The sequence below is a fragment of the Desulfofundulus australicus DSM 11792 genome, assembly GCF_900129285.1.
GTDB classification, from domain to species: domain Bacteria; phylum Bacillota; class Desulfotomaculia; order Desulfotomaculales; family Desulfovirgulaceae; genus Desulfofundulus; species Desulfofundulus australicus.
The window spans coordinates 56,819-113,810 of the sequence record NZ_FQUW01000004.1; the positions used below are offsets into that span (position 1 = coordinate 56,819).

The window sequence follows — 56,992 nt, forward strand, 5'->3', positions numbered from 1 at the left end:
CCTCGATCTCATCCAGAAGGGACTTGAGGCTGCGCCGGTTGCGCAGCTGCCGGTGATAGTTAAGGGCAAAACGGTGGGCTTCATCCCGCAGGTGCTGCAGCAGGTGCAGGGCCCGGGAGTCCCGGGGCAGGCGGATGGGCTCGGTGCGGCCCTCGGCAAAAAGCAACTCTTCCTCCTTGGCCAGTCCGAAGGCCGGTATGCAGCCAAAACCCAGCTCCTTCATAACCTCCCGGGCTGCCGACAGCTGGCCCCTGCCCCCATCCACAATGAGCAGGTCGGGCAGGCGGTGGAACCCGGCCTGCCTGGTGGACAGCTGCCCGGTCCGGATCAATTCCTGCTCTTCCCTGGCGCGGTTAAAGCGGCGCGCAAGCACCTCCTTCAAGGAAGCGTAGTCGTTGGGCCCCGTTACGGTGCGTATTTTAAACCGGCGGTACTGGTCGGTAGCCGGTCTTCCTTCTTCAAAGACCACCATGGAAGCCACGCTCTCCTCACCCTGGGTGTTGGAGATGTCGTAACATTCAATGCGGCGGGGCACTTTTTCCAGGCCCAGTTCCCGGGCCAGCTCGGCACAGGCATCCTCCCCCTGCCCCCGGGACTCCCGTTCCTGCTCAACTTCCTGCAGGGCCAGATGGGCATTTTTGGCCACCAGCTCCACCAGCTGCTTCTTTTCCCCCCGGCGGGGCACCACCAGGCGCACCCGGGAACCCCGGAGAGAGGAAAGCCACTCTTCAATGGCCGGCCGCTCCTGCGGTTCGATGCCGGCCAGGAGCACTTCCCCGGGAATAAAGTCGGCCCGGCTGTAATACTGCTTGACGAAGGCCGTCAGCACTTCTTCCGGGGCATTACCCGCACCGGGCACCAGGAATTGATCCCGCCCGATGAGCTTGCCGCCCCGCACGAAGAAGATCATCACCAGGGAGAGATCTTCCGTTTGGGCCAGGGCCACCACATCCCGGTCCTCCCTGCCGGTTGAAAGTACCTTCTGGTTCTCCAGAACCTGGCGCACGGCCATCAGCTGGTCCCGGAAGCGGGCGGCCCGCTCGAATTCCAGTTTTTCCGCCGCTTCGTTCATCCGCCTGGTGAGTTCCTTTACAAGGTCGTCCTGACGTCCTTCCAGAAACAGGCATACCCGGTTGATTATCGACCGGTATTCCTCCCTGCCCACCTGTCCCGAACAGGGAGCCAGGCAGCGCCCAATGTAATAATTGAGGCAGGGACGGCGCCCGGCCGGCAGTTTGCCTGCAGCCAGCTTCTGCTTGCAGGTGCGGAAAGGGAAGATGCGGCGCAGGAGATCCAGGGTCTCGTGTACCGCTCCCGCAGAAGTATAGGGGCCGAAATAACGGGAGCCGTCCCTGACCACCCGGCGGGTAACGTGCACCCGGGGGAAGTCCTCCCCCAGGGTTACCTTCAGGTAGGGGTAACTCTTGTCGTCTTTCAGGTAGATATTGTAACGGGGGCGATGCTCCTTGATCAGATTCGACTCCAGGATCAGGGCTTCCACTTCGTTATCCGTCACAATGTACTCGAAATCCACCGCCCGGTTCATCATCGCCCGCACCTTGGGGCTGAGCCGGGAAGCAGGCTGGTAATAGGAACGGACACGGTTTTTTAAAGAGACGGCCTTACCCACATAAATAATTTCCCCGGCTGCATCGCGGAACAGATACACGCCGGGTTTATCCGGAAGATGCTGCAGCTTATCCATCCTCTCAACCTCCTGCTGCGCGCACATCCTCTACCGGAAGGCCATGGAGATTTCCCCCGGGCGCTTGAGCCAGAATCCGGGCCAGGAACTGGCCGGTGTAGGATTCTTTTACCCGGGCCACTTCTTCCGGCGTGCCGCAGGCCACCACCCGGCCGCCACCGTCCCCACCCTCGGGACCCAGGTCGATAATGTAGTCGGCGGTTTTAATAACATCCAGGTTGTGCTCGATGACCACCACCGTATCCCCGGCCTCCACCAGCCGGTGCAGGACCTGAAGCAGGCGGTGTACATCGGCCATGTGCAGGCCGGTGGTGGGCTCGTCCAGGATGTAGAGGGTGCGGCCGTTGGAGCGCCGGGAAAGCTCGGTGGCCAGCTTCACCCGCTGGGCCTCCCCCCCGGAAAGTTCCGGTGCCGGCTGCCCCAGGCGGATGTAACCCAGGCCCACATCCTGCAGGGTCTTGAGTCGCCGGTAAATTTTGGGAATGTGACGGAAAAATTCTGCCGCCTGATCCACCGTCATGTCCAGCACATCGGCTATATTCTTACCCTTATATTTTACTTCCAGCGTCTCCCGGTTGTAACGCCGGCCCTTGCACACCTCGCAGGGAACATAGACGTCGGGCAGGAAGTGCATTTCTATTTTGATGATTCCGTCCCCGGCACAGGCCTCACAGCGCCCTCCTTTGACGTTGAAACTGAACCGCCCCGGTTTATAACCCCGCATCCGGGCCTCGGGGAGGCTGGCAAAAAGATCCCGGATATCGTTGAAAACGCCGGTATAGGTGGCCGGGTTGGAGCGGGGGGTGCGGCCGATGGGAGATTGATCGACGTTGATCACCTTGTCCAGGTGTTCAATTCCCCTCACTTCCCGGCAGGTACCCGGCTGAACGCGGCTGCCGTGAAGTTCCCGGGCCAGGTACTTGTAAAGAATTTCGTTGACCAGGGTACTTTTGCCCGAACCGGAAACCCCGGTAACGCAGATGAATACCCCCAGGGGGAAAGTCACGTCGATTTGCTTGAGATTGTGTTCCGCGGCCCCGAGCACCTGGAGCACCTTGCCGCCGGGCTTCCGGCGCACAGCGGGAACGGGAATGAAGCGGCGGCCGCTCAGGTACTGCCCGGTAATTGATTCCGGGCTGTTGAGAATGTCCTGCAGGGTGCCCTGGGCCACCACCCTGCCCCCGTATTCCCCGGCTCCCGGGCCGATGTCGATGATGTGATCCGCCGTGCGGATGGTATCCTCGTCGTGCTCCACCACAATTACCGTGTTGCCCAGGTCCCTCAAATGCAGCAGGGTATCCAGGAGACGCCGGTTATCCCGCTGGTGCAGGCCTATGCTGGGCTCGTCAAGAATATAAAGAACACCGGTCAGGCCGCTGCCGATCTGGGTGGCCAGGCGGATGCGCTGGGCCTCCCCGCCGGACAGGGTACCCGCTGCCCGGTCCAGGGTCAGGTAGTCCAGGCCCACGTTAATTAAAAAACCGAGCCGGGCGTTGATCTCTTTCAGCACCTGCCGGGCAATGAGGCGCTCCCTTTCCGTCAGCTCCAGGCGCCGGAAAAATTCCCGCGCTTCCTTGATCGATAAGCGGGTGACATCGACAATGGAAAGCCCCCCCAGCTTCACCGCCAGGGCCTCGGGCCGCAGGCGGGCTCCACCGCAGGCCGGGCAGGGGCGATCGCTCATGTACCGTTCAATTTCCTCCCGGATGTAAGGGGAAGTGGTCTCCCGGTAGCGGCGGGAAATATTGTTGATTACCCCCTCGAAGGTAGCCAGGTACTGCTGCCGCCGCCCGGAGGCATCCCGGAAGTTGACCAGGATTTTATCCGTACCGGTGCCGTAGAGGATTTTGTTCAGCTGCTCTTCGGTCAACTCGGCCACCGGGGTGGAAAGAGAAAAGCCGTACTTTTCGGCCAGGGCTTCCAGGCAGGCATAAGCATTGGTACCCCGGAACCAGCCTACAATGGCCCCTTCGGCAATGGACTTGCGCCTGTCGGGAATAACCAGGTCGGGATCGATCTCCCTTCTTACCCCCAGGCCGGTGCAGGTCGGGCAGGCCCCGTAAGGATTGTTAAAGGAGAAAAGCCGGGGAGCTATCTCCGGCAGGCTGATGCCGCACACCGGGCAGGCAAAGTTCTCGTTAAACAGCATTTCGGGGCCGTCCACCACGGCCGCCAGGGCCACGCCGCCGGCCATGCCCAGGGCCGTCTCCAGGGAGTCGGCCAGGCGCCGGGCAACACCGGGGCGGACGATCACCCGGTCCACCACCACCTCTATGGTGTGCTTCTTATTTTTATCCAGCTGGACACCCTCGGCCAGGTCCCTGACCTCGCCGTCCACCCGCACCCGGGGAAAGCCGTTCCTGCGTATTTCCTCCAGCACCTTCTGGTGCTCCCCCTTCTTGCCCCGGACCACCGGAGCCAGGATCTGCAGGCGGGTGCCCTCCGGCAGGGCCATGAGCTGGTCCACCATCTGCTCCACCGCCTGCCGGGATATGGGCCTGCCGCAGGACGGGCAGTGGGCCCGGCCTACCCGGGCAAAAAGGAGGCGCAGGTAATCGTAAATTTCGGTCACCGTTCCCACGGTGGAACGGGGGTTGTGGCTGGTAGTCTTCTGATCGATGGAAATGGCCGGGGAAAGACCCTCGATATAGTCCACGTCCGGCTTGTCCATCTGCCCCAGGAACTGCCGGGCATAGGCCGACAGTGATTCCACATAACGGCGCTGGCCCTCGGCGTATATGGTGTCGAAGGCCAGGGAAGACTTCCCGGAGCCGGAAAGGCCGGTCAGCACCACCAGCTTTCCCCGGGGAATTTCCACATCAATATTTTTAAGGTTGTGCACCCGCGCACCTTTAACGACAATTTTTTCCAGCATAATTCTTCCTCCGTATAATGCCCTTTGCCGGACTATAGCGCCACGGAAAAGAACAAAGGGACTCCTTTGACTGTCCCGGGGATATATTATACAATTGACGGTAGCAAAACAAAAGCCGCTAAAGACATATTTGAGCGCAAAGGAGGCCCGGCTATGAGTATCCCCACTCCCCCGGCAGGGAAGATCATCCTCACCTATGAGGATTATCTTGACCTGCCCGACGACGGTAACCGTTATGAAATCCTGGAAGGGGTGCTGCACGTGACGCCCTCCCCCACCACCCGCCACCAGCGGGTTTCCCGCAACCTGCAGCGGATTATTGATGCCCACGTTCTGGAACACGACCTGGGAGAGGTTTTTTATGCTCCCCTGGACGTAATCCTTTCCAATATTAGCATTACCCAGCCGGACCTTATTTTTGTCTCCCACGCCAGGGCGGAAATTATAACCGAGAAAAACATTGCCGGTGCACCCGACCTGGTGGTGGAAATTCTCTCTCCCCATACTTCCCGCAGGGACAAGATCACCAAAGCCCACGTGTACGCCCTTTACGGGGTGTGCTATTACTGGCTGGTCGACCCCGACACCACCACGGTGGAAGAGTACCGCCTGGAGGAAGGGGCCTACACCCTGGTCAGCCGGGCCACCGGTAACGAACCCTTTAAACCGGAAATTTTTCCGGGACTGGCCGTAGACCTTTCGAAAGTGTGGGCCTGATCTACTCCCCCACCACTTCTCCCACGGGCACCAGGCGCCTGTCGAGGCCCTGCAGCTCCAGCCGCAGCTCGATGATAGCGTCCCGCAGTTCCGCCGCTTTTTCGAACTCCAGGTGGCGGGCAGCTTCCCGCATTTCCTTTTCCAGGCGGGCGATTAACTGCTTGAGCTCTTTCCTGGTCCGCTTCCTGGGCCGCGGCTTGTCCCCGGCCCGGTACGCAGCCTTTGGTTCCGCTGCCCGCGTGGCCTCAATCACATCCCGCACTCCCTTGACCACCGTGCGGGGGATAATGCCGTGCTTTTGGTTGTATTCCATCTGGATGCGGCGCCGCCGCTCCGTCTCTTTAATTGCCCGGTCCATGGACTCGGTAATGCGGTCGGCATAAAGGATTACCTTGCCCTCCGCATTACGGGCGGCCCGGCCGATGGTCTGGATCAGGGAGCGTTCCGAGCGCAGGTAACCTTCTTTATCGGCATCCAGGATGGCCACCAGGCTGACCTCGGGCAGGTCCAGACCCTCCCGCAGGAGGTTAATCCCCACCAGCACGTCAAAAACCCCCAGGCGCAGGTCCCGGATAATTTCCATGCGCTCGATGGCGTTGATCTCCGAGTGCATGTAGCGCACCCTGATGCCCAGCTCCCGCAGGTAGTCGGTGAGATCCTCGGCCATTTTTTTGGTCAGGGTGGTTACCAGCACCCGCTGGTTTTTGACCACCCGCTGCCGGATTTCCGCCACCAGGTCATCGATCTGGCCCCGGGTGGGCCGCACCGAAAGCTCGGGATCCACCAGCCCCGTGGGCCTGATGATCTGCTCCACCACCTGGCTGCTGTGCTCCAGTTCGTAGGGGCCGGGGGTGGCGGAAACAAAGATGACCTGGTTGATCTTGCGCTCGAATTCCTCAAACTTCAGGGGCCGGTTGTCAAAGGCCGAGGGCAGGCGGAAGCCGTATTCCACCAGGGCTGCCTTGCGGGAACGGTCGCCCTCGTACATCCCCCGCAGCTGGGGTACAGCCACATGAGATTCGTCGATAAAGAGCAGGAAATCACGGGGGAAGTAGTCCAGCAGGGTATAGGGCGGCTCCCCGGGAGCCCTTCCCGTAAGATGGCGGGAATAGTTTTCAATGCCCTTGCAGTAGCCCATCTCCCGCATCATCTCGATATCGTAACGGGTCCTCTGTTCCAGCCGCTGGGCCTCCAGCAATTTGCCCTGCTTCCTGAGTTCGGCCAGCCTTTCCTCCAGTTCCTCTTCTATGGCCTCGATGGCCCTTTCCAGGCGGGGCCGGGAAACGGTGTAGTGGCTGGCCGGGAAAATGGAGACATGCTGGCGTTCACCGATGATCTCCCCGGTAAGCACATCAAACTCCAGCAACCGTTCAATTTCGTCTCCGAAGAAATCGATGCGGATGGCCCTTTCGGTATAGGAGGCGGGGAAGACCTCCACCACATCCCCCAGCACCCGGAATTTACCCCGGGTGAAGTTCACATCATTGCGCTCGTACTGGATCTCCACCAGCTTGCGCAGCACCGCATCCCGGTCATAGGTGCCCCCCTTGCGCAGGGAGAGCACCAGGGTGCGGTACTCCTCGGGATCGCCAAGGCCGTAGATACAGGAAACGCTGGCCACGATGATCACGTCCCGCCGCTCAAAAAGAGCGCAGGTAGCCGAGTGGCGCAATTTATCTATCTCGTCGTTGATGGAAGAGTCCTTTTCTATATAGGTATCCGTCTGGGGTATATAGGCTTCGGGCTGGTAGTAGTCGTAATAACTGATAAAATATTCTACAGCGTTCTCGGGGAAAAATTCCCGGAACTCGCTGCAGAGCTGGGCGGCCAGGGTCTTGTTGGGAGCCAGCACCAGGGTGGGGCGCTGCACCGCCTGGATTACCTGGGCCATGGTATAGGTCTTCCCGGAACCGGTGACGCCCAGAAGGGTTTGCATGGGATAACCTTTCTGCAGTCCCTCCACCAGCCGGGCAATGGCCACGGGCTGGTCACCGCAGGGCTCGAAATCCGATTTGAGTTTAAAGGGTCGCTCCTGGTAAGGCAACTCTAAACCACCCCCGCTTCTTAATTGATTCTATTCCCCTTTTAACTGGCTGTCAATGCGGTCCCTACCATTTACAGGCACCGCATACATTTCCCGCCACAACCGGGGCGGGCAGATTTCCTTCAGCCGGACCTCCGCAAAACGTTCCCGGCCGCTGAAAGCACCGGGAGGGTAATCCTGCAGGCGGGGGCGGGGATGCCGTCCCTCGTGGATCAACGGTGGCCGGCCGCACCGGCTGCTCTCCAGGAGCCAGCGCCGGACCAGCTCGTCCATGCCCGCATTTACCACCAGGCTTCTAAGCTCCCGGGCCCGGCGGGTGAACCGGCGGCAGATATAAGTCTGGCAGACCAGGGGACGCAGGGGATAAACGGAGCACCGGTTCTGCCGGGTATCCAGGAATATACAGGAGCCATCGGCTTTAAATCCCAGGCCGATATCCACCACCGGACCATCGACGTAAACGTAGCCGTACTGCTGCAGGAAGGACAGCAGGGCTGAAGGCACCCCTTTAAACTGCCGCCCGAACCGCCTGTCCTTTAGAAAGACGGCCACGTCAGGATAAGTGAGGGGCACCCTTTCCCAGCAGCAGGCGGTGCAGCCGTTGCAGGGAGGGCAATTTTCCCTGATAAAATTGTTCAGGGCATCCAGGTAATCCTGTACCGTGGCGCCGGGGTGGGTGATCCGCACATCGCAGGCCGGTTCTCCGTTTAAAAAACAGTCTTTGATTTGTATCTTCAAAGGGCATTCCCCTCCCGTCAGGTAACCGGATAGTAAATTATCTTATACTTTATAACGGGAAAATCCATCCCTGTAAAGGTATTATTTACCCTGCTGCCCTTAAAAAAGGCCATTCCCGGATAAACGGGATATGGCCCTTTCACCTGCCCCGTCGTGCTTATGTCCCGCCGCCGGGACCGCCAGGAGCAGCACCGCCACCGGCCCCGCCTCCGCCGCCCATGGGCCGCCCTTGCTGCTGGCCGGCCCCGCCGCCTTCCACACTTTCAATGCGTTCCACTTCACCCTGGATCTGCACCTCCACCGTTTTCCCTTCCCTGGTGGTAATGCGCAGGGTGGTACGGGGCTTCTGCCCTCCCCCGCCGGCCTGGCCGCTCTGGCCGCCCTGGCTGCCCTGCAACTGGGAGCCGCTGCTCTGGCTGCTTCCCTGTTCCTGGCCGCCGCCCTTTTGGCCGGCCAGTTCCTTTCCCCAGCGTTCCTGCAGCAGGTAAACGTTGCTGGACTGGATCAAGCGCACGGGTACAATACGGGCCGGAACGCTGTAATCCCCGCTGGCCACCCGGGTATCATACTGCCAGTGTCCGGTTCTGGCCAGGCCCGCCGCTGCATCCAGGGCATACTGTCCCAGCAAATCCGGCCTGTTATCCACTTCTGCATCGTGTTCCCCGGCCAGCAGGGCACGGGAAGCTTCCTTATCGGCCCCCACTCCCGCCGTGAGCACGCGCTTATCCAGTCCTGCCGCTTTCAGTACCTTCACCGCGGCTGCAGCCAGCCGGCTGTCAACGGCCAGAATAACATCAATATTGTTATTCCACCTGGCCAGGGCCTGCTGCACGGCCCGGGCGGCCATGGCCGGCTGGTTTTCCACCTGCTGGGCCTCCTCCACCACCCGCACCTGGGGGTTGGCCTGCAGGGCATTCCGGGCTGCAGCCACAATTTCCCGGGCAGCGTTATCCCGGGGGTCACCGGCCAGGATCATCACATTCAGGGGCCGCCTGGAAGGAAGCTGACTGCCGGGTGTAACCATTTGAGCTGCGCCCTGCCCCTGACCCCCGGATGACCCTCCCTCCCCGGCAGGCTGGCCGGCGGCTTCTTTAAGAGCCCTGTCAACAAAACGGGCCAGCAGCTCTCCCGCCCTGGTATGATCCGAAGCCACATAAGCATCCACCGGCATATCAGCAGGCATCGTTTCCAGGGCCACCACCTTAATATTTTTCTGCACCAGCTGCTGCACAAGGCGGGGGGCGCTTGACGGGTCCACCGCCTGGAAGACCACGGCTTTAACCCGCTGTCTGGCCAGCTTCTGCAGCTGCTTTTCCTGCTGTGCGGGATCACCTTTCGCATCCAGCCAGGTAATATCCACTTTTTCCTCGCGTTTACGCCGGTTCATCACCTCTCTGATCATCCGGTTGCCGTCCCGCTCCATATCAGCCAGGCTGACGGCAATCTTCAGCGGGGGGGTAATCTTTTGCTCTTCACTTTTCCCGGGACACCCGGTTAATGTCAGCACAGCAGCCAGGAAAACAAATAGACCGGCCCTTTTCCACCCGGCGTACCGGTTCATCATTCTCAAGCCCCCTGCAGTAAAAATCCGATAGATACAGTACCTGTAAAAGGACCAACCTGATCCCCGGCGCTTCTAAAAAAGATACCTTAAAGTCAGATTGTAGACAAAATATTTCCGGGATGTGCCCTGGTTTTAGTCGTCGCCCCCGGTCGTATCGCTGGCCGGGCCAAAAGGCCCCGGCTCCGGTCTTCGGCGGGTACCGGCCACATTCACACCTCCTGTGTTCAGGTGGCCTCCGCGGACATCCTGTCCGCGGCACGGGCCCGGCCCGGCGGTGCTCACTCCAGGTCGCTCCTCCTTTAAAACCAGGCCACATAAAGAGTTTCTCAGCAGTCTGCCTTAAAGTATTATGCTTTGGCAGGTCCGGAAATATAATTGGAGCGGGGCCTGTTCCGTTTATAAAAAAATACCCTTCTAGGAAGGGCAGAGGGCTCATAACCATAGGTTATGGGAGGTGATCCCCCTTTGAGCAGGCTGCTTGCTTTCTGGCAGTTAATTTTAAAGGGATTGTTAAGATGGCCGGGCTCCTTTTACAAACGCCGGACGCCCACCCTGGTGGACATTATTGACCAGGCACGCCGTGAGTGGCAGGAAGCTTTAAAGGAATTTCACCTGGTGGATAACGAAATGGTTGATTATGCAATTTTTAAAATTAACACCGCAGAGCGGAGATTTATGGCGCTTTTAAACCAGGCCCGGCGCAGTGGCGTCACCGCCTGGCCCCCGGACCTGCCGGGACCTGTCAGAAGTACGGGTTAAACACCACCGGCGGAGGCCGGCGGGATTCCGCGATATTTCAACAGTGGGGGGAGTAGTGGTTGGGGTCGATGAGTTCCCGGTACTTGGCCACCACCTGCTTGAAATCCTCCCACGTGTCCCTCTTCAATTTGGGATTGCGCAGCAGGGCTGCCGGGTGGTAGGTGGGCATGATCCAGACCCCGTTCTTTTCCACCCAGCGCCCCCGGTCCCGGGTAATGCGCCCCCGGGGGTCCAGGACGGCCTGGAGGGCGGTGGCTCCGAGCAAAACCATTATCCGGGGTTTTATAATACGCAGCTGGGCCTCCAGGTTGGGACGGCAGGCTGCCCGCTCCTCTTCGGTGGGTATCCGGTTACCCGGGGGACGGCATTTGACGGTATTTAATATGTACACGTGTTCAAATCGCCCGAATCCACAGGCTTCTAAAATTTTATCCAGCAGCTGGCCTGCTTTTCCCACAAAAGGCCGCCCCAGGCGATCTTCGTCGGCACCCGGGCCTTCACCGCAGAGCACAACCCTGGCCCGGGGATTACCTTCCCCAAAAACCACTCCCTGGCAGCCGGCCCGCAGGCCGCAGCGGTTGCATGTTTTGACCTTTTGCTCCAGGGTTTCCAAATCGTTTATCCCCGTAAGATCCCATCCGGGGTCGCTGAACAGGCTTTCCTGCAACCAGAACACTGTTTCACCTCGCCATTACAAACTGCCGGCAGAAATACCCGGAACGGCGGCCATCCTCCGGTAATTTATCGCGCTGCTGCCCCGCCCCCCTTTACGCCCAAGGAAAAGGGGCAGGTTTTAACTGCCCCTTTGCTAAAAGTCCTTACACTTTGTCTATTCTTCTTTCTCTAAAATAATGCGGTGATCCACCAGGGCCAGCTCCACAATCCTGGCCTTGATCATTTTACGCCGCCCAAAAATATCCTCCAGCAAAAGACCATCCTCATGGGGGATCACCCGGTCCACGTTCTCAAAAAACAGTTCTTCCCTGCCTTCTTTGCGCAGGTAAGCATTTGCTTCACACATAATTCACGCACCACCTTTTTTCATAAACGATTATAGACCCCCCTGCTACAGGTGTCAACGGCAAATTATGCCCTTTTAAAACGCCGCCAGAAATCCTGCCACCATCGCCCCAGGGGACCGGCTGTGGAAAGGTCCATCACAGCTTCCTCACCACCATCGGGCACGGGTACGATACCCAGAGGCTGGTCCGGAACCCGGAAGACAACCTCCCGGCGGCAGGATTGTTCCGACCCGTGGAGAAACTGCACCTCCACCCGGCTCCCGGCGCCGGCCAGGACCATTTCCAGCTCGGAACGGGAATTTACCTGGTACTGGTTCAGGGCCAGCAATACATCTCCCGAGCGGATTCCCGCCCGCCAGGCCGGGCTCTCCGGCAGCACATCCAGTACCCGGACCCCCCGGGAAGGGGAAACAAATAGAGGGGGACGCAAAAATTCCAGCTTCTTTCCGATGTATATAACCATTTCATGTCCCAGGGGAGAGAAGAGGGCAGCCAGGAAGGCCAGAACGCGGAAATGCTGGGACATTAACGCCAGGAGCAGGAGGCAGAGGCTGTAGGCACCCAGGAAAAGAGCCGAAAGGCGGCTTTTCTCACCGGGGCTGCGGGAAACGGCCAGATCACCATAACCCAGGCCGGCCACCACCGGAATGAGGGTGTACACCAGATCCCTGGCCTCACCGTTGACTTCCGGCTTAATCAGGGGCCACCATTCGGGCATGGCCACCCCGTGCTGTACTGCTACCGGACCAACGGCAGCCAGGGCTACGATGGGAATGGGCCAGAAGCGCTGCAGGGTATACCCGCCAACCACCCGGCCGGAGGGTGACTTAAAATAAACCGGAACGGCACCCAGGTGACCGCTGGCCAGGATCAGGGCGCTCTCCACCAGGTGCAAAACGGCCACCAGAGCCAGAACCTGGGCAATATGTATTTCAGGAAAACCAAAAAGCAGGTTGCTGAGCGACAGCACCCCCCCGGCATAGGCAAAGCAGAGAAACCGGGCGTTGATCAGCATCAATAAAATAGCTACCGGCCAGAGATAGACCAGGCCGGAACCGGTGAGGGAAAGCCCAATCAGCACCATAATGAAACTACCAAGGAAACCGCCCAGCAGCCCGTATCCCGTGGCCGCCAGGGTATCGCGCCATACCCCACCGTCAGCCGCTAGGCCGAAAAACTCATTCCTGGCAACGGCCATGCGCCGGTACTGCAGGGCCACCAAAAGTATTACCACCCAGAACAGGGGATCAAAGAAAACGGAAGCCAGGGTGGTTACTATGAGCGGCAGCAGCTGGCTGAAAGGAAACATTTACACCACCCTCCCCGTCAGGCAGCCCTGGCCATCCTGCTCTCCAGGATCTGGATGGCCCTTTCCAGCTGCAGGTCCACCTGTGCCTGGGGCTCCTGTTCCACCACCACATCCGGAACAATACCCTTCTTATTGATATCGTGACGCGCCGGGGTCAGGTAACGGGCCGTGGTCAGCTTCAAGGCGGCACTGTTATCCAGTTCATATACCGTTTGCACAATACCCTTGCCGAAAGTCTTTTCTCCCACCAGGATACCCGATCCGGTATCCTTCACCGCCCCGGCCAGAATTTCAGCCGCACTGGCACTGGCCCGGTTGATAAGCACTACCAGCGGGAGGTTGAGGTTTTTGCCTTCCGAGGAATATGTTTCCTCTCTTCCGGAACGATACTGGATATAAACCACGGGTCCCCGGGGTATAAAATAACCGGCCACCTTTACCGCCGAGCGCAGCTCACCACCCGGATTATTGCGCAGGTCAAGGAGAACGGCCCGCATTCCTTCTTTTTTCAGACGGGTAATGGTGGACTCCAGTTCATCCGGAGTTTTTTCGGTAAACTGGGTCAGGGAAATATAGCCAATTCCTTTGCCCGGTATCATTCTGCCCTCGACAGTGGGTACGCTAATCTCCTCCCGGACCAGATTTACATCCCAGGGTTGGGGCGCTCCTTTGCGCGTGATGGTCAGCTTGACCTCCGTGCCCACAGGCCCGCGCATCAGGCTTACAGCCGTATCCAGATCCATTCCCCGGGCATCCCGGCCGTCAATGCGGACGATAACATCCCCCTGCCTGATCCCCTTCCGGTAGGCCGGCGTCCCCTCATAGGCCCGCATAACCGTCAGCTGATCTTCTTTAATGCCCACCAGGATGCCCAGCCCGCCAAAGCTACCCCGGATTTGCTCCTGCAGGCGGGCGTACTCCCCCGGGTCCAGGTAAACCGAGTAGGGGTCGTTGAGGGACTTGACCAGCCCGCGGATAGCCCCGTCAACAAGAGTGGTAGCATTCACCGGCTCCAGGTATCTGGTGCGAACCAGGTGGATAACTTCCAGCAGGGTCCCCAGATGCTTGTAGTTGCTGGCCAGCATGCCGCCAAAGACCACAATAACAAGAAAAACCACCAGACCCAGCACTGCCAGCCAGCGGCCCCACCTGCCCGGCCGGTAATAATAATACATGCCCACCTTAACATCCACCTGCCTTATCTTTCCTGTACACACGTATTATACTACAATAAGGCCGGAGTAATTACAACATTATAAAATTAACGGCTTCCGGAAATAGGATATACGGAGAAAATAAGCCGCGCTCCCGGCCTGGTTTTCCGGAAACGCGGCGGTAAAGCACGTTACAGGTAACCCAGGGGATTCACCGGCGACCCGTTGACCATGACGGTAAAATGCAGGTGCGGGCCGGTGGACAGCCCTGTACTGCCCACCCGGGCGATAACCTGCCCCCTGCTTACTTCCTGGCCGGTTGAAACCAGCTGGGCCGAAAGATGGGCGTAGATGGTGGTTACGCCCCCGCCATGATCGAGCATAACCACATTGCCGTAACCGCTCATGGTACCCACGTATATAACCGTTCCATCCTGGGCGGCCACCACCGGCGTACCTGTGGGAGCCGGGATATCAATGCCGTTATGCAGGCGCACATAACCCAGTATCGGATGCGTGCGGGAACCAAAACCCGAAGAAATGGATGAGTAACCGGGTACCGGCCAGCTCATGGCCCCGCTGCCCCGGGGCGCCGAAGGGTGGCTGCGGGCCCTTTCCAGGGCGATCTGCCGCAGGATTTCCTGTTCCTGCGCCTTTAATCTTTCCGCTTCTTCCATGTGGCGGCTCAATTCCTGCTGCGCCTGGGCCAGGAGCAGTTTCTGCTGCCTCTGCCGCTCCACCAGTTCCTGACGGGCAGCCTGCTGCTCCCGCATGAGCGCCATAATGCGGTCCCGCCGCTCCTCCAGCCGGGCCTTCTTTGCGGCCACCTCTTCGCGCCGGGCCGTAAAATCAGCGACAATGGCCGCATCCCGGGCCGCCACCCGTTTCAAGAATTCATAACGGGTGACAAAGTCATTGAAGTCCCGGGCAGCCAGCAGAACTTCCAGGTAATCGACTTCTCCCCACTGGTAAATGCTCCTCAGGCGCTGCTTCATCACCTGGCGGCTCTCTTCCAGCTTCTCCTCAGCCACGGCCAGCTCCTGCCGGGCCCGGTCGACCTCCTGCAGGGCCGCCTGCAGCTCCCGGTCCAGCTGGCGGATGCGCTGTTCCACAGCCATAATGGCCCGCTCCGAATCGGCCACCTGCTCGGCGTAACCGCGCACTTCCTGCCTGGAATCCTGCACCTTCTCCTGTTCCTGATAAAGTTTCTGCCTGGTCTCCTGCAGTTTATCCTGCAGGCTGGCCCCCTGGGCCAGACCTGCGAGGGTACCGGACAGGGCCAGAACTACCACCAGGGACATGATCTTGCCGGTGAAACCGTTCAAGCCATTTCCCCCCATTAACTAGACATTCAAAAAACGATGGATGGATATGGTACTGCCCAGGGCCCCTATACCCAGCCCCAACCCCACCAGAGCTGCAAGCAACCTGAAGATCACCTGCCCGTCGGAAACCAGGGGGATAAAGGGCATCGCCCGGGCCATATGCTCCACCAGCGACAGGTAGCCGGTATACACCAGGGCTGCCGCCAGCAAAGAACCCAGCAGTCCCAGCACCATCCCTTCAATTAAAAAGGGAAAGCGCACAAACCAGTTGGTTGCCCCCAGGTACTTCATAATCCCTATTTCCCGGCGCCGGGCAAACACCGAAAGGCGGATGGTGGTGGAAATTAAAAATATGGCCGCGGCACCCACCAGGATCATGGCCCCCACTCCCACCACACGTATCCAGCGCGTCACCACTACCAGCCTTTCCACCAGGCCCTGGCCGTAGCGCACATCTTCCACCCCGTCCAGGGAGGAAATTTTCCGGGCCACTTCCACCACCTGATCGGCCCGCCTGGTTTTAATCCGGAAGGTATCCGGCAGGGGATTATCATCCTCCAGGCCGTCCAGGATATCCTGACGCGAACCGAAGCTCCGGCGCATTTCCTGTAAAGCCTCTTCTTTAGGGACAAACTGCACTTCAACCACGCCGGGAAGGAAGCGGATCTTATCGTTTAACTCCCTGATTTCCTCCTGTTCGAGGCCGTCCTTTAAAAAGGCGCTGATCTCCACACTGGATTCCAGCTGGTCCGCAAGGCGGTCCGTATTCACCACCACCAGCAGGGAACAGCCCAGTATAACCAGGGATATGGCCACCGTAGCCGCCGCAGCCAGGGACAGCCAGCCGTTGCGGAAGATGGATAAAAACGCCTCCCGGAAGTAGTAGGCGATTGTTCTAATCCTCACGGCTGTAACCCCCGCCTTCCTCGTCCCGGACAATCCGTCCCGACTCCAGGGCCACCACCCGCTTTTTCATGGCGTCCACAATCTCCCGGGCATGGGTGATCATGATGATGGTGGTTCCTGCTTTGTTGATCTGCTGAAACAACTCCATCAGTCCCCAGGAAGTTTCCGGGTCCAGGTTGCCGGTGGGCTCGTCAGCAATGAGAAGAACGGGGTTGTTCACAATAGCCCGGGCAATACCCACCCGCTGCTGCTCCCCTCCGGAAAGGTGGGCGGGCAGCATACCGGCCTTATCCTCCAGGCCAACCAGTTTAAGCACCTCCGGAACGCGCCTTTTGATATCCCGGGAAGAAGCCCCGGTCACCTCCAGGGCAAAGGCCACGTTTTCAAAAACCGTCTTCTGGGGCAGGAGCCGGAAGTCCTGAAAGACCATGCCTATCCTGCGGCGCAGGTAAGGTACTTCCCGGGAGCGCATGCGGGCCACATTCCTGCCGTTAAACAGGACCTGCCCCCGGGTGGGAAGCTCTTCCCGGAAAATGAGCCTGGTCAGGGTGGACTTGCCCGCCCCGCTGGGGCCAACCAGAAAAAGAAACTCTCCCTTTTTAATGTGCAGGTTTATATTATCCAGGGCCTTCACCCCGTTGGGGTAAACCTTGGTCACGCCGTAAAAACGGATCATTAATGCCACCTCAGCTGCTTCGAAAACCAGATTTCCCCCATAATAACGCCCGGCTCAAGACAGGTGCTGCCGGACCAAACAGGGACCACAAAAATTGGGGATACTTCAGCTTTTTTGTATACACTTCGACAACCTCTCCAGAAGTCCTCCTGAAAAACCAGAAAAAAACAGGCAACCCCTCCCCGTAAAAGAGGGGTTGCCCGGGAACAGGTGTGAATGTGGCCGGTACCCGCCGAAGACCGGAGACGAGGCCTTTTGGCCCGGACAGCGAAACGACCTGGAGAGCAACGAATAAAACCAGGGCACACAGACTGGGGTAACCCCTCCCCGCAAGAGAGGGGTTGCCCGGGAATGTGATATTTACCTGCCCTTTCTCTTCACGGCCTCCCGCACCCTGGCCGTCAGGTGTGCGGCGGTCAGTCCATACTTTTCCAGCAGCTCTTCCGGTCGGCCCGACTCGCCGAAAACATCGGGTATACCCAGCCGGTAGACGGGCACGGGATGGTGGGTACAGACGGTTTCCGCAACTGCCCCGCCCAGGCCGCCAATGATGGAATGCTCCTCGGCGGTAACAATGACACCCGTCTCGCGGGCGGCCGCAATCACCGTCTCCTCATCCAGCGGCTTGATGGTATGCATATTGATCACCCGCACCCCGATGCCCTCCTGCTCCAGCAGGCCGGCAGCCTCCAGGGCGGTGGCCACCATAATGCCGGTGGCAATGATGGTGGCGTCATTGCCCTCCCGCATGATCACCGCCCGGCCGGGCTCAAAATGAAAATCGTCCCCGTGCAGTACGGGCACCCCCGGCCGCCCCAGGCGGATGTAAACCGGTCCCCGGATCTGCGCCGCCGCCCGCACCGCCGCCCGGGTTTCCACCGCGTCGGCGGGAACAAACACGGTCATATTGGGCAGGGAGCGCATCAGGGCTATGTCCTCCACCGACTGGTGGGAACCGCCGTCCTCCCCGACGGTGATGCCGGCGTGGCTGGCGGCAATCTTCACGTTGAGCCGCGAGTAGGCCACGCTGTTACGGATTATCTCAAAGGCCCGGCCGGTGGCAAAGATGGCAAAGGTGCTGCAGAAAGGGATTTTCCCGGCTGCAGCCAGGCCGGCGGCCGTTCCCACCATGTTCTGTTCGGCTATACCCATGTCGAAGAAGCGTTCCGGGAAGTGCCTGGCAAACTCAATGGTTTTGGTGGATTTGGCCAGGTCCGCATCCAGCACCACCACGTCTGGATTTTCCCGCCCCAGCTCCACCAGGGCCTTGCCATAGGCATCCCGGGTGGCAATCTTTGTCATGAAGATTCAAGCCCCCTTTTTTAAGCCAGCTCGGCCAGGGCCCTCTCCACCTCTTCGGGCTTCGGGGCCACGCCGTGCCATTCCACCATGTTTTCCATAAAAGATATTCCCTTGCCCTTCACCGTTCTGGCCACGATCATCTGGGGTTGGCCCCGCACGGCCCGGGCCCTTTCCACCGCCCGGAGAATTTCCTCCATGTTATGCCCGTCAATCACCTGCACATCCCAGCCAAAGGCACGCCATTTTTCCGCCACCGGCTCCACCGACATGACTTTGGAAACGGGCCCGTCGATTTGCAGGCCGTTGAAGTCCAGAAAGGCGGTCACGTTATCCAGCCGGTAGTGGGCCGCCGCCATGGCCGCCTCCCAGACCATGCCCTCCTGAATCTCCCCATCGCCTAACAGGACGTAAACCCGGTAGTCACGGCCATCCAGCCTGGCTGCCAGGGCCATCCCGTTGGCGGCGGACAGCCCCTGGCCCAGGGAACCTGTGGAAAATTCCACTCCCGGCAACTTTTTCATATCCGGGTGCCCCTGCAGGGGGCTGCCGAGGCGGCGCAATGTAAGGAGTTCCTCCACAGGGAAGAACCCCCTTTCCGCCAGGGCTGCATAAAGCAGGGGTGCGGCATGCCCCTTGGAAAGGACAAAGCGGTCCCTGTCCGGCCAGCGGGGATTCTGCGGGTCAAGGCGCATCACCGCAAAATACAGGGCGGTTACAATGTCGGCGCCGGATAAAGAGCCGCCTGGGTGCCCCGAACCGGCAGCGCCGGTCATACGGATGATGTGCCGGCGTATTTCCCGGGCCCTCTCTTCCAGCCTCTTGATTTTTTCCCCTTCCATTTCAAACACTCCCTGACAATGAAGAATTTATTGGAAATCACGATTCCTGCCACTGTTTGAATCCTTCTCCCAGCACCTCGTGCACATCGGCCAGGATGACAAAGGCCTTGCGGTCCACCTGGTAGATCAGATCCTTCAGCCGGGTCACCTCGGAGCGGTTGACCACCACCAGCAGGACGTCCCGCTCCCTGCCGGTGTACATACCCCGCCCCTTTAAAGCCGTAGCCCCGCGGTTGAGTTCCCGCAGAACCACGCCGGCAATTTCATCCGCCCTCTGGGAGATAATGAAGAAGGCCTTGGTATAACTGATCCCCTCCTGCACCAGGTCGATAAGCCAGGCGGTGACAAAAATGGTAATCAGGGCGTACATGGCCAGCTCCCAGGATTTAAAGGTAAACCCCGCAAAAAGAACCACCAGCCCATCGACCAGGAAAAGGAGCTGGCCCACGTTGGCACCGGTATAGGTACGCAGGATGGCGGCAGCCAGGTCCGTACCCCCGGTGGTGCCCCGGTAGCGAAAAACCAGACCCAGCCCCAGGCCGGTGAGCACCCCGCCAAAGATGCTGGCCAGCAGGGGGTCATGGGTGGGCACGGGAAGATAGGGAGCCAGGGCGTCCACCACCAGGGAAAGGCTGATGGTACCGTAAAGGGAGCGGAAGCCAAACTTCAGGCCCAGCCGGTAAATGCCCATGGCGAAAAGGGGGACGTTCAACGCCAGCATGGTCATTCCCACGGGAGCCCCGAGCAGGTGATGGATGACCGTGGCCAGGCCGCTTACCCCCCCGGCGGCAATTTTATTGGGCACCAGAAAGAGATCCAGGCCGAGGGCGGTCAGGACCACCCCCAGCGTCACCCCCAAAAATTCGCTAAGAATGGCCATGGAAAACATCCATCTCCATGAAAAATGAAATAGGGCCGGTTAACGACAAAGCAGGCCAGGATTATGTTAACCAGAATCAGGCGGCCCTATCATAAACACAGGATATAATTATTCTCAACCCGGAAACGGAATCCTGCATGGTTCAACAAAAAGTTCAGGGTTTTGCGGGGTATCTTTTCTTCCCCGTGATCGTGCCGCTGTTCCTTTCGGGAAAATTCTGGGTCGTGAGGCCGGACACTTTAAATGGGGGAGGAAAGTAAAGGCTGAGGATCCCGCGAACTTTTCCCCTGTGGTAAAGATTGCGCGTTTTAATCATAAAAAACACCTCCCGGCAGTAGGGTGGCCTGCCGGGGAGGTTATTATTTGAGGTAAACGGAAGAACATTTTGTGAAATTTTCGCCTTTCCCCCTGCAGCATTAAGTATATGGAAATGACGATTTAACGCCGGTTTGTTGAAATGCCGCCGGACCGGGTATACGATGTTTATTAACAATCAAAGTAAACACCGGAGGGAGGTTTGGCCAATGCTCCAGCGGACGGCTAAAGATATTATGGTCCCCATTTCCAATTATGCCACTGTCAATGCCGACGATAGTTTAAAACAGGCCCTGGAAGTATTTGAGAATGCGGCATCCAGAGGTTACCGCACCCTGCTAGTTTTAAACGGGCAGGGCAACATTACAGGCTTTTTAACCACCAGAACAATCCTTAAAGCCCTGGCCGCCTACGGCGTAGAAGAAGATATCTGGACTACAGATAGCTGGGGAACCTTCTTTTTACGCATCGAAAGGGAGCGGCTCAAAAACACGAAAGTAAAAAAAATCATGCGGCCTGTCGTCCAGGTTTACGTCGACGAAAATACCCCTGTTCAAGAGGTGGCACGGGTCATTCTGGCCAATCAGGTAAACCATATCCCCGTCCTTGACAGGGAGCGCAGGGTCACCGGTATAGTCCGCACCATAGATATACTAGATGTTCTGGCCAAATTTCTAAGGAATTAAAACAGCAGCCAGGGGATCAACCTTCTGGGGCGCATTGAACCGGGGCGGCCCGCCTTCCTGGTGGCCGTGGAAGGTAACCCCTGGGAGGATATCAACGCCCCTACAGGCAAAATATGTATTCCGGTCCGTTGATTTCCCCGGAAAAAGAGGATATACTTTCCATAAAGATATGACGAACACTGTACCGGTTATGGAGGAAGACACGCAATGAAACTATCTATAAATAAAAATAAACTGCGACAAAAGGCGGCGGACATCCGTCAGGCCTTGAGCAGGCTTACGCCGGTGACGAAGCTCACCATGGAGGAGTTTTTAGCTGACGAGCAAAGGGTGGCCGCAAGCAAGTATTACCTGATTGTGGCCACCGAAGCGGCCATTGATATCTGTAACCATCTGGTTGCCCGGCTCACCGGCAGGGCTCCCAACTCCTATGCCGATTGTTTCAACATTTTATCCGGGGAGCATTTTTTAAGTCCTCCGCTGGCCGAACGCTTGATCCAGATGGCAAAGTTCCGCAACCTGTTAATCCACCGTTACGGCGACATTGATGATAGCAAGGTCTACCATATCATTTGCAACAACCTGGATGATCTGGAACTATACCTGGCTGAAATTGCAGCCATGGTAAAATGCGAGCTCTGACCATCCCGAAAGGAATGGTTTTATGTACAGGCGACTTTCCCTGCCGGAAAAGGAACGCCCATCGATTTGCCAGCTGGCCGCCCGCCTGCTGGCTAAAAGAAAAGAAATTATCTTCGCCTATGCCTTTGGTTCTTTTCTGGAAGAAGCTGCCTTCCGGGATATTGACATAGGAGTATATTTGCAAAAAGATACCATCCCCCGGGAAAAAGCTCTCGAATACGAACTTTCCCTGGGCGCGGAACTGGAGCGGGAAATACATTACCCGGTGGATATAAAGGTGTTAAATTATGCTCCCGTAACCCTGTGCCATTCGGTTACCGGCGGCAAGGTGCTTTTCAGCCACGACGACGAGGTGCGGTATGAATGGGTGGAAAAGACCTGGGATGTGTACCTCGACATGCAGTATTTTTTACGCAATTCCCTGCGGGATTTGTTGCTATCACCGGGACAGCCGGACCGGAAAAGGAAGTGAACAGCCCGGCTGTTCCAGACCGGGCTGTTGTTACGCTAACTAAAAAAAGAAGGATGTGCTTGATTATGGGTTTGGGAACTCTTTTTCTTCTTGGTTCAATAATAACGGCTTCTTATGGGATTATTAAAAAATCCCTGCCATGGTATATACTGAGCTGTGTTATATACTACCCCTGGATATATTATTTGGGGAATTTACCTGCATTTTATTATATACCATTTTTTGAAATTGTATTAGTAGTTTTGTACTTACTCCCTGTTATAGCAATTAAACTAAACAAAGGGGCACTTGCCTGGATAATTTGGGGTCTCGTGTTACCAATGCCGATATGGGCTCTGATTTATATTAACGTAACCAGAAGTTAATAAAGCTCGTAACGGGGAGGCCAGTCCCTCTTTTTCTTTAATCAGCCGGTAACATCTGTTCCTTATCTTCCTCTTCCAGCACAGCTCCGATTTCGCGGATAAAATCTTCAAAATCACCGAGTTCGTTTCGTGCCATTTCATATACCTTTTCGGCGGAAACTTCCTGATAACCATGGACAACACGGTTGCGAAAACCAATCATGGCTGAATAAACCGTCAATCTATCCCTGGTAATCAATCCTCCCTCAAAGAGTATGCGCATGGCATCCCTGGCGTCTCCCGGTGCGTGACCGAATTTTTTAGCTGCAATATGATAGGCTAAATCTATCATGGCTTCCACCGCCGTTTGCATTGAATATTTTAAACCTCTTACCAGCCAGGGATCCATTAATATGTCCTCTTTTTTCTTGCTATTCAACAACTCATTGATGCTGGCCACCTGTTCCCGTATATAGCTGATTTTGGCCATTATCCGTTCTCGATCCAGACCCACCGGCCATCACCCCGGCAAAAATTTCTTCCAGCGCCGCCCGGTACCGCGGGTACAAATCGGCATACCTTCTACTGACGTATTCCATTACATCGGTAATGCGCTCCATATTCCTGGCATAGATTAATTTCCCTTCTTTAATCACCCGAAAAGCAAAAAGCGGCTTCTCCGGGTTCACCAGAACAATATCATAGGGATGCCCTTCATAAGGCGGAAGCAAAAGAGATATGGCTGCTTCCAGCTGGTCTGATTCGGCACTGTCCAGTATTATCCCCGGCTCCAATATCAGGCCCAGGTCAATGTCACTATCCGGCCGGCATGGCCCCAGGATGGAGCCAAACAGGTAAGCGCCGGCCACCTGGGGAAAATTTTGCAGTGCTGCCTTAACCTGCTCAACCACCGGATCGAGATTGACCCGCATCAGTTCGTTCACTCTAACACCACCTCTACAGCGCCGGGACTATCTATCTTATGATAGATGCAACCGGAAATATTTTATCATAAAATAATGGAAATGACGCATGCTTTTCCAGCTTTATCCGTCGAAACTTTACGCATTCCCTGCGGGATTTGTTGCTGTCACCGGAGCAGCCAGCCCGGGTGAGGAAGTGAACAGCCCGGCTGTTCCAGGCCGGCCGGGCTGTTGTTACGTTAAAAGCAATTGACCCTTATTTTTTATAATTGTTCCACGACCTGTCGGTCAACGCCGGCCAGCAACTCCCTCACCCCGCCCCGGTCCGGGATGACCAGATCCGGCGCCAGGTCGGCCAGGGGCACCAGGACAAAGGCGCGCTCGTGCATGCGCGGGTGGGGAACCACGAGGGCGGGTTCATCAATGACCTGCCCGTTGTAAAGGAGCAGGTCCAGGTCAATCACCCGGGGGCCCCAGCGCACACCCCGCACCCTCCCCAGGCGGTTCTCCACTTCCAGGCAGGCGGCCAGCAATTCCCGGGGGGAGAGGGTGGTTTCCACTTCCGCTACGGTATTGACAAACCAGTCCTGATCCGTATAGCCCACCGGTTCGGTGCGGTAAAAGGGGGCCACCCGCAAAAGTTTAACCCCCGGCACCCGGCCCAGCAGTTCCAGGGCCACCTTCAAATTGGCTTTTTTCTCCCCCATGTTCGATCCCAGGCCGATATAGGCTACAACTTCCATCTCAAGCCCCCCTGTGAGGACATGCCAATATCGTCAGTTTGTAGAATGTGCTTGCGAAAACCTGCCTCCTGTCCTCAGCGCCGGCGGCGGATCTCCACGCCCATGTATGCAAAATGACCGGGTACCGGGGCGCCGGGTTTCTTTACCCGGACCAGCACCTCGCTTACCGGAAATTGTTCCAGGATGGCACCGGCCACCTTCTCCGCCACCGCCTCAATCAAACGGCAGGGGGCCCCGGTAACCACTTCCTCCACCAGCCGGAAAACCCGGGCATAATTCACCGTCTGTTCCGGATCGTCGGTCCTGCCGGCGGGAGCCAGGTCCAGGGACAATTCCACATCGATAATAAACCGCTGGCCCAGGTGCTGTTCCTGGGGTAAAACACCGTGAAAGGCGTAAAACTCCATGCCCTTTAAAATCAACCGATCCACTGGTTCTGCACCCCAAATCCGTATAATCCATGTCTTAAAAAGAATTAAAGGCGGCAATTACAAGCAGCCGCCAGCTTTATTCTTCCCCGCAGGCACAGCGCGCGGGCTTCCGGCGCACCATGGCGTCGGTCATACGGGCCACCCGCACCATTTCCTTTACATCGTGCACCCGCACGATGTCCACCCCGGCGGCAATGCCAATGGCCACCGTGGCCGCCGTACCCTCCATCCGCTGGTCCGCGGGCAGGTTCAAAGTTTTACCGATCATCGACTTCCGGGAAGTCCCCAGCAGCACCGGCAGCCCCAGGCAGGCCAGTTCGGAAAGCCGGCTCATAACCTCCAGGTTCTGCTCCACGGTTTTGCCGAAGCCAATTCCGGGGTCGATAATGATTTTTTCGAGATTAATCCCCGCCTCCAGGGCCAGGGCGATGCTCTCCCGGAAGAAGCGGATGATGTCCCCCATCAAATCCCTGTACTCCGTACCTTCCTGGTTGTGCATGAAGATGACAGGGGCATCATAGCGGGCCACCACCGCCGCCATCTCCGGGTCAGCCCGCAGGGACCACTGGTCGTTGATGATGTGGGCGCCAATTTCCAGGGCCTCCCGGGCCACTGCAGCCTTGGTGGTATCAACGGATATGGGTACGGGAATCTCCTGCACCAGCCTTTCCAGAACCGGTATCACCCGGCGCATTTCTTCTTCCACCGTTACCGGCGTGTACCCCGGCCGGGTGGATTCCCCGCCCAGGTCGATAATATCGGCCCCATCTTCCACCATGCGGTGGGCATGCTCCAGCGCCCGCCCCGGGTCATAGAACCTGCCGCCATCGGAAAAGGAATCGGGAGTTACGTTGAGGATGCCCATAACCAGGGTCCTTTCCCCCAGCACCAGTTCCCTTCCCCGGCAGTCCAGCCGCCTTACAGGACGGCCCTCCAGGTTCTGCAGGACGCGGCGTATTTCTTCCGCCAGGGCGGGAAGTCCGAAGGGCTGCATCTTGAGCTTGGCCAGCAGGGCATCAAACTGCTTCAGGGTGCCCATAAGCAGCACATCGGTTTTCTCCACCGCATGTTCCACCACCCCCCGGGCCACGGCCACCTCCCCGCCCCTGGCCAGCATCTCCTGCTTGAGTACATTGGCCTGGACGGGGGTCAGGCCGCTGATCTTCAAAACCCGGTGAACCGCCTTGGGGGCCATCAGCCGGCAACCAATCCTGTCCGCCCCCACCGCAGCTATTTCCTGCAGGGCCTGGGCGCGGTTCTTTACCTCGATATTCCATACCTGCACAGGCACACTAAATCACTCCTGGATACGCTCTTAGTCAATAAATCAATGTTTCCCGCAGCGTCTCCATCCGATCAGCCTTATAGCACTTCTCGCGGGCAGCGCAAAGGGCACAGGGGCGGGCCAGGTCATCGGCCCGGCATAAAAGGCGCCCCAGCATCCCTCCCCAGGGCTCCCCCCGCCGGTGGGCGGCGATGGCCCGGGTAATTACCTCTATTTCACGGGGCAAAAACCCCGCCCGTTCCAGAATTGGCCCGGCCAGGCGGGCACCCGCCGCGGCATGGTCTTCCCCGGTGTCGTACTGCTGCCAGCGGGCGATATCGTGCAACAGCCCGGCAGCATAAACCACCTCTTTGGCCGCCTGGTGGCTGTCCAGGCGGTTTCTGCCAATAAACCCGGGGATAAGGTTGCCTTCTACCAGTAAAATATAGCTTATCCGGGCCACATCCAGCATGTGCTGGAAATCGTGCCGGCAAAAGGGCCTGTCCTTTTCCCGGGCCGCATTCTGCTCCAGGTAGTACCGGTAATAGCTATCCCTGATAATCCGTCCCACCCGCTGCAAAGGATCCACCCCGTTTATTTACGAGACAAGCTACTCATTTTCGGCCATTTTATCCAGCTTCCTGCACTTTTCCCAGCGCTGGCAGCGGAACGGTGTTCCATCCTGGTTGATGCGGTAAAATTCGGTACTTCCGCAATTGGGACAGGTCATCTCCGAACCCCGGGGACCCTGACCGCACGGCAGCTCCCACTGGTGGCCGCACTTTTCACAGAGAAAACGACGCATCACCAGCTGGAAGTTACCACCTTCCACCCGGATGGCCTTGCCGTTGACCAGCGCCTCGGCCACCTTGGCCCGGGCAGCGCTTAAAATGCGGTGATAGGTGGGGCGGGAAACTCCCATCCTCTCGGCGCAGGCCTCCTGCTCCAATCCCAGCAAATCCTTTAAACGTATGGCTTCCAGTTCTTCCACGGTGAGGCCCACTTCTTCCAGGTCCCGGAGAGGTACCCCCGCTGGCTTGAAGAAAGTCAGGCGGGGAATAAATTCTACCCTGCGACATTTCGGTGGTCTGGACATTGGCAACACTCCTAACTGCTGGTATTTTTCTTGCGATTACCAGTTGTTTTTGGAATTTATTTGGAGATTTTCCAGGCCCCCGCATGACAGCTAAAAAACGGCCATTGACATAATTATAGCGGCAACCTGAACAAGTGTCAATTTAATAACCAGATAATTCGCATTTTCCCGCCCCTGTTTTGAACAAAAAAGCACCCCGGGTAAACCGGGGTACCCCTACGGAAGTTTCTTCCCTTAGAAGAGACCGATAACTTTGCCTGTATTTACATCCACGTCTATTCTCCGGAAAGCGGGGTCGGAGCTGGTACCGGGCATCAGGCTGATGGTACCGGTCATCGGGCAGAGGAACTTGGCCCCGGCAAAGATTAACACGTCGCGCACCGGCAGAACCCAGCCCCTGGGCACGCCCTTGAGGTTCGGGTCGTGGCTCAAGCTCAGGTGTGTCTTGACCATCATGGTGGCAAAGTCGCGGTAGGCGGGATTTTCTTCGATCATTCTGGCCTTGGCTTCCGCTTCCGGCGTCCAGACCACGCCGTCCGCTCCGTAGACTTCCCTGGCGATAACCTCCACCCTCTGCCGCAGCGGCATTTCCAGCGGGTAGAGGAACTTGAAGTCCACGGGGTCATTGCAGGCATCGATGACCGCATCGGCCAGCTCCAGAGCACCTTCGCCGCCCTTGAGCCAGTGCTCGGATACCGCGCAGCGGGCGCCGGCTTCTTCCACCAGGCGGCGGACCAGCTTGATCTCGTCGGGGGTATCGGTGTAGAAGGAGTTGATACAGACCACAGGATTGATGCCGGCCTTCTTGACAATGCCGATGTGGTGGATCAGGTTCTCGATGCCTTTCTCCAGCAGGGCCAGGTTTTCCCTGGTGTACTCGTCGGGAAGCGGCCGGCCGGGCACAACCTTCGGTCCACCGCCGTGCATCTTCAGGGCACGGATGGTGGCCACAATCACGGAAACGTTGGGTACCAGGCCGCTCATGCGGCACTTGACGTTCCAGAATTTTTCAAAGCCGATGTCGGCACCAAAGCCGCTCTCGGTGATGTGATAGTCAAACATCTTCAGACCGATCCGGTCGGCAATGATGGAAGACTGGCCTATGGCGATATTGGCAAACGGACCGGCATGGACCAGCACGGGCTGGTATTCCACCGTGGAAATCAGGGTGGGGTTAATGGTGTTGCGCATGAAGGCGGTCATGGCACCGGCCACTTCCAGGTCACTGGTGGTAACCGGGTTGCCCTTCATATCGAAGGCCACGATGATCTTGCCAATGCGTTCCCGCAGATCCTTCAGGTCGTTGGCCACCGCCAGGATAGCCATAAGCTCGGAACTGACGGCAATCTGGAACTTGGACTGCATCATGTAGCCGTCCATCCGGCCGCCGATGCCGATGATGATGTTGCGCAGCGCCTGGGCGCAGAAGTCGATGGTCCAGCCCATTTCCACCCGGGTGGGGTCGATATTCAGCCGGCGGAGGTTCCGCTTGGCCAGCTCGGCGTCATCGTAGTTGCGCTCGTGCTGCATGCGGGAGGTCAGGGCTACCATGGCCAGGTTGTGGGCGTTCATGATGTCGTTGAGGTCCCCCGTCAGACCCAGGGAAAACTCGGTCATGGGGATGGCCAGGGCATTACCGCCACCGGCTGCCGTACCCTTAATATTGAAGGTGGGGCCGCCCGACGGCTGGCGGATAGCACAGCCCACGTTTTTGCCCCTCTTGCCCAGGCCTTCAACCAGGCCGATGGTGGTGGTAGTCTTACCTTCTCCCAGCGGGGTGGGAGTAATAGCCGTAACGTTGATGTACTTGCCGTTCGGCCTGTCCTTTAAGCGCTCAATGATCTTCATGAAGTCAAGCTTGCAGATCCTGCCGTAGGGAATGACCTCATCCTTCTCCAGGCCGAGTCTTTCGCGCCACTCTTCAGGAGTGGGCATATTCTTTTCCGCTTCTTCGGCAATCTGCCAGTCAGCCATCTTGGTGGCATCGTAAGGCATAAATTTTCTCTCCTTTCCGCTTGGTTGAAAATAATTAATTTAAATTTTATTTATAACCCTCTAACGCTACCGCTGCCCCGAAATACTCTCCTTCCCCCCCTCTTCCTTATCTTAAAGTAAGCTACATAAAACGACATCCCGGCAGAAACCGGAATATCTATTGCTGGACTCAGGAGGTAGATTTCAACTTCGCTGCAGCCCGGGAAAGGAAACGCTCCCCGTCAACAATAAAGCGCTCATGGGTACCGCGGCCGATCAACTCCTGCTCATCGCGGGCTTCCACCTTGAACACAAGGCGCCTGCCGTCAATTTCCACCAGTTCTGAGGTGGCAACAACTTCCATTCCCACAGGAGTGGCGGCCAGGTGCTCCACATCCACCCGGATACCAACAGTGACCTGCCCCGGTTCCAGAAGCGGGTCCACCGAAGAAAGGGCCGCTTTTTCCATCAGGCCGATCATCGCGGGGGTGGCAAAAACCCTTGCTCCCCCACTGCCGTAAGCCAGGGCAGTATTATCTTCCGTGACCCGCGTAGAGGCTTCACCCCGCAGGCCAATTTTAAGTTCTCCCGCCAATCCATCTCACCCCTTGCTATTCTTTACAAGTTCGTCATTTTATCAGAGAATTCCTTCTTCAAATAATTTTTTTATTATGTTCATTAAAAATTCAGGTTTAAAAAAGAGTGGCCTGCTGCGCCACTCTCCTATTCATAAATCCAGCGGTCCACGTCTCTCTGGTAATCCACCAGTTCTTCCGGTGCAAAAAACAGGCCGATCTCCCGGGCAGCACTGGCCGGCGAATCGGAACCGTGAACCACGTTGCGGCCGATATCCATCCCGTAAGTGGCACGGATAGTTCCCGGAGCAGCCTTCAAGGGGTTGGTGGCCCCCATCATTTCCCGGACCGTCGTCACCGCATCCTTTCCCTCCAGAACCATGGCTACCACCGGTCCCGACGTTATGTAATCCACCAGTGAGCCGAAAAATGGCTTGTCCCTGTGTTCTCCATAATGCTTTTCAGCCAGCTCCCGCGGGATGCGCATCATTTTCAAGCCGACTATTTTCAACCCCTTCTTCTCAAAACAGGCAATAATGTTCCCCACCAGGTTTCGCTGAACCCCGTCGGGTTTAATCATCACAAAGGTCCGTTCCATACCACGACTCCTCCTGTATATAATTACCGGAGCACTGAAACGCAAATATTCAACGTAAATATTCAATGAAACCCGGTTGGATGCAGCGCTGTCCTCGCTTACCCCAATGCTTCGCGCCGACAGCGCCGCATCCCTGTCATGACGGCTTCCCTGAATATTTACGTGAAACAGACCCCGGCATCTAATTTTTGGCGCTGTGCTCTTCTTCCCCGGCCTGTTTCATCAGGGCGGCAAATTCCTCCGCTTCCAGGGTTTCCTTTTCAAAAAGTGTCTTGGCCACCAGGTGCAGCGTATCTATATGCTTTTCCAGAAGCTCTTTGGCCCGGTTGTAACAGCTCTCAATCATGCGCCGCACTTCCTTATCAATGGCCGCGGCCACCTCTTCGCCATAGTTCCGGTCCCGGGCCAGATCCCGTCCCAAAAAGACTGTCTCCTGCTTGCGCCCCAGGGTCATGGGGCCGATCTCTTCGCTCATGCCGTACTCCATGACCATGCGCCGGACTATCTCGGTGGCCCGCTCCAGGTCGTTCTGCGCACCGGTGCTGACTTCCTTCAAAACCAGGGCTTCAGCCACCCGGCCGGCCAGCAGCATGGTCACCTGGTCCAGGAGCATGGAACGGGTCATGTAATAGCGATCTTCCTTGGGCAGGAGCAGGGTGTAGCCCCCGGCCCTGCCCCGGGGAATAATGGAAACCTTGTGCACCGGATCGGTATTGGGAAGGAGATACCCCACCACGGCATGGCCGGCTTCGTGGTAGGAAACCAGCTTCTTTTCCTGCTCGCTGATAACCTTGGATTTTTTCTCCGGGCCGGCAATAACCCTTTCAATGGAATCCTCCAGTTCCTGCATGGAGATCTGGGTTTTATTGTTGCGGGCGGCCAGGAGAGCGGCTTCATTTACCAGGTTGGCCAGATCGGCACCGGTAAAGCCCGGTGTGCGCCGGGCCAGCACATCCAGGTCCACATCGGGAGCCAGGGGCTTGCCCCGCACATGCACCTTGAGAATTTCCTTGCGTCCCACCACATCGGGGATATCCACCACCACCTGCCGGTCAAACCGGCCGGGCCTTAACAGGGCGGGGTCCAGGATATCCGGGCGGTTGGTGGCGGCAATGATGATGATCCCCTCGTTGGGGCTGAAGCCATCCATTTCAACCAGCAGCTGGTTCAGGGTTTGCTCCCGCTCGTCATGACCGCCACCCAGGCCCGCACCCCGCTGCCGGCCCACGGCATCAATCTCGTCAATGAAGACAATGCAGGGAGCATTTTTCTTGGCCTGGTCGAAAAGGTCCCGCACCCGGGAGGCGCCGACGCCCACAAACATTTCCACAAAATCAGAGCCGCTAATGCTAAAAAAGGGTACCCCCGCTTCTCCGGCCACTGCCCGGGCCAGAAGGGTCTTACCCGTTCCGGGGGGCCCGTAGAGAAGCACCCCTTTGGGAATGCGGGCTCCCAGTTCGGCAAACTTTTTCGGGTTTTTCAGGAACTCCACTATTTCCTGCAATTCTTCCTTAACTTCATCGGCACCCGCCACATCGGCAAAGGTAACCCGCTTCTTATCATCGGTATGCAGGCGGGCCCGGCTCTTACCAAAGGACATCACCCGGTTGCCCCCACCCTGGGTTTGCTGCATCATAAAGAAGAACAGCAAAACGAAAATCAGGATGGGCAAAAGGCTGCTCAGAATGTTGGCCCACCAGCCCGGGGAAGGAGGCTCCTGAATTTTAACTTCCACGCCCTTATCGAGCAAAATGGTAGTTATTTGAGCATCATTTTTTAACCCCGTAACCTGGAACCTGGTACCGTTTTTTGTTGTTCCGGCAATCAGGTTTGTATGCTCCCTGGACTGGATGGTTACTTCTTGAACCTGGCCCTGATTTACTGCCTGGATGAACCTGTTATAGTTCCACTCTTCCATTCCCGTAGTGGGCGGCTGGGTATATTTAATCAGGACTATAATAACCAGCACAATTAAAATATATATGCTTAAATTTTTCAGGACCCTGTTCAACAAATCCACTCCTCTCAGCAAAACCGCTCCATTTAACCATAAGCTTAATTTAACATATTTTCGACCCTGTTTCAATTTTTCAGCCTTGCATATCCCCCTCCCGAATGCGCAGGTAAAGACATCTTCTGGTCTTCCCGGTAACCTTCCATGGTTCGCCAGGACGTACTCCCCCCACCCAGACAATTTCCCCTCCCGCCTCCACCAGGGGTAGGCGGTCCCGCTCTTCCCGGGGAATTCCCTGTTCAATGAGAAACTTTTTTAACTTCATCCGGGCAGGCATACCCAGAGGCTGAAAACGATCTCCTTCCCGGCGCCTGCGGACAACCAGCATGGCAGGTAAGGTATCATAATCCAGCAGGGCCTCCCGGGGGGAAAGAAGCCCGGGATCCGGAGCTTCTTCGAGGGTAACGAGCCTGGCTTCAATGGAGGTATTGATCTCCGGAATATAGGTTATGCCCGGAACTTCCAGGGGATAACTGTAATCGGGCACAGTAGAGACAACACCCCCTATCCACAGGCGCAAGAACCGGTCAAAACGGGACGCCTTAACCCCCCGGGGAAGTTCCACTATTTTACCCCCGGCGGGTTTATACAACAGGTCCAGCAAAGATTCCACCTGCAGATAGGTTAGATCCGTCCCTGTGCCGGTGAGCTGTCGCCAGGCCCGGCGCAAAACCCGGCGTACCAGGGCCGGAGGAGAAGACAACAAACCCTTTACCTCTAAAAGCAGATAGTTCTCCCTTCCCGCTTCAGATACCTGCTCATACAGAAGGGCGGCCTGGTCCTCCAGATAACCATCTTCTTCCCGGCAGATATGCCCCAGGTGCATAAGAGCCTCGACCAGCCGTGGGTTATATTCCGCCTCCAATTGGGGAATCAGTTGCAACCTGATCCGGTTACGGGTATATATGGTTTTTTTATTGGAAGCATCCTCCCGCACAGGCAGGGAATGTTCCCGGCAATATTTCTCAATTTCGTGACGGCGAACATCCAGCAGGGGGCGAATGTACTTTCCCCTGACAGGAGGAATGCCCTTTAAACCGGCCAGACCGGTACCGCGTAAAAAATTAAAGAGAATGGTTTCCGCCTGATCATCGGCGTGATGGCCCAGGGCCACCCGGGAGGCACCGGCACGTCCCGCCACCTCCTCGAAAAAACGGTAACGCACCTGACGGGCCGCCTCTTGAGCTGAAAGGCCGGTGCGTTCCCGGTAGGCAGGCACATCAAATTCTTCCACATATGCCGGTAACCCCAGGCTTTCTGCCAATTCTTCAACCAGCCGGGCATCGGCCCGGGCCTCTTCGCCACGAAACATGTGGTTTAGATGGGCCACGGCCAGGGAGATTTGCAGTTCGTCTTTCATTCTCCAGAGAAGGTGCAAAAGAGCCACCGAATCGGGGCCACCGGAAACCCCGACCAGTACCCTGTCTCCGGGGGAAATCATCCCGAATTTATTAATGAACAAGCGAACAACCTGTTCCAGAGCCATCCCCGGCACTCCCATTTGTGCATCCGAAATACTACAATTCCACAAATAATATTTTTTTCCTTCCCGGTGGTAAAAAATGTACCACGGTAGAAGCAAATTAAAAAAGGCCCTCTTCAAGAGAGCGCAGCCTGTAAGTAAAGGTACTTCTGGGATGTGCCCTGGTTTTAGTCGTCGCTCCCGGTCGTATCGCTGGCCGGGCCAAAAGGCCCCGGCTCCGGTCTTCGGCGGGTACCGGCCACATTCACACCTCCTGTGTTCAGGTGGCCTCCGCGGACATCCTGTCCGCGGCACGTGGCCTGGCCCGGCAACGCTCACTCCAGGTCGCTCCTCCTTTTAAACCAGGGCACATAAGAAGTTGGGCACACAGCCCGGGCCCTTTTCAGGAGGGCACTGCCTTTGCTACCCGGGCCACCAGCACGGTCATGTCGTCGTCGTTTTGCTTTTCGCCGCCCGCCCCGGTCTGGGCCAGTTTAAGCAGCAGCTCCGCCAGCTCCTGGGGACGGAAGTCACTTATTTCCCGGAGCACACCGAGGATCCAGTCTTCCCTGTCTCCCGAACCGCGGTAGGAATCGATAATACCATCGCTGACCATAACCAGCACATCTCCCTCCAGAAGGGTCCTGGCCACGGAAGCCACGTCAATATCCCTGATAATGCCCACCGGCAGGGAGCTGGCCCGGATCATGCTCACCCGTTTGTTTCTAATGAGAAAAGTGGGGGGAGCACCAATTTTAACAAATTCGGCCTGTCCCTCAAAAAGATCAAGCATGGCCATATCCAGGGTGGCAAAAGTTTCCCCGGGAGAACGGAGAATCATTATGGAATTGACGGTTTTTATGGCCAGATTGCGGTCCAGCCCCACTTCCAGGAGCCTGCTCAAAAGAGATACGGCTGTACTGCTTTCCAGCGCTGCTTCCGCACCACTGCCCATGCCGTCGCTTAAAACCAGGGCGAACTTCCCCTCCCTTAAGGGAAGGAAAGCATAACTATCCCCCGACACAGAGCTTCCGTTTTTACCAACCCCGGCCACTCCCAGCTCCAGGGCAAACTTCAGCCTGCTGTACAGGCGAAAACTACACCATTGTTCGGGCTTAAAAACAGGACACCGGGTAAAGGGTAAAGCCAGGGACTTTCCCGTCAACCGGGACAGGAGTTCCACCATTTCCCTGCATTCGTTCTGCCGGTCGCAGGTGCTCCGGGTAACCATGACCTCAACCTGATCCTCATCCTGCCGGTGAACCCTTACTTCGGTCACCGGGAACCCCGCCTGCTTGAGCTTTTGTTTCAGTAGATGTTCATTACCGGTCAGGGCCTGGACCTCAAATTCCAGCTCCGAGGAAAGGTTCTCTATAATCTGGGCCACGCCTTTCAACTGTTCGGAGACTATCTCCCTGCTTTCAGCCATCCTCTTCAACCAGTAACGGTTTAATTTATAGGTTTCATACAGGCAGGTAACGGTAATGGCCAGCTCCTTTGGCCGGGAACACCGGCGGCGGAGCTTTTCCGGCAGATCAGACCCGCTGACCTGACCGTACATCTCCACCATGGTGAACAGATCCAGCAGGCTCTGGTAGGTGTGAAAAAATTCCCATTCCCAGCAGGTACGGTACAGGCCGCACCCCTGGCACACTTTACTGGCAATCTGATTAAACAGGGATTGCAGGGAAGGTTCCTCTTTTTCCCCGGGTGAAGGCGCAGGGTTATGGTCAAAACTGCGGGAAAGTTCATCAAAAACCAGAGACCAGTTACGCATACGGCCGGCAACCACGGCCTGCACCCGGTCTGCAGCGGGTGCCGCGCCCTGTACTTTCATTACCAGGGGGAACAGGGATTTGCTTAAAGAGCCAATGTACCGTCCCGGAATAAACAGGAACAGCAATACGGCCAGGGCAGCTTCCCCCATAACCGCCGTCAGATCGCCAAAATCTGTCACATAAACGGATAAAATAATGTTGCTCAGCAGAAAACCCAGGGCAACCCCGGGCTTGCCCAGGCCCCGGCACAGCCCGGCCAGCAAACCCGCAAAGGAATAACCACCAATCATGGTGGGAACGGCAGTATAAACCAGCCCCGGTATAATGCCCACCACCGCGCCCACGGCAGCGCCCAGCCCCACCCCGCCCAGCAGAGCGGCCAGCAGGATAATCAGCTTGCTCAGTAGCCCTTTCAGGGTAAACATGGCCACCTGCAGGTCACCGGTGCCGGCCACCACGGCCACCAGCAGTACCAGCAGGGAAAATAATTCCTCCCCCGTCAGGGAAGACAGGCCGGTAAGCTTGTCCAGGGATGGGAGGCCGGCAAGAAAGACCAGGGTTAAAAGGGCGGCAAACCCGCCTTCAAAAAAGATGCTGATAAACTGGTAGGGAGAGGGCCCGGTAAAGGCCAGCAGCCCTCCTTTTACAACCACGGTCAGGGAAAAAACGGCAGCCGCCACCACCAGCTGCGGTCTTTTAATGCTTCCGGGCACAGCCCGCACCAGCACCAGTGCCAGGATCACCGTGGCCAGCGAACCGGCCAGGGCCAGACCGGAATTAACGGTGATCAGGCCCGCCCCGGCCCCCAGAAGGGCGGCCCAGCCGGCTTGAGGAAAGGCCCGGGCTGCTGCGGCCACGAAAGCAGCAGCACAGGGAACAATTTCCCCCAGGAAGACGGCCCGTGCCAGAAAAAAGCCGGCCACAAGTAAAATTAATGCTTCCCGGGTCAGGAACGCCACCGGTGCCGGCCTGAATTTAATTTTCCAGCGTTTTCTCTTTTCCACAACGCGTTTTTTCTTTTTTTCCTGGCCCGCCCGCTGGTAGGGATAGACGTTAATTTCTTCCGACACAAGTGCCACCCCTTACCTTTCCTTAACTGAAAATTATAGTACAGGGGGTGGGCATTTTTTGTCATCATTGGTAAATAATAACATTTTTTCTTTCGACACCAGTTGCGGCCTTAATGGCCAGACCGTGCATTATGTCCGTTTCGCTCACCTGCAGGCAGGAAATGTTTAATTCCCGCATTACCAGGCGAACAATGCGCAGACCCGCAGTAATAATATCAGCCCTTTCCGGCTGCAGGCCGGGCAGGCGGCGTCTTTCTTCCAGGGTACAGCGGGAGAGAACGTCCAGCAAATCTTCCACCTCCTCGATGGAAATCACAAAACCGTGTACCCTGTCCGGATCATAAACGGCCAGTTTCTGCACCATAGCCGCACAGGTGGTAACCGTTCCCCCCACTCCTACCAGGTGGCGGGGAGAATTTAACCGGACCTGCTCCAGTACGGGGGAAAGCAGGCGGCTGATAGCAGCATCGTCATGCCCCCCTTCTGTCATACGCACCGCTCCCACGTTAACGCTGCGGCAGTAAAGCAGATCCCCCTGCGGCCAGATAAATTCGGTACTTCCACCGCCAACATCCATGACCACCAGGCCGCTTCTTTTCACGGCAAGACCGGCCACAACCCCCAGGTAACTGAGGTAAGCTTCCTCCTCCCCGGAAAGGACCGTTACCTCCAGGCCGGCCCGGCGGGCCTCCTCCAGGAACTCCTCACGGTTGCGGGCATCCCGCACGGCACTGGTAGCTGCCGCTATGACCCGTTCCACCCGCAGGGAATGGCTGCGTTCCAGAAAATGCTTCAAAGTCCCGCATGTTCTCCTGATGGCCTCTTTTTTTAAATACCCGGATCCAATTCCCTCTCCCAGCCTGGTGGTTACCAGATCGAAATGAACCACCCGTTCCACCTTTTCTCCTTGCACATCGGCTACCAGCAGGCGGGTTGAATTGGTACCGATATCAATTACCGCTATACGCACTTACCCCCAACACCTTCCCCGGATAAACTAAAAAAGCATTCCTTTTTCTGGAATGCCATTAACAAACCGCACTGCTCCTGAATATATCCCGCTCACTAGAAAAAACGCCGGCCCGAGCCCCGGCCCCCCCGCTTGGCGTCAAGACTCCTGCGCAGGGACTGCTGCAACTCCTCGCTTTCTTTAAGGAAACGGCTCAATTTTTCCTCAAAGGAGGGCTCAAACCGCCTGCGCCGGAATGGCCTCTCCCCCGGATCCCTGGCCTGTCTGATGGACAGTCCTATTTTTCCCCGGGCATCCACGGAAATAACCTTCACCGTTATCCGGTCGTTAACTTTTAAAAATTGGTTGATATCCTTCACATATTCATCGGCCACTTCAGAAATGTGAACCAGACCCGTTTCACCACCGGGAAGCTGAACAAAGGCTCCGAAATTAGCAATCCCGGTTACCACACCTTCCAAAACATTACCCACTTCTACCGGCATGTTCCCGCGGCTTGGCCTCCCTCTGTTTAAACCCTGGTTAATTATATGCCCGGAAGACAAAATGTGTCAAGAAAGATTTAATTTTTCAATCCGGGCCGGTGCCCCTGGAAGTGGTGCAGGTTTATTCCTCCGGTTTTACCGGCACAATACGCGCCTCACCCGGCTTAACCAGGCCCAGCCGTTCCCTGGCCACCTGTTCGATGTACTCGTCCGACTGGACCATCTTCAGCTGCTGTTTTAGCTCCGCGTTTTTCCTCTGCAAATCAGCCAGCTGATCCTGAAGCTGTTTCACATCCCGCTGCATGGCATCCAGACGGTGAAACTGGGAAAAAAATGAAAGCACGAGATAACAGAGCAAAACCGCTATCAGCAGGACGGGCAGACGTTTTTTATTAAAACGCAGGCGCCGCCGCCCGGTGGCCGGATGCGAACCCGTCGCCAGGGACTCACCTTTCTGAAAGTACAGCACCATTTTCCGGTACATCCCCTCCACCGAAATCGGCCGGTTGTGACCCGGATTAAATGGTAAATATAAACGTCGGGTTTGAACAGTTTATTTCTATATAAAAGTCAAAAATCCTTTCGGCCGGATAAAGTAATTACTTTGTAAATAAACCTGTTTTTAACCGGTCTTATTGCCCGTCCCGTGGCGGGCGCCACCGGCCGGTAAACCGCCGCCACCAGGTGAAAGCGCCGCTTGTAAAACGACGCACCCGGGGTCCGAAAAATTTCCCGCTCGCCCGGCCGATTCCGCTGCCGGCCAGTTGTAATGCGTGCCTTACCTGGAGTACAGGCCAGGTAATCACGAAAATAAGAACGCGGAACGGAAAGATAATTATACGCCAGAGGGCCAGCATCCCGGCAATGATCATCTGCGTCATGCGGGATAAAAAAAATAACACGCGCATGATCATACGGCGGGCCGCCTGGCTGAAAAAAATCAGGTGTATCCCCGCTCCCAGAGCCAGTCCCAGAAAAACATAAAAACGCACTTCACCATCATTGCCTGCCAGCAATATGCCGAACACGGCCACCATCAAGAAAAGCCAGAAGAGCAGATCTCCAACAAAGGTACCCGTTTTCTTCAAACGGAGTACCTGCCGCAGGACCCGGTAAAAGTCGTAGGCAAGGCCCGACAGCAAACCGGCCAGCAGGATAAAAAGAAAGGCGTTCAACTGTTCTGCCAGAGTCAAGGGCACCACCTCGACTGCGCCTGAATATTATTTCAGGAGACGCTTTAAAACATTTTTCCCCTTAACCCGCCCCCTGCTCCTGTCTTCCTGGAACAACAGGCTGGTGAAAAACCCTTCGGCCGTTAAATTACCTTTCTCAAGGTCCAGCTGATTAATATGCAAACCTTCGCCCTTCAAGATTAAAAAACCCATGGTGGTGTTCAGGGTAATCTCATTTTCATCAAAGCTCTCCACATGCCGCACACCCTCAACCAGCAGGAACTTGCGGTCGGTCAACATTACCTTGTGCCCGGCCTCCATGGGCCTCACCCCCCGGAATGCTCACTTTCATATCTATGCTGAACAACCTTTTTTATGCAAAAAAAAAGGTGGCGGGCACCACCTGTATTACTGCCAGAGCTTTCTTATTTCCACATCTTTGAAGTAAAAGCGGATGATGTCCTCCGGAGAACGTCCTTTTTGGGCCAGTAACCTGGCCCCCCACTGACACATGCCTACACCGTGCCCGAACCCCTTTCCGGTAAGCACCAGGGCATTACCCTCCACCCGGGCACTGGTAAGGAGCATGGAGCGCACCCATTCGCTCCCCAGGGCCAGGCGTAGTGCCGGACCGCTTACGGTCACTGTCCCCACCTGCAGCTGCATAGCCCGTCCCGAGGGGCCGCGGCGCACAATACGCACCGATGTAATGGGCCCCGGATCCTGTCCGGTGATTTTCTTTACTGCCGCCCGGACCTGTTCTAAAGGAATGCGCCTCTCCCAGTGCCGGTTTTCAGGTGTGGTTATCGACAGGCAGTTATCGCGCGCACCTGCCCGTACGTAAGGCGTGGGGGTTTTGGTGTAAGCCAGCCCCTCGGCCGCCGAGGCAGACACACCACCATCACAGGCATTGAACCAGGCCTTGATATAATCCCCCTTATACATGACCACTTCCCCCCGGGTACGGGCCACGGCCTGCCGCACGTTATCGTTAATACGGGAAGGATTGTAGGCCTGAAACTCCTGCACACTGGTTGAGGCATCTGTACCATGGAGCTTCTTCACTCTACCGGCCTTAATGTTCTCCATGGTAAAGGTACGGGCCAGGATAGCCTGAGCTGCCAGGGCGTTGACCGGCCACGATGGTTCCATCTCCGCCGCTACTACGCCGGCCACATAATCTTCCAATTTTATATTTTTCTTCTCACCGGTTTCGTTAATATAAAGGCTGATCGTAGGCTCCCGGCCGGGAGCAGGAGGCGTCGGCTTACGGGGCGGTGTCGCTCTGGCACAGCCGGCTATAAGGGAACCGATCAGGGTGGTAATAACAATCGCTCGGGCAAACGCGGGCTTCAACATACTTTCCTCCCTCCGCAAAGGCTTACTTTTTATTTATCCTATTTTCTGCCCGGAGGGATTTAATTATGCCCGCGCCGGCAGTGCCCGTTACACCACCTCACTTTTCATATTTCCGTACGGCCGGCCTGTACGGTAACAGGAATAAGCACATTGCTGCTGTTGATGGCCGGGTACCGCTCAATTCGCGCTTCTGGAAAAAGGCTTTTCAAGCCACGCGCTTTCCTGGACCAGGCGTCCTCACCTCGGTGGAATACCCGCACCATCAGCCACTTCAACGTGCCGGCCTTTTAAACTTTCAAGGTCCTCTCACCTCCATACCCGTTCGCCACCGCCACCCATAACCCGGACCCCGGCAGAAAACCCTGACGGCTATAGCCCTGCCCTTCCCCCCTGTACTGGCTCTCCCCCTGTATATTCCGGAAATGTGCGGGTGCTTGTCCATACACATTATAACCACCTCTCTCTGGTATTTTTTGTTAATCTTACCATAAACAGATGTACCAAGTCGATGGTTATTTCTGGCGAATAAATAATAAAATGGGTTAATTTCTTCACCTGGCTCACTCATACGCCTTCTCATGCCCACAAAACAAATAGAGGCCCAATTTTCAGGCCTCCAACTGGAACCGTTAACTTATAAATGGATTGCGCTACTCATCCCCTGAAAGCGGTTATTATGTAGCCGAAACAGCATCCCGCAGGGCCTTGCCGGCTTTGAATACGGGAACGCGCGCAGCAGCAATTTCAATTTCTTCCCCCGTTTGCGGGTTGCGGCCCTTGCGAGCAGCCCGTTCACGAATCTCAAAGGTGCCAAAGCCGACCAGCTGAACCTTATCCCCCCGGGCGAGAGCTTCCTCAATAGCGGATAACACGGCACTCACTGCTTTTTCAGCATCTTTTTTGGTAAGCTCTGTCTTTTCTGCCACCTGGGAAATGAGCTCTGCTTTGTTCATAAATACCCCCCTCAGAAGGTCTAGACATAGTCTGACTTATTATTCGCTAAATCTCCCGGGTTTCCTCCCAGCATGAAAATTATTCCTCTTTTTTTCTGCCTGTTCCATCCTTTTGGCCTCCTCCCACCAGGCGTCGAGCTGGTCCAGGGTAAAACTGGATACCTCCCGGCCGTGCTGCCGTGCCCTTTCCTCTATATACTGGAAACGGCGGCGGAACCGGTTAATGGTGCCGTAAAGGGCTGCCTCTGCCTCCACTCCCAGCAGCCGTGATAAATTGACCACTGCAAAAAGCAGGTCCCCCAGTTCCTTCTCCAGTTCCGCTTTCATGCCCCGGGAAATGGCCTGTTTTACTTCCCGTAACTCCTCATCCACCTTTTCCAGGGCACCCCGGTAATCAGGCCAGTCAAACCCTACCCTGGCCGCGCAATTTTGCAGGGAGCTGGCCTGCAGCAGGGCCGGCAGGGAACGGGGAACCTCTTTTAAAATGGAGACCGGCTTTTTCCCGCCCCCTTCCCGGGCCTTAATTTGCTCCCAGTTGACCAGGACCTCGGCACTGTTCCGCACCTTAACACTGCCAAAAACATGGGGATGCCGGCGTATCATCTTTTCAGTAATTTCTTTAACCACATCGTTGATATCAAAAAAGCCCTTCTCCCTGGCCAGCTGGCTGTGAAATATTATCTGTAACAATAAGTCTCCCAATTCCTCACAAAGTTTATACATATCTTCCTGGTCAATGGCTTCCAGCACCTCATAGGCCTCTTCCAGCAGGTAGCGGCGCAAGCTGCGGTGGGTCTGCTCCCTGTCCCAGGGACACCCCTTCTCGCTCCGCAGGGTGGCCATCACCTCGACCAGGGAATCCAGGGGATAACGGCACCTCCCCGCCACCTCCGGGCAGGGGGGTAGATACAGGCTGGTCAAATGATCAAACCAGTCCAGCCGGTCCAGCTCGTACAGCGGGTGTTTTTCAATGCGCTCCAGGCCGGGCACCCCCGCCGCACGGATGACCATTACCGGGTGAGAATCCGGGTAATACTCCATAAGCGCCAGCTTAACATCGGAAGCCACCAGGCGGCTGTACACCTGAAAGATAATATTACCCACCCCCGGCACCGGCTCCTGCTGGTCGAGGCGCAAACCATCCACCAGGTGCAGCCCCCCTGCCGGGTCCAGCCCCAGGGCGCTGCAGATCACGTCCACAAAGCTCATGGCGGGCAACACTTCCACCTTCAAACCGCGCCGCGGCCCTTCTTCCAGGATAATACCCACAGTTTCCTCGGCCACCAGCGGGTGACCCGGCACAGCGAAAACCAGGGGCCCCCCGGCCGCCTCCCGGAACAGGGTATCTGCCATGCGCCGGTAGATCTCTTGAAAATCCCGGCCGGTTTCATAGAAATTGTCAAAGGTGGCAAAGGAAATCCCTTCTTTTACAAGCCAGGGAACCACCGGGTGCTGCCCGGTACGTAAAAATATGCGTTCTGCTTTGCGCAGCACCTCCCATACAGACAGGGACAGGTGGCCGGGAGCACCGGGCCCCAACCCGACCACGGTCACCTTTGCTTCCATAGCCAGGCCCGTCCTGAAAACGGGCCTTTCACCCCCATTCTTTATATCGTCAATACGACAAAAATTATTATACATCATGTTGCGACAATCAAAATGATAATATCTCACCGGAAAATGGCCGTGTGCCTTAATTTTATGCTTGCCAAAATTTTTTGAATGTTATAGCATGGCCATATAAACAGGTTGGGAGGCGGAGCATGAATGCGCTTTTTCCGGTCCTGGTCTGAACTGGAAGTGGGTGATACCGTTACCTTTTACCGGACCTTTACCGATGGAGATGTGGCCAGTTTTCTGGGCGTCACGGGGGATTTCAACCCCATCCACCTGGACCCCCGGGCAGCAGTCCATTGCGGCTTTCAGGGGCGGGTTGTGCCCGGCCTGCTTACGGGCAGCATGCTCACCCACGCCGGGGGAACGCTGCTCCCGGAACCATACCCGGCAAAAAAAATGACCTTCCAGTTCCTGGCTCCCGTCTATATCGGCGAGACCATATGTGCGCGGGTTACCGTCACGGAAAAAGACCCGCAAAAAAATAAATTGACCCTGAAGATGACCTGTACCAATCAAAAGGGTCAGGTTGTCCTGGAAGCCGAGGTTTCAGGTAAAATCTTTCCCTATTACGAGCAGGACGGGGGAGGTTCGTAGCAGGTAACAACAGGGGCGGAACTGATAAAAAATAAGTGGCCGTCAGGCCACCTTTTTACTGCTCCATTTGTTTGGCCAGGAAGCCGGCCGCCGTTTCGGCGAGCTTCAACTCCAGTTCCCCCATTTTCACATCCGGTTCCTTGGAGGCGAGGATTACCGCCCCGATGGGGTCGCCTTCAGCAATGATGGGGGCGATGACTTCCGCCGAATACTTGCACTCCCCTTCTTCCGCGGTCAGGCATTCCTTGCAATAGGGTTCTTCGCCGGGATTGTTGATGATCACCGCCCTGCGCTCTTCCATTACCTTCTCTACGGCCGCCCCGATGGGCTTGTTGAGGTACTCTTTTTTGGGCGCCCCCGCAACGGCGATAATGGTATCCCGGTCGGCAATGCAGGCAATATGACCCAGGGCTTCATGTAACGAGTCGGCATATTCCTTGGCAAAGTCCCCCAGCTCGCCAATGGGTGAGTATTTTTTTAATATTACCTCACCCTCTCTATCCACAAAAATCTCCAGAGGGTCCCCTTCACGAATGCGGAGCGTCCTTCTAATTTCCTTGGGAATTACCACTCTCCCTAGATCATCAATGCGGCGAACAATGCCCGTTGCTTTCATGGTCACCCTTCCCTCCTTTTTTACAATCTGGCACGATTGAACTTTTCAGTGATAGTATATAACAGTATGGAGAGACTTATTCATTTTTTTCCAATGTAAGACAAATATTTTTTATTTCTGAGAACAGAGGTACTTTTTCGTTTCCCCGGGACAAAACCTGCGACCCGGTATCGCCGGGGCCATTACCGGTCACGTAAAAACCGTTAAAAAAATAAAAGAATAACAATTAAAATCATGGCCGCCAGGGAAAGGGCCAGGTAATCCTCCAGCCTTTCCGTAACATACACGGAAAAAAATTCTTCCTCGTCTCCCTGGATGTGTTCATTTTTGTCCGGCTCAACTAACATGCTCCCACCCCTTTTCATCTCAGGGATCCCGGGGCACAAACAGGATTACCACTATAAGGGCCAGCAGGGCTTTTAAAAAGGCGGCTGCAGTTCCCACCAGAAGCGGCTTGCTCCCGGCCCGGCGCAATTCAACCAGGGAGAGGCGCATCCCCTGGCCGGCCAGGCCAACGGCAAAAAACCAGCTGTACAGGTGCCGGATGATGGTTAACTCACGGGAAGGCGGCGACGTGGGGCCGAGAAAGCCGAAAGAAGTGAGTAAAACCATGGCCAGAAAACCCAGCACAAAGACAGGAAACCTGCTCCACAGGCCGGTATTAATGTTCACTTCTTCTTCCCCTGTATAATAGCGGCTGGCAAACAGGGCCAGGAAAAGAACCACGAAGGGCAGGAAAATTACCCGGGTCAGGTTATAAATTTCCCCGGTTTTCAGGCTTACTGAAGGATGGGAAACGGTCCCGGGGTCGTAGGTGAGGCAAACGGCCAGAACCTGGCCGGAATTCATGATCCCTGTGCCGGCCCAAACCCCGAACTGGTGGGGGCTCAAACCCACCAGCGTACCCACCACGGGGAAAACGAAGAGGCTGATCAGGCCGAAGAAAAGGATGGTGGCAATGGAGTAGACCACGTCGGTATTCTTGGCCCGTACCGCCGGGGCGGTGGCCAGGATGGCCGAAACACCGCACACTGCCGTACCGGCTGCCAGGGTGGTTGCCCCGGCCGGATCCATGCCCACCTTCCTGCCCAGCCAGACGGTAAACACCAGCATCACAATGATAAAACCCACGATAATGATTACCGCTGTACTGCCGAGCCTGGCCACATCCGTAATGCTGTAAAGCGAGCCCAGGAAAATTACGCCGATCTTGATGAAAAGGCTGGAAGTCCGGATCCCTGCCTCCGCCCAGCGGGGTATGCCCAGGAGATTGCCCACCAGCATTCCCAGGATAATGGAAATTAGAATATGGTTCAGGTGAAGAATATCAATAAAGACCCTTCTGGTCACCGGGCCGGCCGCCAGAAGATTCTCCAGCCCCGGCCACCAGGGTAATCCCAGATCGCTTCCCCCACGGGCCAGAAAGGCAATCAAAAACATGAGGAAAATCCCCGGGAATATTTTAATCAATACAGACACCTTCAATAACCTGGCCTCCAAGAAAAATTATCTGAAGTAAAATTTTATCAGAAAAACGCAGATTTAGAAAGCCCTGTGGCCGGTACATTAAAAGAAAAACCCCGGGAACTGTTTTTTTGAAAGGCAGCACGGGAAATCCATAAAAAAGTACCCTGTCCCCAAAGGGACAGGGTCAGCTTTTTACCAGCTGGTTAATTAAATGTTAGCCCAGTAATGACCAAAGACAAGCACCGAGAGAATGTATCCCAGGGGCACGTTTACGGCCACACCCAGGGTAAATGCAGCCAGGGGCTTCCAGCCAAAGGCGGTCAGTTCCCGGAAGCGGGTGGTGAACCCGATAGAAAGGAAAGTAAATACGAAGGTCCAGGTGCGCAAAGTCTTAATGGGTCCGATAACTTCCGGGGTAAGCACATTCTTAAAGTCTGCCGGTGAAAACTGCATGGCCACAAAGGTCATGATGAGAGAGGCCAGGAAAAATCCGATGACAAATTTCGGGAAGCGCCACCATACTTCCATGGCGTTTACCCTTTCACCCTCTCCGGCGGAGCTGCGCTCCCACACCGTGCAGGCGATGATGGCCATGATCAGCGACCACAGGCCGATCCAGATGTCCCGGCCGACCACCTTCATGAGGGTAAAGGAACGGATGGCTGCTTCATCACCAATGGCCGCGGCTGCCGCAAAACCGGCCGCATCGGCAAATTCGGAAGTGCCGATCCAGGCCCCGGCGATACCGGGCGGCATGCCCATGGCCTTGGCCGCCAGGGGCAGAACGATAATCATGATGATAGCCCAGATGACCACCAGGGAAATGCCAATGGAAACATGTTCCTTTTTGGCCTTTACCGCGCCACCCAGGGCAATGCAGGCCGAAACGCCGCAGATGGAGCCGCCGGCAGCCAGGGTGGCCCCGAAGCGCCTGTCCAGCCCGAACAACCGGGTGGCGGCAAAGAAGATGGTCAGGAAAGTCACCACCGCCACAACAGTAGCCTGCAGGAAAGCTACCGGCCCGGCCTGGATAATCAGGGTAAAGGGCAGTGTGGCTCCCAGCAGGACAATACCGGTCTTCACGTAAAACTCCGTGCGGAAGGTGGTATCCAGCCACCTGGGCAACTTGAAAGCATTACTGACAATCATCCCCAGCAAAAGGGCCAGAAGGGGCGGTTCCAGGTTCAAATCGATGGCTGTCTTCCAGGATCCCACAACCAGAATAATTATTGAAATAATAAATAATATGGTGAACCCGGGAATGAACTCCCTCGCTTTAAAGCCCATAACCGCACTGCTGATGGTAAAAATAGCGATAAAGAGGATATAAAGGCCGACATACCAGGTCCAGGTAGCAGCAAAATGCCTGGAAACTTCACTGAAATTCACCCAGGTGGGCGGCGCTACAGCTATGGACTTTATCGAGCTCCCGGCATAGAAGAAAATCAGGGCAACCAGCACAATACCCAGACCCATCCAGATGGCCCAGTAATCTTCCTTTTTCCAGAGTTCAGACCACCCGCGGGACTGCGGCACCACGGGCATACCTGCACCGGCTTTCATTTCTGCAGTCCGGGCATGTTCACTCAAAATGTTTCCCCCCTTCAAAGTTCAAAACTGTGACTTTGAAACTGTTATTGCCTCTCTTCCCTGCTGTTTCCCGCTTCTAACACCCCCATATCCACAATCTTATGTGCAACATTAGTTAAACTTATCTTAGTGCACCTCCAATCTGAGGATCAACGGCTACAGGCCATGATGAACCAAATGAGTGGCGAGAAGATATTTTTGATTCATCTTGATGAACTTTTTGATTCATCTGAAACCAATCTTAAAAGCAGCATTAAATTCCTAAACCCAAAAGATTCCCGCAGGAATTAAAGTGTCACCGCCGTAATTTTTTTATGGAAGGTGACATTTAGTGAGGCAAAAACGAAACTGGCTATGGATATTCTGGCTTATTATGTTTTTGTTGCCACTACCGCTTCTGCTTTACACCGGTTACAACTTACCTCGCCAGCTGGGCCGGATCGATGATCAGCTGGAACGCCAGGTTAAATACCAGGAAATAGCGCTGGACATTTACCACCTGACCGGTGCGGGGCAGGAATATATTCTTTACGGTGATCCCCAGTCACTGAACGACTTCCGTCACTACAGCATGGAAACGGCCAAAAAAGAACTGGAACTCTACAATCTGGTAGAGCAATCCAGAAAACAGGACGTGGCCGATTTAATAACCGTGACCAGGGCCTACACCTCTTTCATGGAAAATGAGGTGATGTCCCGGGATTTATCCCGGCAGGAAACCAGCCGGGAACTTTTGCAGTGGCAGCACCGGGAACTCAGCCGGCAGCTTACCGACCGGGCAGCTTCCCTGGCCGGTGAAGGCTGGGAGCACGCCAGAACCCTTTTGGAACTAACCGTCAACATACTGCAGAAAGAAAGCCTGCTGATTTTTTTCCTTTCCCTTTTTTCCCTGGGAGCAGTCCTGTATGCCGGTGCTGCAGCCTGGCCCCTGTCGGCATGGTACACCTGCCTGCAGGACCTGGTAAGGGGCTCTTCCAGGGCTGTAATTTTTGTGGACCGCAAGGAGAAAGTGCAGTATTTAAATCCGGCCGCGGAAAAACTTTTCAACCTTCCCCGGGAAATGGCGGCCGGTAAAAACCTGGGGGACATCCTGACCCTGTACCCCCACCTGCAAAGGGTGGTACAACCGGTTTATCTGGCCCTGTTGCAGGGTGAAAAGACGGCGGACTGCTCGTTGAGCTATAACCGGGAGGGAAACCGGCAGCTCCTGACTGTGGACTGCACCCCTGTTAACCTTCTCGGCAGAACAGCCGGTGCCGTGCTTACCGCCCGGCAGGCACCCGGCCCCCGGGGCAGCACCATATTGCTGGAAACCATCGAAAGGGAAAGAAAACACCTTTCCATCGAAATACACGACTGGATAGGCCGGTATCTTTCCAGCATCATCCACGGTCTGGACTATGTGCTGCAGGCGCACGGTGGAAAACTCCCGGAAGAAGTGCAGGAGAACCTTTGCCTGCTGCGCACCCAGTGCCAGAACGCAGCCATCGATATGAGGAGCATTATGAACGACATCCACCCCTACCTGATCGAAAAGGTGGGGCTGATCCCGGCTCTGGAATCCTACAGCGCCAATTTCGAACGTCTGCATAACCGCAAGGTTTATATTTTCTACCGCCAGCGTTCCCTGCGCCTGGGCCGGGACAGGGAAATCTTTATCTACCGCATCATTCAGGAAGCCCTGACCAATGTGGCCAGGCATTCTACAGCCACGGAAGTAGACATTCATTTTCACGAAACGGGCGATGCCCTGCAGATAGAGATCCTGGATAACGGGGGAGTAAGGGAAGAAGAACCCGTGCCGGGGAAAGGTCTATGGGGGATGAAGGAAAGGGCCAGGTATATTGGTGGAGAACTGACCTGCGGCTTTATGGATGGAGGATTCTGCGTGACCCTGACCGTACCACTTACTGAAGAGGTGAAGGGCAGTGAAGAAAATCGGGATCATGCTGGTTGAGGACCACAATGTTTTTCGCGAGGGCTTAAAAAAACTGATTGACATGGAAGAAAACATGCAGGTGGTAGCCGAAGCGGACTCCTGCACCACGGCACTGCAGAATATTAATGCCCACGTCGATATAATCCTGCTGGATATCGGCCTGCCGGACGGTGACGGCCTGGAAATTTGCACCCGCATGATCCAGACCCATCCTCACGTAAAATTTATCGCCCTGACAACTTACGATGACGTTACCTTCGTCCGCAAGGCCATGGAAAAAAACGTGCACGGGTTTGTACCCAAATATGCTTTTTTCGAGGAAATCCGCTCCGCCATCAACATGGTCTACAAGGGCGGGACCTATATTTACCCGGGGTTACAGGCGGAATTGCTGTTGAAACCCGACAGTCCCGTACTGACGGAGCAGGAAACCAGCATTCTCCAGCTCATTGCCCGGGGTAAAGACCAGAAAGAAGTAGCGGCCAGGCTTTACATCAGCCTGTCCACCCTGCGCCGTCGCATCCGCGGCATCTGCACCAAGCTGGGAGTAAAAACGCTGGAGGAAGCCCTGGCTGCGGCTGCCCGCCGGGGGCTGGTAAGATAGCGCTGCCGGGGAAGAAAAGGACCGCAGTTAAGAAACTGACGCTGGTGGTGGCTTGAATGAAAAAACCCCTGACGGTAAACAGCGCCTGGCTGATGTTCATCATGCTTTTTTTTCTGTCCATTATAACCATGCTCTTTGTGGTGGAATTCCGCTTCCTGAAGGGCATCATGAACGATTATGAAGAAACTATCCGCCAGGTGGCCATCAATAAAACCAGCTTTTTCCTCAATAACCTGCAGGGAATCGCTGAAGGAGCCGCCCAAAAAGTTGACGGTCATGCTGACAGGAATGCCGCTTTAAAAGAGCTGCCCCTTTTTGACCACCGTATCACCGGTGCGTATATTCTGGACGCATCAGGGCGGGTGAAAAATCAAACAGGACCGCTGACCGGAGACCTGCCGCTGCCCAAATCCCGGTTACCCCGGCAGGGGTCCCTTATTCTTGGTGTACACACCGGTAACAACGGCCAGACGGTGGTCACCGTGGTCACCCCGCTGGAAAAAGACTGGCTGGCCCTGGACTTCAGCATTATGGACTTTCAACAGGAGCTCACCCAGGAATTCCTGGGCAACACCTGTAAGGTGGCCGTTTTTGCCGGCGGGAAGACCCCCGTGGTGTGGCCCTTTGAACGGGAACTGCTGGACCAGTTCAGCGGCCGGGAAGAAAAATTCTATGCCGGCCAGCTGACGTACGATGTTAGTTCCGTAACTGTGGGTGACCCGCCCTGGCAGCTGTATTTCTTCCTGCGGGAGAACAACTTTGATGCTTACCGCATCATTACCATCATGCTTTTGTTATTTGCCCTTTACTGCTGTCTTTATCAGTTTCTGGTGGAACTGTGGGGTGTCAACAGCGCCCGGACCTACTTTGAAAACATCGACTTTAATATTTTCAACCATGTACACGAAGGTGTAATTATTTCCAACAACGCCGGGCGGATACTTTTTGCCAATCAGGCGGCCCACGATATTTTCAGCGCCAAGGGTCCCCTGAAGGGAGCAAAATTGAGGGAGGTACTGGGGCATATCGGGGACACCCCGGGTGAAAAAAATCGCTATGGTACCCTTACCCTGAAAACCGCCGACCGGCTCCTGGAAGCCATCCATTCGCCAATTGTGAAAAAGGGCAAGGTACTGGGGGCGGTAACGGTAATAGGTACCGGGGGGCGGGAGGAAGAAACCTGCGGCCGCGTCCTCTGCCGCCTCATGGAAGCCCTGCCGCAGGGAGCAATTTACGTGGACCGCAACCACCGGGTAATCCAGGCCAATCTCATGGCCCGCTGTTACCTGGGCAGCATGGAGACGGGCATCAGCATAGACGCGGTGGATCCCGAGCTGGCCGGATTTATTTACCGGAATATGGGTTCCCGATCCGTGAAAAGGGTCCACCTGAACTCCCGCAACCTGAACGGGGAAGTGATTTTCGTCTACGACGAGGAAGGGATATACGCCGGAACGCTGGTATTGCTGGAGGCTCCGGGACAGGAGGTCTATCCGGCCTCCACGCCGGAGCAGGCGGGAGCCAAAACCGGGTAGCTGGAACGCAAGACGGCTAATGGTTCCTCAAGGAACGCTGCGCGGAGGGCCGGGTATAAAAATGGCTCTACCGCACCCAATTGGTGAACAGGAGGTTATGGTTTTATGGTAAACTACCGGGTTACGGTAATACTGAAACTTCTGGAGGGAAACTTGCCGCTGGAGAAAATCCAGGGCCCGGTCCGGCCGGAAGACGTGCGCCAGCTGGGCGACTTCCTGAAGGAACGGCTGGAGCGGGTGGCCTCCATGATGGAGCTTTTACGGGAGAAGGGCTTCTGCTGCCGGGGCACCCGGAAAGCTGTCATCCTGGAAGGGTGCAGCCTGGAGGCATACCAGGTTAAGGAACTGCTGCAGGATCACGGCTTCAAACCCCATGAATATGAAATAAAGCTGGAATACACCCGCCAGTGGGGAATAATGTAGAAAAGGCGATCCGGAAGTAAGCACGAACACCGCCGGTCCGGCTTTTGCTTACCGGGGCCGGAAAAACCCGCAGGCAGGGTGCTCCGGGTTGCCCCGGGCAAGAGACGCCCGCAGACCTTCCCGGCCGGCCATCTTCAAAATATCCAGGGCGTGAATTTTAAGGGGCACGCGCTTTTCCAGGGTACGGTAGCAGCGGATACCGGCCACACAACCGGGAAGACTCTTCCAGCGGCCCTGAATCTCCACCAGGAAGCAACATTCCCCGCAGGTATGAGTGGCCTTCTCCCGCACTTCCGGCAGTATGACCCGGTGGCTCCATATTTTGCTGCCTTCCCTCATGCCTCCTCACCCCCCGTTTTACCTGTCCCGGGGCATTTTCATTAGAAAAGACGGCGCCGTATCCGGCGGCTCCGCAGCATAAAACACCCCTGCCCGGGTGAGGGATACAGCCCGGAAGATGGCCTTCTCCCCGTACCGCTTCTTGATGTTGTCGCAGACCTGCTCCGCTTTCTGCCTCTTCTCCCTCTGGCCAAAAAGGGTGAGCTGTTCCGGCAGGCGGGCCGCCAGGCCCCCCAGGGCAAGCCCCACCAGGCGCACCGGCCACCGGGGGGACCAGTGCCGTTCCAGCAAGTCCATGGCGGCCCGGTGAATATCTTCAGCCAGGCTGGTGTAACAGGGCAGGGTTTTCCGCCGGGACAGCCAGTTAAAGTGGCTATCCTTCAGGGACAGGATTACCGTTTTGCCCGCATATCCCCCCGTCCGGGCCCGCCGGGCCACCCGGTCGGCCAGTTCCCACAGCACCACCCGGATCTCCTCACCCCGGTAATCCCGGGGGAGGGTGATTTGCTGCCCGATGCTCTTCACCTGCTTCAAGCTACCGGGATCCACGGGGCTGTGGTCGATACCCCGGGCAAAGAGCCACAGGGTTTCCCCGTAGACACCGAAACGTCTTTTAAGGATGTCCACCGGGAAACAGGCCAGGTCGCCAATGGTATGGATATTCAGCTTTCTCAGATGCTCCTCGTAACGGGGGCCCACGCCGAAAAGTTCCCTTACCGGCAGGGGCCACAGGCGCCGGGGAACATCCTCGGGGGTAAGCACGGTAAGGCCATCGGGTTTTTGCAGCTCCGCCGCCATTTTGGCCAGGAGCTTGTTGGGGCCGATCCCCACGCTGCAGGTAATACCCACCTCCCGGCGGATGCGCTCCTTTAACTGCCGGGCGATTTCCACCGGAGAACCCAGAAGTTTATAGCAGCCGGTGACATCCAGGAAGGCTTCATCAATGGAAAAGGGCTCCACCAGGGGGGTGAAGTCGTGCAGGATGCGCAGGATGCGGGCGGAAAAGTCAACATAGAGTTCGTGCTGCGGCTTGATGAAAATTCCCCCGGGGCAGGCCAGGCGGGCCTCGGCCACCGTCAGGCCGGTCTTCACCCCTCTGGCCCGGGCTTCATAGCTGGCCGCCAGGACCACACCGTGGCGCCTGGCCGGGTCCCCGGCCACAATTACCGGCCTGCCCCGCAAAGCCGGATCCAGGGCCTGGTGGACGCTGGCAAAAAAGGCGTTCATATCTACCAGCATAATGGCCCGGGACATAAGAAAACCTCCCGCACGGAACAAGCGTTCTAAGTCCATTTTAATTGGAACACCTGTTCCGGGCAAGAGGTAAAATTCCCCTGCATTTAGCCCCACAGTCAACAAAATCCCCGGACAAAGCCCGGGGCTCAAAGCTACCAAAGCCGGTGGGCTGCACACCGGCCTTTGCCCAAACTTCTACCACTTTACAATCAGAGGTACCAGAACCGGTACCAGGGAGGAAAGAATCATTCCGTTAACCAGAGCAATAATGGTGGTGTCCGCATCGGTAACCCGGGCAATTAAGGGCAGGGTGGTATCCATGGTGGTAGCCCCCCCGGGGGCGACCGCCACCAGATTGCCCATCCTGGCCGCCAGAACGGGTATGAGCACAAAGGCCATAAGCTCCCGGAACACGTTGGTCAGAAAGGCCAGCGCCCCCGCTTCTACGCTGTGAATTTTGGCCAGCAGGGCACCGGAAAGGCTGTACCACCCGAATCCCGCACCAATGGCCCCGGCCTCACGCAGGGGAAGGCCCAGAAACATGCCTCCCAGAACAGCCCCGGACAGGCTCCCCACCGCCACCAGCAAGGGCAAGAACAGCGCCCGCAAACCCAGGATCCCGAGCCGCCGCCAGGTTTCCCTTTGCCTGCCCAGGTCGATCCCGGTACCCACCAGAATCAGGCAAAGGGCTACGGTGGTAACCAGATCCAGGTAAGGGATCCACAGATCCGGGATAACCCAGTGGCCGGCGGCAACCCCCAGGCTGACCGAACCTGTGATCAGCCAGGTCACCGGCTGTCCCCCCTTTTCTCCCCCTTCAAGACACCCGGTAGAAGGCACTCCGGCAACCGGGTGAAAAGGTAGACAAGCAACACGCTGCCCGCCACGCTGGCCCCCGCCAGGACCAGGGCACGTAAACCCATGGTGGGCAGGCTGTGCAGAACGGCATCGCTGGCACCCAGCTGCATCCCCATTGACCCGAGCAGCACAAAAAGGGCTGCCAGGGTTATTTTATGAACCAGCCTCACCCCGCGGGGAGATAGGGGACAGGCCCAGCCGATGAACACCCCGGCAGCCAGGCTTAATAAAACGAAACCCATCGCGGACCCCCTCTGGTTGTTGTTAACTTTAAGATACTATACGGGAGCTGCTGCTGTCCAGGGGTATTCAAATCCCGTTGGCTCGGGCCCGGCAGGCCAAAACAGGGGGTTTTCAAGATTTTCCCCACCCAAACCGGCTAGCCCGCCAGGGAAAGCCGGTGGAGCAGGGGGAAGGGATCGACCAGGTGTTTTTTCAACCAGCCGGATGCCTCTCCCAGCCCCAGGGCCACGCCCATTAATTCGGTAAAATAAAACACAGGGATGTCTTCGTCAGCCGGACGGCGCATCTCCAGGTTATTCTGGCACAGGGGACAGGCAGTAACCAGGGCGCCGGCCCCGGCTTCCCGGGCGGCGGACAAAATCCGGGCCACCAGTTTTCCCACCACCTCCGGCCGGGTCAGGGAAAGCCCGGCCCCACAGCAGGTGGTCTTATAGCACCAGGGAACCGGCTCCGCCCCCAGGGCGGCAGCCAGCTCATCCAGGGAAGCGGGGTCCTCGGCCCGGTCAAAGGGGCGTACTTCCGGGGGACGTACCAGCAGGCACCCGTAATAGCAGGCCACCTTCAGGCCGGCCAGGGGCCTGCGCACGGCCCGGGTCACTTCAGCATAACCCACCCGGTCCTTTACTATCTCCAGAAAGGAATAAATACGGACCTGCCCTGTATAGGAAAAACCGGCCAGCCTCTCCGCCCGGACCCTTTCGCCGGCATCATGCCTCATCTGGTAGTCGGCCCTGGACAGGCGGGTGTAACAGGCCGAACAGGGCACCACCAGGTCCCGCCCCTGCTCCTGGGCCAGGGCGATGTTGTGGGCCGCCAGGCCCAGGGCCAGATCCCTGTTAATCGCGTGGGCCGAGGAGGAACCGCAGCAGGTCCAGCCGGGCAGCTCCACCAGCTCCATTCCCAGGGCCCCGGCCACCGCCCGGGTGGAAAGGTTGTATTCCACCCCGGTGGCCTCCAGGGAACAACCGGGATAATAACTGTATTTCATGGCCATGCACCTCTTCCCGGTAAGGTTTGACCGCTTCGGTTTGCTTTACGGTGCCGTTACCATTTACCCCCGCCCGCCGGCCAGCTCAAAAATCCGGCGCACCGCCGGGTCCTTTTTGAGGCGCGGCACCAGGGGCAGCTTGCCCCGCCGGAACAGCTGCCAGCCCAGCTTGGCATCCGCCAAAAGGCCGCCGGTCTTCAGCCTGTACTTCAGCATCAACATGGTTTCCTGCACCCGGCCGGTTGACCGGATTTCGTTTAAAAACAGGTTGTGAAACAGGGGGCTGATTTCACCGTCCGGCACAATGCCGCGGGCAACGGCCATTTGCTTTAATGTATCCATCACTTCGGCCATACGGATGCCGTTGGGGCAGCGCAGGCCGCAGGTTTCACAGGATGTACAGAGCCAGATGGTCCTGCTCTTCAATACCGCCTCCCGGGCGCCGTATTGAATGAGGCGCATAATTTCATTGGGGGTATAGTCACCCTCACGGGTGGGGTAACAACCGGAGGCACATTTCTGACACTGAAAGCAGAGCTCCAGGGGCTGGCCGCTCAAGCGGGCCACTTCTTCCCTGAAGGCCGCATCCACCGTTACCTTTCCGGCCGGAAGGTAAAGAGTGGCCGTGGCCATAAAATATTCACCTCGCATCAATTGCTGTACCGCGGCCGGCCTTACCGGGGTTCCAGCTCGTCCTCCCGGTAGGTGGCCAGGGGAGGCAGCTCATCCACGCTGGCACCGGGCACGTAGGAAAAGAGACCCTGCAGCTTTTCCCCGATGGTGCGGAAAAGAAGGGTCAGGGGAATCCTGCTGGGGCAACCGCTCTCACACTGGCCGCAGCCCACGCAGCTGACCCCCATGTGATGCATGCGCGTTAAATGATACAGCAGGGTGTCGGCGGGCAATTCCAGCCCGCCCCGGATTGCCGCCCGGTGCAGGTACCATGACGGTTCATGTTCAAAGAGGTTGCTGTCGAAAACGCATTCCCGGCAGACACAGAGGGGACAGACCTCCCGGCAGTTGTGGCAGCCCAGGCAGGGGGCCAGTTCATCCAGCAGCCGGTTGATATCCGCAGTGCGGGAGGCGAAGTCCCGGCACATTTCCTGCCCCAGTTCCCGGCGCTCTTTCCGCAGGGATTCTACCAGGGACTGCCTGGCCGCCGGCAATTCGTGCGGAACTAAAATGCTGCCGTCAAAGAGAGCATCCAGGTTGACCCGTTCATCGTCGCAGGCAATGTAGAGCTCCCGGTGAACATCACAGCCCACCCAGTGCAGGGATAAATGGGCACCGGAAGGAGATATGGCCTCGCAGATGGTACAGGCCGTTCTGATCTTCGTCCCGTTCAAGGCCGCCCTGCCGGAGCCGGCCGCCTGCGCCAGCCAGGCGCCGGTATCCAGGCCCTCCTGCGCCAGCCGGTAATAATCGGCCGGTTCAAAGGTACCCAGGCAGTCCACGCCGATGATCAGCACCCGCTCCAGGGTAACCTGCTGCAATTTGGCCATTTCCACCAGCGCCCTGATTTCACAGGGGCGCAAAACCGCCCCCACCTTGACCCCGGGATCCTGGAAGGCCAGCCTGCTCACAGCCCGGGCGGCATTGATAATGGCTACGGGGGCAAAGGGGTTTACACCGGACAGCCCATCGCCGGAGGTGACCAGGGCGGGTACCACCATGCGCCGGGAAGGCACTTCCCGGGGAACGATCAGGGCATCCACCACCCGCCGGTCCAGCAGGGTCCGGAAAAATTTTTCCGCGGCCTGCCGGGGAGAGCCGGCTTCAACTTGTAGCAGAGCTGTTTTCAT

General features: G+C 56.8%; 59 protein-coding genes (1 of these 59 only partly in view). 11 read left to right on the top strand and 48 right to left on the bottom strand.

Features of this window, described 5'->3' with window-relative positions:
* Positions 1-1,705: the 5' portion of an excinuclease ABC subunit UvrC gene (gene uvrC, locus BUB44_RS00315; protein ID WP_073162329.1), read on the bottom strand. The gene continues 146 nt to the left of window position 1, outside the view; only the first 1,705 of its 1,851 coding nucleotides appear in the window; the start codon lies at positions 1,703-1,705; its stop codon lies beyond the left edge, outside the window.
* A gap of 4 nt (positions 1,706-1,709) precedes the next feature.
* Positions 1,710-4,580, bottom strand: coding sequence for an excinuclease ABC subunit UvrA (gene uvrA / locus BUB44_RS00320; protein WP_073162331.1), 2,871 nt, complete (start codon positions 4,578-4,580; stop codon positions 1,710-1,712).
* Between the two features lie 153 nt (positions 4,581-4,733).
* Here uvrA and BUB44_RS00325 point away from each other — a divergent pair, with 153 nt between their 5' ends.
* Positions 4,734-5,297: a Uma2 family endonuclease gene (locus BUB44_RS00325; protein ID WP_073162332.1), complete on the top strand. Its 564-nt coding sequence runs from the start codon at positions 4,734-4,736 to the stop codon at positions 5,295-5,297.
* A 1-nt stretch (position 5,298) separates the two neighbouring features.
* Here the strand turns inward: BUB44_RS00325 and uvrB are convergent, their stop codons facing one another.
* From uvrB to BUB44_RS00340, 3 genes are all read right to left on the bottom strand, one after another.
* Positions 5,299-7,341 carry an excinuclease ABC subunit UvrB gene (gene uvrB / locus BUB44_RS00330; protein WP_073162334.1) on the bottom strand — a complete coding sequence of 681 codons (2,043 nt, stop codon included), beginning with the start codon at positions 7,339-7,341 and terminating at the stop codon, positions 5,299-5,301.
* Positions 7,342-7,371: 30 nt separating this feature from the next.
* Positions 7,372-8,079, bottom strand: coding sequence for a YkgJ family cysteine cluster protein (locus tag BUB44_RS00335; protein ID WP_073162335.1), 708 nt, complete (start codon positions 8,077-8,079; stop codon positions 7,372-7,374).
* Between the two features lie 157 nt (positions 8,080-8,236).
* Positions 8,237-9,643, bottom strand: coding sequence for a sugar ABC transporter substrate-binding protein (locus tag BUB44_RS00340; RefSeq protein ID WP_083543007.1), 1,407 nt, complete (start codon positions 9,641-9,643; stop codon positions 8,237-8,239).
* Positions 9,644-10,108: 465 nt separating this feature from the next.
* Here BUB44_RS00340 and BUB44_RS00345 point away from each other — a divergent pair, with 465 nt between their 5' ends.
* The gene (locus tag BUB44_RS00345) at positions 10,109-10,402 is read left to right on the top strand and encodes a DUF2508 family protein (protein ID WP_073162337.1); all 294 of its coding nucleotides are present in this window, start codon (positions 10,109-10,111) and stop codon (positions 10,400-10,402) included.
* A gap of 37 nt (positions 10,403-10,439) precedes the next feature.
* Here BUB44_RS00345 and BUB44_RS00350 read toward each other — a convergent pair whose 3' ends face one another.
* The 10 genes from BUB44_RS00350 to BUB44_RS00395 all read right to left on the bottom strand — a co-directional run bounded on the left by BUB44_RS00350 (position 10,440) and on the right by BUB44_RS00395 (position 19,815).
* Positions 10,440-11,078, bottom strand: a complete 639-nt coding sequence (locus tag BUB44_RS00350) for a uracil-DNA glycosylase (RefSeq protein WP_242655761.1) — start codon at positions 11,076-11,078, stop codon at positions 10,440-10,442.
* 153 nt (positions 11,079-11,231) lie between these two features.
* Positions 11,232-11,423 (bottom strand): CooT family nickel-binding protein, encoded by a 192-nt coding sequence (locus tag BUB44_RS00355; RefSeq protein ID WP_027356290.1) that lies wholly within the window; start codon positions 11,421-11,423, stop codon positions 11,232-11,234.
* A gap of 65 nt (positions 11,424-11,488) precedes the next feature.
* Complete coding sequence (locus BUB44_RS00360; protein WP_073162339.1) at positions 11,489-12,733, bottom strand: PDZ domain-containing protein; 1,245 nt, start codon at positions 12,731-12,733, stop codon at positions 11,489-11,491.
* Between the two features lie 17 nt (positions 12,734-12,750).
* The gene (locus BUB44_RS00365) at positions 12,751-13,908 is read right to left on the bottom strand and encodes a S41 family peptidase (RefSeq protein WP_073162485.1); all 1,158 of its coding nucleotides are present in this window, start codon (positions 13,906-13,908) and stop codon (positions 12,751-12,753) included.
* Positions 13,909-14,078: 170 nt separating this feature from the next.
* Complete coding sequence (locus tag BUB44_RS00370) at positions 14,079-15,212, bottom strand: murein hydrolase activator EnvC family protein (protein WP_083543009.1); 1,134 nt, start codon at positions 15,210-15,212, stop codon at positions 14,079-14,081.
* A gap of 18 nt (positions 15,213-15,230) precedes the next feature.
* Complete coding sequence (gene ftsX, locus BUB44_RS00375; RefSeq protein ID WP_073162343.1) at positions 15,231-16,118, bottom strand: permease-like cell division protein FtsX; 888 nt, start codon at positions 16,116-16,118, stop codon at positions 15,231-15,233.
* Positions 16,108-16,794 (bottom strand): cell division ATP-binding protein FtsE, encoded by a 687-nt coding sequence (ftsE, locus tag BUB44_RS00380; RefSeq protein ID WP_073162344.1) that lies wholly within the window; start codon positions 16,792-16,794, stop codon positions 16,108-16,110. Before ftsE ends, ftsX begins: the two co-directional genes overlap by 11 nt.
* Before the next feature lie 360 nt (positions 16,795-17,154).
* Complete coding sequence (locus tag BUB44_RS00385; protein ID WP_073162346.1) at positions 17,155-18,096, bottom strand: transketolase family protein; 942 nt, start codon at positions 18,094-18,096, stop codon at positions 17,155-17,157.
* A gap of 20 nt (positions 18,097-18,116) precedes the next feature.
* Positions 18,117-18,935 (bottom strand): transketolase, encoded by an 819-nt coding sequence (locus BUB44_RS00390; RefSeq protein ID WP_027356283.1) that lies wholly within the window; start codon positions 18,933-18,935, stop codon positions 18,117-18,119.
* A gap of 37 nt (positions 18,936-18,972) precedes the next feature.
* Positions 18,973-19,815: a YitT family protein gene (locus BUB44_RS00395; RefSeq protein ID WP_027356282.1), complete on the bottom strand. Its 843-nt coding sequence runs from the start codon at positions 19,813-19,815 to the stop codon at positions 18,973-18,975.
* A gap of 524 nt (positions 19,816-20,339) precedes the next feature.
* Between BUB44_RS00395 and BUB44_RS00400 the strand changes: the two genes are divergently transcribed.
* From BUB44_RS00400 to BUB44_RS15195, 4 genes are all read left to right on the top strand, one after another.
* Complete coding sequence (locus BUB44_RS00400; RefSeq protein WP_073162348.1) at positions 20,340-20,816, top strand: CBS domain-containing protein; 477 nt, start codon at positions 20,340-20,342, stop codon at positions 20,814-20,816.
* A 207-nt stretch (positions 20,817-21,023) separates the two neighbouring features.
* A complete protein-coding gene (gene hepT / locus BUB44_RS00405; protein WP_027356280.1) occupies positions 21,024-21,458 on the top strand; it encodes a type VII toxin-antitoxin system HepT family RNase toxin in 435 nt (144 codons plus the stop codon).
* A 22-nt stretch (positions 21,459-21,480) separates the two neighbouring features.
* On the top strand, positions 21,481-21,930 hold the full coding sequence (locus tag BUB44_RS00410; protein WP_073162350.1) for a nucleotidyltransferase domain-containing protein: 450 nt from the start codon (positions 21,481-21,483) through the stop codon (positions 21,928-21,930).
* Entirely contained in the window at positions 21,822-22,295 is a 474-nt protein-coding gene (locus tag BUB44_RS15195) for a hypothetical protein (RefSeq protein WP_131821560.1), read from the top strand. Before BUB44_RS00410 ends, BUB44_RS15195 begins: the two co-directional genes overlap by 109 nt.
* A gap of 37 nt (positions 22,296-22,332) precedes the next feature.
* Here the strand turns inward: BUB44_RS15195 and hepT (BUB44_RS00420) are convergent, their stop codons facing one another.
* The 22 genes from hepT (BUB44_RS00420) to yabN all read right to left on the bottom strand — a co-directional run bounded on the left by hepT (BUB44_RS00420) (position 22,333) and on the right by yabN (position 42,707).
* Positions 22,333-22,764 carry a type VII toxin-antitoxin system HepT family RNase toxin gene (gene hepT / locus BUB44_RS00420; RefSeq protein ID WP_073162354.1) on the bottom strand — a complete coding sequence of 144 codons (432 nt, stop codon included), beginning with the start codon at positions 22,762-22,764 and terminating at the stop codon, positions 22,333-22,335.
* Positions 22,718-23,218 carry a nucleotidyltransferase domain-containing protein gene (locus BUB44_RS00425; protein ID WP_073162356.1) on the bottom strand — a complete coding sequence of 167 codons (501 nt, stop codon included), beginning with the start codon at positions 23,216-23,218 and terminating at the stop codon, positions 22,718-22,720. Before BUB44_RS00425 ends, hepT (BUB44_RS00420) begins: the two co-directional genes overlap by 47 nt.
* A 242-nt stretch (positions 23,219-23,460) precedes the next feature.
* Positions 23,461-23,940 (bottom strand): 2-amino-4-hydroxy-6-hydroxymethyldihydropteridine diphosphokinase, encoded by a 480-nt coding sequence (gene folK / locus BUB44_RS00430; protein WP_073162358.1) that lies wholly within the window; start codon positions 23,938-23,940, stop codon positions 23,461-23,463.
* Between the two features lie 74 nt (positions 23,941-24,014).
* Positions 24,015-24,371 (bottom strand): dihydroneopterin aldolase, encoded by a 357-nt coding sequence (gene folB, locus BUB44_RS00435; RefSeq protein WP_073162360.1) that lies wholly within the window; start codon positions 24,369-24,371, stop codon positions 24,015-24,017.
* A gap of 76 nt (positions 24,372-24,447) precedes the next feature.
* Positions 24,448-25,662 (bottom strand): dihydropteroate synthase, encoded by a 1,215-nt coding sequence (folP, locus tag BUB44_RS00440; RefSeq protein WP_073162361.1) that lies wholly within the window; start codon positions 25,660-25,662, stop codon positions 24,448-24,450.
* 28 nt (positions 25,663-25,690) lie between these two features.
* Positions 25,691-26,206, bottom strand: coding sequence for an HD domain-containing protein (locus BUB44_RS00445; protein WP_242655777.1), 516 nt, complete (start codon positions 26,204-26,206; stop codon positions 25,691-25,693).
* Between the two features lie 39 nt (positions 26,207-26,245).
* Complete coding sequence (locus tag BUB44_RS00450) at positions 26,246-26,731, bottom strand: DUF134 domain-containing protein (RefSeq protein WP_073162365.1); 486 nt, start codon at positions 26,729-26,731, stop codon at positions 26,246-26,248.
* Between the two features lie 234 nt (positions 26,732-26,965).
* Entirely contained in the window at positions 26,966-28,726 is a 1,761-nt protein-coding gene (locus BUB44_RS00455; protein WP_073162367.1) for a formate--tetrahydrofolate ligase, read from the bottom strand.
* A 169-nt stretch (positions 28,727-28,895) separates the two neighbouring features.
* A complete protein-coding gene (locus BUB44_RS00460; RefSeq protein WP_027356273.1) occupies positions 28,896-29,300 on the bottom strand; it encodes a thioesterase family protein in 405 nt (134 codons plus the stop codon).
* 128 nt (positions 29,301-29,428) lie between these two features.
* On the bottom strand, positions 29,429-29,878 hold the full coding sequence (gene ndk, locus BUB44_RS00465) for a nucleoside-diphosphate kinase (RefSeq protein ID WP_027356272.1): 450 nt from the start codon (positions 29,876-29,878) through the stop codon (positions 29,429-29,431).
* 181 nt (positions 29,879-30,059) lie between these two features.
* The gene (ftsH, locus tag BUB44_RS00470) at positions 30,060-31,889 is read right to left on the bottom strand and encodes an ATP-dependent zinc metalloprotease FtsH (protein ID WP_073162369.1); all 1,830 of its coding nucleotides are present in this window, start codon (positions 31,887-31,889) and stop codon (positions 30,060-30,062) included.
* 79 nt (positions 31,890-31,968) lie between these two features.
* Positions 31,969-33,378 (bottom strand): tRNA lysidine(34) synthetase TilS, encoded by a 1,410-nt coding sequence (tilS, locus tag BUB44_RS00475; RefSeq protein WP_073162370.1) that lies wholly within the window; start codon positions 33,376-33,378, stop codon positions 31,969-31,971.
* Positions 33,379-33,757: 379 nt separating this feature from the next.
* Positions 33,758-36,202 (bottom strand): stage II sporulation protein E, encoded by a 2,445-nt coding sequence (gene spoIIE, locus BUB44_RS00480; protein ID WP_073162372.1) that lies wholly within the window; start codon positions 36,200-36,202, stop codon positions 33,758-33,760.
* Positions 36,203-36,266: 64 nt separating this feature from the next.
* Positions 36,267-37,172, bottom strand: a complete 906-nt coding sequence (locus tag BUB44_RS00485) for a Ppx/GppA phosphatase family protein (protein WP_073162373.1) — start codon at positions 37,170-37,172, stop codon at positions 36,267-36,269.
* A gap of 95 nt (positions 37,173-37,267) precedes the next feature.
* The gene (locus tag BUB44_RS00490) at positions 37,268-37,657 is read right to left on the bottom strand and encodes a S1 RNA-binding domain-containing protein (protein WP_027356266.1); all 390 of its coding nucleotides are present in this window, start codon (positions 37,655-37,657) and stop codon (positions 37,268-37,270) included.
* A 121-nt stretch (positions 37,658-37,778) separates the two neighbouring features.
* Positions 37,779-38,141, bottom strand: coding sequence for an FtsB family cell division protein (locus tag BUB44_RS00495; protein WP_242655763.1), 363 nt, complete (start codon positions 38,139-38,141; stop codon positions 37,779-37,781).
* A 148-nt stretch (positions 38,142-38,289) separates the two neighbouring features.
* Positions 38,290-38,850, bottom strand: a complete 561-nt coding sequence (yabQ, locus tag BUB44_RS00500) for a spore cortex biosynthesis protein YabQ (protein WP_073162375.1) — start codon at positions 38,848-38,850, stop codon at positions 38,290-38,292.
* 27 nt (positions 38,851-38,877) lie between these two features.
* Positions 38,878-39,150, bottom strand: a complete 273-nt coding sequence (gene yabP / locus BUB44_RS00505) for a sporulation protein YabP (RefSeq protein WP_027356246.1) — start codon at positions 39,148-39,150, stop codon at positions 38,878-38,880.
* Positions 39,151-39,237: 87 nt separating this feature from the next.
* Entirely contained in the window at positions 39,238-40,188 is a 951-nt protein-coding gene (locus BUB44_RS00510) for a SpoIID/LytB domain-containing protein (protein WP_073162377.1), read from the bottom strand.
* A gap of 104 nt (positions 40,189-40,292) precedes the next feature.
* Positions 40,293-40,463: a hypothetical protein gene (locus BUB44_RS15270; RefSeq protein WP_157832968.1), complete on the bottom strand. Its 171-nt coding sequence runs from the start codon at positions 40,461-40,463 to the stop codon at positions 40,293-40,295.
* A gap of 399 nt (positions 40,464-40,862) precedes the next feature.
* Positions 40,863-41,141 (bottom strand): HU family DNA-binding protein, encoded by a 279-nt coding sequence (locus BUB44_RS00515; RefSeq protein ID WP_013821361.1) that lies wholly within the window; start codon positions 41,139-41,141, stop codon positions 40,863-40,865.
* A 39-nt stretch (positions 41,142-41,180) separates the two neighbouring features.
* Complete coding sequence (gene yabN, locus BUB44_RS00520; protein WP_027356244.1) at positions 41,181-42,707, bottom strand: bifunctional methyltransferase/pyrophosphohydrolase YabN; 1,527 nt, start codon at positions 42,705-42,707, stop codon at positions 41,181-41,183.
* Between the two features lie 201 nt (positions 42,708-42,908).
* On the opposite strand from yabN, the gene BUB44_RS00525 reads away from it, so the two are divergent.
* Positions 42,909-43,352, top strand: a complete 444-nt coding sequence (locus BUB44_RS00525) for a MaoC family dehydratase (protein WP_073162378.1) — start codon at positions 42,909-42,911, stop codon at positions 43,350-43,352.
* Between the two features lie 55 nt (positions 43,353-43,407).
* Here the strand turns inward: BUB44_RS00525 and spoVT are convergent, their stop codons facing one another.
* The 4 genes from spoVT to BUB44_RS00540 all read right to left on the bottom strand — a co-directional run bounded on the left by spoVT (position 43,408) and on the right by BUB44_RS00540 (position 46,998).
* Positions 43,408-43,968, bottom strand: coding sequence for a stage V sporulation protein T (gene spoVT / locus BUB44_RS00530; protein WP_027356242.1), 561 nt, complete (start codon positions 43,966-43,968; stop codon positions 43,408-43,410).
* 203 nt (positions 43,969-44,171) lie between these two features.
* Positions 44,172-44,315 (bottom strand): hypothetical protein, encoded by a 144-nt coding sequence (locus tag BUB44_RS15275; RefSeq protein ID WP_165610980.1) that lies wholly within the window; start codon positions 44,313-44,315, stop codon positions 44,172-44,174.
* A 19-nt stretch (positions 44,316-44,334) separates the two neighbouring features.
* Entirely contained in the window at positions 44,335-45,408 is a 1,074-nt protein-coding gene (locus BUB44_RS00535; protein WP_073162487.1) for a YeiH family protein, read from the bottom strand.
* Positions 45,409-45,642: 234 nt separating this feature from the next.
* Positions 45,643-46,998, bottom strand: coding sequence for a YeiH family protein (locus BUB44_RS00540; protein WP_207545604.1), 1,356 nt, complete (start codon positions 46,996-46,998; stop codon positions 45,643-45,645).
* A 358-nt stretch (positions 46,999-47,356) separates the two neighbouring features.
* On the opposite strand from BUB44_RS00540, the gene BUB44_RS00545 reads away from it, so the two are divergent.
* From BUB44_RS00545 to BUB44_RS00560, 4 genes are all read left to right on the top strand, one after another.
* Positions 47,357-48,982, top strand: a complete 1,626-nt coding sequence (locus BUB44_RS00545; RefSeq protein WP_131821561.1) for a sensor histidine kinase — start codon at positions 47,357-47,359, stop codon at positions 48,980-48,982.
* The gene (locus BUB44_RS00550; RefSeq protein ID WP_073162381.1) at positions 48,954-49,568 is read left to right on the top strand and encodes a response regulator transcription factor; all 615 of its coding nucleotides are present in this window, start codon (positions 48,954-48,956) and stop codon (positions 49,566-49,568) included. The genes BUB44_RS00545 and BUB44_RS00550 overlap by 29 nt, the downstream gene beginning before the upstream one ends.
* A gap of 56 nt (positions 49,569-49,624) precedes the next feature.
* Entirely contained in the window at positions 49,625-51,103 is a 1,479-nt protein-coding gene (locus BUB44_RS00555; protein ID WP_073162383.1) for a PAS domain-containing protein, read from the top strand.
* A 105-nt stretch (positions 51,104-51,208) separates the two neighbouring features.
* Positions 51,209-51,526, top strand: coding sequence for a hypothetical protein (locus tag BUB44_RS00560; protein ID WP_027356237.1), 318 nt, complete (start codon positions 51,209-51,211; stop codon positions 51,524-51,526).
* Between the two features lie 48 nt (positions 51,527-51,574).
* On the opposite strand, the gene BUB44_RS00565 is transcribed toward BUB44_RS00560, so the two are convergent.
* The 7 genes from BUB44_RS00565 to BUB44_RS00595 form a co-directional block, all read right to left on the bottom strand.
* Positions 51,575-51,865, bottom strand: coding sequence for a hypothetical protein (locus BUB44_RS00565; protein ID WP_073162385.1), 291 nt, complete (start codon positions 51,863-51,865; stop codon positions 51,575-51,577).
* An 18-nt stretch (positions 51,866-51,883) separates the two neighbouring features.
* Entirely contained in the window at positions 51,884-53,119 is a 1,236-nt protein-coding gene (gene dinB / locus BUB44_RS00570; protein ID WP_073162387.1) for a DNA polymerase IV, read from the bottom strand.
* 177 nt (positions 53,120-53,296) lie between these two features.
* Positions 53,297-53,893, bottom strand: a complete 597-nt coding sequence (locus BUB44_RS00575; RefSeq protein ID WP_073162388.1) for a LysO family transporter — start codon at positions 53,891-53,893, stop codon at positions 53,297-53,299.
* Positions 53,890-54,201 carry a LysO family transporter gene (locus BUB44_RS00580; RefSeq protein WP_073162390.1) on the bottom strand — a complete coding sequence of 104 codons (312 nt, stop codon included), beginning with the start codon at positions 54,199-54,201 and terminating at the stop codon, positions 53,890-53,892. Before BUB44_RS00580 ends, BUB44_RS00575 begins: the two co-directional genes overlap by 4 nt.
* Positions 54,202-54,338: 137 nt before the next feature.
* Positions 54,339-55,190, bottom strand: a complete 852-nt coding sequence (locus BUB44_RS00585; RefSeq protein ID WP_027356235.1) for a CoB--CoM heterodisulfide reductase iron-sulfur subunit B family protein — start codon at positions 55,188-55,190, stop codon at positions 54,339-54,341.
* A 63-nt stretch (positions 55,191-55,253) separates the two neighbouring features.
* Positions 55,254-55,823, bottom strand: a complete 570-nt coding sequence (locus BUB44_RS00590) for a 4Fe-4S dicluster domain-containing protein (protein ID WP_027356234.1) — start codon at positions 55,821-55,823, stop codon at positions 55,254-55,256.
* 41 nt (positions 55,824-55,864) lie between these two features.
* Entirely contained in the window at positions 55,865-56,992 is a 1,128-nt protein-coding gene (locus BUB44_RS00595) for a 4Fe-4S dicluster domain-containing protein (protein ID WP_073162392.1), read from the bottom strand.

What these genes read in the sequence shown, in the direction of transcription:
- uvrA (WP_073162331.1), bottom strand. Translation starts at nt 4,580, where the DNA reads ATGCTGGAAAAAATTGTCGTTAAAGGTGCGCGGGTGCACAACCTTAAA.
- BUB44_RS00325 (WP_073162332.1), top strand. Translation starts at nt 4,734, where the DNA reads ATGAGTATCCCCACTCCCCCGGCAGGGAAGATCATCCTCACCTATGAG.
- BUB44_RS00340 (WP_083543007.1), bottom strand. Translation starts at nt 9,643, where the DNA reads ATGATGAACCGGTACGCCGGGTGGAAAAGGGCCGGTCTATTTGTTTTC.
- BUB44_RS00355 (WP_027356290.1), bottom strand. Translation starts at nt 11,423, where the DNA reads ATGTGTGAAGCAAATGCTTACCTGCGCAAAGAAGGCAGGGAAGAACTG.
- BUB44_RS00360 (WP_073162339.1), bottom strand. Translation starts at nt 12,733, where the DNA reads ATGTTTCCTTTCAGCCAGCTGCTGCCGCTCATAGTAACCACCCTGGCT.
- BUB44_RS00365 (WP_073162485.1), bottom strand. Translation starts at nt 13,908, where the DNA reads ATGTATTATTATTACCGGCCGGGCAGGTGGGGCCGCTGGCTGGCAGTG.
- ftsE (WP_073162344.1), bottom strand. Translation starts at nt 16,794, where the DNA reads ATGATCCGTTTTTACGGCGTGACCAAGGTTTACCCCAACGGGGTGAAG.
- BUB44_RS00385 (WP_073162346.1), bottom strand. Translation starts at nt 18,096, where the DNA reads ATGACAAAGATTGCCACCCGGGATGCCTATGGCAAGGCCCTGGTGGAG.
- BUB44_RS00390 (WP_027356283.1), bottom strand. Translation starts at nt 18,935, where the DNA reads ATGGAAGGGGAAAAAATCAAGAGGCTGGAAGAGAGGGCCCGGGAAATA.
- BUB44_RS00395 (WP_027356282.1), bottom strand. Translation starts at nt 19,815, where the DNA reads ATGGCCATTCTTAGCGAATTTTTGGGGGTGACGCTGGGGGTGGTCCTG.
- BUB44_RS00400 (WP_073162348.1), top strand. Translation starts at nt 20,340, where the DNA reads ATGCTCCAGCGGACGGCTAAAGATATTATGGTCCCCATTTCCAATTAT.
- hepT (WP_027356280.1), top strand. Translation starts at nt 21,024, where the DNA reads ATGAAACTATCTATAAATAAAAATAAACTGCGACAAAAGGCGGCGGAC.
- BUB44_RS00410 (WP_073162350.1), top strand. Translation starts at nt 21,481, where the DNA reads ATGTACAGGCGACTTTCCCTGCCGGAAAAGGAACGCCCATCGATTTGC.
- BUB44_RS15195 (WP_131821560.1), top strand. Translation starts at nt 21,822, where the DNA reads ATGGGTGGAAAAGACCTGGGATGTGTACCTCGACATGCAGTATTTTTT.
- hepT (WP_073162354.1), bottom strand. Translation starts at nt 22,764, where the DNA reads ATGGCCAAAATCAGCTATATACGGGAACAGGTGGCCAGCATCAATGAG.
- folK (WP_073162358.1), bottom strand. Translation starts at nt 23,940, where the DNA reads ATGGAAGTTGTAGCCTATATCGGCCTGGGATCGAACATGGGGGAGAAA.
- BUB44_RS00450 (WP_073162365.1), bottom strand. Translation starts at nt 26,731, where the DNA reads ATGTCCAGACCACCGAAATGTCGCAGGGTAGAATTTATTCCCCGCCTG.
- BUB44_RS00455 (WP_073162367.1), bottom strand. Translation starts at nt 28,726, where the DNA reads ATGCCTTACGATGCCACCAAGATGGCTGACTGGCAGATTGCCGAAGAA.
- ndk (WP_027356272.1), bottom strand. Translation starts at nt 29,878, where the DNA reads ATGGAACGGACCTTTGTGATGATTAAACCCGACGGGGTTCAGCGAAAC.
- tilS (WP_073162370.1), bottom strand. Translation starts at nt 33,378, where the DNA reads ATGGCTCTGGAACAGGTTGTTCGCTTGTTCATTAATAAATTCGGGATG.
- BUB44_RS00490 (WP_027356266.1), bottom strand. Translation starts at nt 37,657, where the DNA reads ATGCCGGTAGAAGTGGGTAATGTTTTGGAAGGTGTGGTAACCGGGATT.
- BUB44_RS00495 (WP_242655763.1), bottom strand. Translation starts at nt 38,141, where the DNA reads ATGTACCGGAAAATGGTGCTGTACTTTCAGAAAGGTGAGTCCCTGGCG.
- yabP (WP_027356246.1), bottom strand. Translation starts at nt 39,150, where the DNA reads ATGGAGGCCGGGCACAAGGTAATGTTGACCGACCGCAAGTTCCTGCTG.
- BUB44_RS00510 (WP_073162377.1), bottom strand. Translation starts at nt 40,188, where the DNA reads ATGTTGAAGCCCGCGTTTGCCCGAGCGATTGTTATTACCACCCTGATC.
- BUB44_RS00515 (WP_013821361.1), bottom strand. Translation starts at nt 41,141, where the DNA reads ATGAACAAAGCAGAGCTCATTTCCCAGGTGGCAGAAAAGACAGAGCTT.
- yabN (WP_027356244.1), bottom strand. Translation starts at nt 42,707, where the DNA reads ATGGAAGCAAAGGTGACCGTGGTCGGGTTGGGGCCCGGTGCTCCCGGC.
- BUB44_RS00525 (WP_073162378.1), top strand. Translation starts at nt 42,909, where the DNA reads ATGCGCTTTTTCCGGTCCTGGTCTGAACTGGAAGTGGGTGATACCGTT.
- spoVT (WP_027356242.1), bottom strand. Translation starts at nt 43,968, where the DNA reads ATGAAAGCAACGGGCATTGTTCGCCGCATTGATGATCTAGGGAGAGTG.
- BUB44_RS15275 (WP_165610980.1), bottom strand. Translation starts at nt 44,315, where the DNA reads ATGTTAGTTGAGCCGGACAAAAATGAACACATCCAGGGAGACGAGGAA.
- BUB44_RS00535 (WP_073162487.1), bottom strand. Translation starts at nt 45,408, where the DNA reads ATGTTTTTGATTGCCTTTCTGGCCCGTGGGGGAAGCGATCTGGGATTA.
- BUB44_RS00540 (WP_207545604.1), bottom strand. Translation starts at nt 46,998, where the DNA reads ATGAAAGCCGGTGCAGGTATGCCCGTGGTGCCGCAGTCCCGCGGGTGG.
- BUB44_RS00555 (WP_073162383.1), top strand. Translation starts at nt 49,625, where the DNA reads ATGAAAAAACCCCTGACGGTAAACAGCGCCTGGCTGATGTTCATCATG.
- BUB44_RS00560 (WP_027356237.1), top strand. Translation starts at nt 51,209, where the DNA reads ATGGTAAACTACCGGGTTACGGTAATACTGAAACTTCTGGAGGGAAAC.
- BUB44_RS00565 (WP_073162385.1), bottom strand. Translation starts at nt 51,865, where the DNA reads ATGAGGGAAGGCAGCAAAATATGGAGCCACCGGGTCATACTGCCGGAA.
- dinB (WP_073162387.1), bottom strand. Translation starts at nt 53,119, where the DNA reads ATGTCCCGGGCCATTATGCTGGTAGATATGAACGCCTTTTTTGCCAGC.
- BUB44_RS00580 (WP_073162390.1), bottom strand. Translation starts at nt 54,201, where the DNA reads ATGGGTTTCGTTTTATTAAGCCTGGCTGCCGGGGTGTTCATCGGCTGG.
- BUB44_RS00585 (WP_027356235.1), bottom strand. Translation starts at nt 55,190, where the DNA reads ATGAAATACAGTTATTATCCCGGTTGTTCCCTGGAGGCCACCGGGGTG.
- BUB44_RS00590 (WP_027356234.1), bottom strand. Translation starts at nt 55,823, where the DNA reads ATGGCCACGGCCACTCTTTACCTTCCGGCCGGAAAGGTAACGGTGGAT.
- BUB44_RS00595 (WP_073162392.1), bottom strand. Translation starts at nt 56,992, where the DNA reads ATGAAAACAGCTCTGCTACAAGTTGAAGCCGGCTCTCCCCGGCAGGCC.